The organism is Sphingorhabdus profundilacus, assembly GCF_009769755.1.
Lineage (GTDB): Bacteria > Pseudomonadota > Alphaproteobacteria > Sphingomonadales > Sphingomonadaceae > Sphingorhabdus_B > Sphingorhabdus_B profundilacus.
Genome location: NZ_SDWJ01000001.1, coordinates 1493569 through 1550573 on the forward strand (window position 1 = coordinate 1493569; position 57005 = coordinate 1550573).

At 55.7% G+C, this 57005-nt stretch carries 56 protein-coding genes and 2 tRNA genes (1 of these 58 running past the window's edge); 30 read left to right on the top strand and 28 right to left on the bottom strand.

The genetic code is table 11. The annotated features are described in order from the left end of the window. Window positions 1-20, bottom strand: the start of a protein-coding gene (locus EUU23_RS06955; RefSeq protein ID WP_160353312.1) for an SAM-dependent methyltransferase. Its footprint begins 1234 nt before the window's first position; 20 of the gene's 1254 nt are visible here — the first part of the coding sequence; its start codon is at window positions 18-20; its stop codon lies beyond the left edge, outside the window. 55 nt (window positions 21-75) lie between these two features. Further along, window positions 76-492: a large conductance mechanosensitive channel protein MscL gene (gene mscL, locus EUU23_RS06960; RefSeq protein WP_160353313.1), complete on the bottom strand. Its 417-nt coding sequence runs from the start codon at window positions 490-492 to the stop codon at window positions 76-78. Window positions 493-630: 138 nt separating this feature from the next. Here mscL and EUU23_RS06965 point away from each other — a divergent pair, with 138 nt between their 5' ends. From EUU23_RS06965 to EUU23_RS06980, 4 genes are read left to right on the top strand one after another with little or no spacing between them, the layout of a single operon-like run. Then, window positions 631-1239: a LemA family protein gene (locus EUU23_RS06965; RefSeq protein WP_160353314.1), complete on the top strand. Its 609-nt coding sequence runs from the start codon at window positions 631-633 to the stop codon at window positions 1237-1239. 23 nt (window positions 1240-1262) lie between these two features. After that, window positions 1263-2069 carry a TPM domain-containing protein gene (locus EUU23_RS06970; RefSeq protein WP_160353315.1) on the top strand — a complete coding sequence of 269 codons (807 nt, stop codon included), beginning with the start codon at window positions 1263-1265 and terminating at the stop codon, window positions 2067-2069. A 12-nt stretch (window positions 2070-2081) separates the two neighbouring features. After that, complete coding sequence (locus EUU23_RS06975; RefSeq protein WP_160353316.1) at window positions 2082-2771, top strand: TPM domain-containing protein; 690 nt, start codon at window positions 2082-2084, stop codon at window positions 2769-2771. Then, entirely contained in the window at window positions 2768-3286 is a 519-nt protein-coding gene (locus tag EUU23_RS06980) for an NUDIX hydrolase (RefSeq protein ID WP_160353317.1), read from the top strand. Before EUU23_RS06975 ends, EUU23_RS06980 begins: the two co-directional genes overlap by 4 nt. Window positions 3287-3834: 548 nt before the next feature. Here the strand turns inward: EUU23_RS06980 and EUU23_RS06985 are convergent. From EUU23_RS06985 to EUU23_RS07000, 4 genes are read right to left on the bottom strand one after another with little or no spacing between them, the layout of a single operon-like run. Beyond that, on the bottom strand, window positions 3835-4113 hold the full coding sequence (locus tag EUU23_RS06985; protein ID WP_158899727.1) for an NADH dehydrogenase ubiquinone Fe-S protein 4: 279 nt from the start codon (window positions 4111-4113) through the stop codon (window positions 3835-3837). A gap of 55 nt (window positions 4114-4168) precedes the next feature. Further along, window positions 4169-6622 (bottom strand): ATP-dependent helicase HrpB, encoded by a 2454-nt coding sequence (gene hrpB / locus EUU23_RS06990; RefSeq protein WP_160353318.1) that lies wholly within the window; start codon window positions 6620-6622, stop codon window positions 4169-4171. Then, window positions 6607-6795: a hypothetical protein gene (locus EUU23_RS06995; RefSeq protein ID WP_160353319.1), complete on the bottom strand. Its 189-nt coding sequence runs from the start codon at window positions 6793-6795 to the stop codon at window positions 6607-6609. Before EUU23_RS06995 ends, hrpB begins: the two co-directional genes overlap by 16 nt. 2 nt (window positions 6796-6797) lie before the next feature. After that, entirely contained in the window at window positions 6798-7811 is a 1014-nt protein-coding gene (locus EUU23_RS07000; RefSeq protein WP_160353320.1) for a polyprenyl synthetase family protein, read from the bottom strand. 95 nt (window positions 7812-7906) lie between these two features. Between EUU23_RS07000 and EUU23_RS07005 the strand changes: the two genes are divergently transcribed. Continuing rightward, window positions 7907-8194, top strand: a complete 288-nt coding sequence (locus EUU23_RS07005) for a chorismate mutase (RefSeq protein ID WP_158899735.1) — start codon at window positions 7907-7909, stop codon at window positions 8192-8194. Between the two features lie 288 nt (window positions 8195-8482). Here EUU23_RS07005 and EUU23_RS07010 read toward each other — a convergent pair whose 3' ends face one another. The 7 genes from EUU23_RS07010 to yajC form a co-directional block, all read right to left on the bottom strand. Further along, the gene (locus tag EUU23_RS07010) at window positions 8483-8800 is read right to left on the bottom strand and encodes a GIY-YIG nuclease family protein (protein WP_160353321.1); all 318 of its coding nucleotides are present in this window, start codon (window positions 8798-8800) and stop codon (window positions 8483-8485) included. Between the two features lie 652 nt (window positions 8801-9452). Next, the gene (locus EUU23_RS07015; protein ID WP_160353588.1) at window positions 9453-10763 is read right to left on the bottom strand and encodes a sensor histidine kinase; all 1311 of its coding nucleotides are present in this window, start codon (window positions 10761-10763) and stop codon (window positions 9453-9455) included. An 83-nt stretch (window positions 10764-10846) separates the two neighbouring features. Further along, window positions 10847-11512 carry a response regulator gene (locus EUU23_RS07020; RefSeq protein ID WP_160353322.1) on the bottom strand — a complete coding sequence of 222 codons (666 nt, stop codon included), beginning with the start codon at window positions 11510-11512 and terminating at the stop codon, window positions 10847-10849. A 77-nt stretch (window positions 11513-11589) separates the two neighbouring features. Continuing rightward, entirely contained in the window at window positions 11590-11886 is a 297-nt protein-coding gene (locus EUU23_RS07025) for a hypothetical protein (RefSeq protein WP_179956514.1), read from the bottom strand. 513 nt (window positions 11887-12399) lie between these two features. Next, entirely contained in the window at window positions 12400-13386 is a 987-nt protein-coding gene (secF, locus tag EUU23_RS07030; RefSeq protein WP_160353323.1) for a protein translocase subunit SecF, read from the bottom strand. Between the two features lie 10 nt (window positions 13387-13396). Continuing rightward, on the bottom strand, window positions 13397-14995 hold the full coding sequence (secD, locus tag EUU23_RS07035; protein WP_160353324.1) for a protein translocase subunit SecD: 1599 nt from the start codon (window positions 14993-14995) through the stop codon (window positions 13397-13399). Between the two features lie 70 nt (window positions 14996-15065). After that, window positions 15066-15392, bottom strand: coding sequence for a preprotein translocase subunit YajC (gene yajC / locus EUU23_RS07040; protein WP_160353325.1), 327 nt, complete (start codon window positions 15390-15392; stop codon window positions 15066-15068). A 181-nt stretch (window positions 15393-15573) separates the two neighbouring features. On the opposite strand from yajC, the gene EUU23_RS07045 reads away from it, so the two are divergent. The 6 genes from EUU23_RS07045 to EUU23_RS07070 all read left to right on the top strand — a co-directional run bounded on the left by EUU23_RS07045 (window position 15574) and on the right by EUU23_RS07070 (window position 18693). After that, window positions 15574-15650: transfer RNA gene (locus EUU23_RS07045), tRNA-Pro, on the top strand. 525 nt (window positions 15651-16175) lie between these two features. Next, a complete protein-coding gene (locus EUU23_RS07050; RefSeq protein WP_160353326.1) occupies window positions 16176-16703 on the top strand; it encodes a DUF2239 family protein in 528 nt (175 codons plus the stop codon). Next, complete coding sequence (locus EUU23_RS07055) at window positions 16694-17086, top strand: GFA family protein (protein WP_160353327.1); 393 nt, start codon at window positions 16694-16696, stop codon at window positions 17084-17086. Before EUU23_RS07050 ends, EUU23_RS07055 begins: the two co-directional genes overlap by 10 nt. A gap of 250 nt (window positions 17087-17336) precedes the next feature. Continuing rightward, window positions 17337-17885: a glycoside hydrolase family 108 protein gene (locus EUU23_RS07060; RefSeq protein ID WP_160353328.1), complete on the top strand. Its 549-nt coding sequence runs from the start codon at window positions 17337-17339 to the stop codon at window positions 17883-17885. Window positions 17886-17911: 26 nt separating this feature from the next. Continuing rightward, on the top strand, window positions 17912-18325 hold the full coding sequence (locus EUU23_RS07065) for a holin family protein (protein ID WP_160353329.1): 414 nt from the start codon (window positions 17912-17914) through the stop codon (window positions 18323-18325). A 71-nt stretch (window positions 18326-18396) separates the two neighbouring features. Next, on the top strand, window positions 18397-18693 hold the full coding sequence (locus tag EUU23_RS07070) for a lipoprotein (RefSeq protein WP_179956515.1): 297 nt from the start codon (window positions 18397-18399) through the stop codon (window positions 18691-18693). A 640-nt stretch (window positions 18694-19333) separates the two neighbouring features. On the opposite strand, the gene EUU23_RS07075 is transcribed toward EUU23_RS07070, so the two are convergent. After that, window positions 19334-20767, bottom strand: coding sequence for a DUF1501 domain-containing protein (locus EUU23_RS07075; protein WP_160353330.1), 1434 nt, complete (start codon window positions 20765-20767; stop codon window positions 19334-19336). 12 nt (window positions 20768-20779) lie between these two features. Then, window positions 20780-22615 (bottom strand): DUF1800 domain-containing protein, encoded by a 1836-nt coding sequence (locus EUU23_RS07080; protein WP_160353331.1) that lies wholly within the window; start codon window positions 22613-22615, stop codon window positions 20780-20782. Between the two features lie 608 nt (window positions 22616-23223). Here EUU23_RS07080 and EUU23_RS14135 point away from each other — a divergent pair. From EUU23_RS14135 to EUU23_RS07130, 10 genes are all read left to right on the top strand, one after another. Then, window positions 23224-23730, top strand: coding sequence for a lytic transglycosylase domain-containing protein (locus tag EUU23_RS14135; RefSeq protein ID WP_343032686.1), 507 nt, complete (start codon window positions 23224-23226; stop codon window positions 23728-23730). A 17-nt stretch (window positions 23731-23747) separates the two neighbouring features. Then, complete coding sequence (locus EUU23_RS07090; RefSeq protein ID WP_160353333.1) at window positions 23748-24068, top strand: TrbC/VirB2 family protein; 321 nt, start codon at window positions 23748-23750, stop codon at window positions 24066-24068. Window positions 24069-24071: 3 nt separating this feature from the next. Further along, window positions 24072-24356, top strand: coding sequence for a VirB3 family type IV secretion system protein (locus EUU23_RS07095; RefSeq protein ID WP_143774990.1), 285 nt, complete (start codon window positions 24072-24074; stop codon window positions 24354-24356). 3 nt (window positions 24357-24359) lie between these two features. Then, a complete protein-coding gene (locus EUU23_RS07100) occupies window positions 24360-26786 on the top strand; it encodes a VirB4 family type IV secretion/conjugal transfer ATPase (RefSeq protein WP_160353334.1) in 2427 nt (808 codons plus the stop codon). Continuing rightward, window positions 26753-28018, top strand: a complete 1266-nt coding sequence (locus EUU23_RS07105) for a type IV secretion system protein (RefSeq protein WP_160353335.1) — start codon at window positions 26753-26755, stop codon at window positions 28016-28018. The genes EUU23_RS07100 and EUU23_RS07105 overlap by 34 nt, the downstream gene beginning before the upstream one ends. Next, on the top strand, window positions 28015-28827 hold the full coding sequence (locus EUU23_RS07110) for a TrbG/VirB9 family P-type conjugative transfer protein (protein WP_160353336.1): 813 nt from the start codon (window positions 28015-28017) through the stop codon (window positions 28825-28827). Before EUU23_RS07105 ends, EUU23_RS07110 begins: the two co-directional genes overlap by 4 nt. Continuing rightward, a complete protein-coding gene (gene virB10 / locus EUU23_RS07115) occupies window positions 28824-29936 on the top strand; it encodes a type IV secretion system protein VirB10 (protein WP_160353337.1) in 1113 nt (370 codons plus the stop codon). Before EUU23_RS07110 ends, virB10 begins: the two co-directional genes overlap by 4 nt. Continuing rightward, complete coding sequence (virB11, locus tag EUU23_RS07120) at window positions 29933-30925, top strand: P-type DNA transfer ATPase VirB11 (RefSeq protein ID WP_160353338.1); 993 nt, start codon at window positions 29933-29935, stop codon at window positions 30923-30925. The genes virB10 and virB11 overlap by 4 nt, the downstream gene beginning before the upstream one ends. 291 nt (window positions 30926-31216) lie before the next feature. Beyond that, complete coding sequence (locus EUU23_RS07125) at window positions 31217-32767, top strand: tryptophan halogenase family protein (RefSeq protein ID WP_160353339.1); 1551 nt, start codon at window positions 31217-31219, stop codon at window positions 32765-32767. Then, window positions 32764-33507 (top strand): SapC family protein, encoded by a 744-nt coding sequence (locus tag EUU23_RS07130; protein WP_281346872.1) that lies wholly within the window; start codon window positions 32764-32766, stop codon window positions 33505-33507. Before EUU23_RS07125 ends, EUU23_RS07130 begins: the two co-directional genes overlap by 4 nt. A 10-nt stretch (window positions 33508-33517) precedes the next feature. Here EUU23_RS07130 and EUU23_RS07135 read toward each other — a convergent pair whose 3' ends face one another. The 3 genes from EUU23_RS07135 to EUU23_RS07145 form a co-directional block, all read right to left on the bottom strand. Further along, complete coding sequence (locus EUU23_RS07135; protein WP_160353341.1) at window positions 33518-34858, bottom strand: alpha/beta hydrolase family protein; 1341 nt, start codon at window positions 34856-34858, stop codon at window positions 33518-33520. A gap of 91 nt (window positions 34859-34949) precedes the next feature. After that, window positions 34950-37721 carry a TonB-dependent receptor gene (locus tag EUU23_RS07140; RefSeq protein ID WP_160353342.1) on the bottom strand — a complete coding sequence of 924 codons (2772 nt, stop codon included), beginning with the start codon at window positions 37719-37721 and terminating at the stop codon, window positions 34950-34952. A 193-nt stretch (window positions 37722-37914) separates the two neighbouring features. Further along, entirely contained in the window at window positions 37915-38691 is a 777-nt protein-coding gene (locus tag EUU23_RS07145; RefSeq protein ID WP_160353343.1) for a DeoR family transcriptional regulator, read from the bottom strand. Between the two features lie 329 nt (window positions 38692-39020). On the opposite strand from EUU23_RS07145, the gene EUU23_RS07150 reads away from it, so the two are divergent. The 6 genes from EUU23_RS07150 (at window position 39021) to EUU23_RS07175 (ending at window position 46967) form a co-directional block, all read left to right on the top strand. After that, window positions 39021-40493 (top strand): sodium:solute symporter family transporter, encoded by a 1473-nt coding sequence (locus EUU23_RS07150; protein ID WP_246156160.1) that lies wholly within the window; start codon window positions 39021-39023, stop codon window positions 40491-40493. 367 nt (window positions 40494-40860) lie between these two features. Further along, window positions 40861-41502: a hypothetical protein gene (locus EUU23_RS14030; protein ID WP_218939514.1), complete on the top strand. Its 642-nt coding sequence runs from the start codon at window positions 40861-40863 to the stop codon at window positions 41500-41502. Between the two features lie 126 nt (window positions 41503-41628). Then, complete coding sequence (locus tag EUU23_RS07160; protein ID WP_160353346.1) at window positions 41629-42282, top strand: hypothetical protein; 654 nt, start codon at window positions 41629-41631, stop codon at window positions 42280-42282. A 221-nt stretch (window positions 42283-42503) separates the two neighbouring features. Beyond that, entirely contained in the window at window positions 42504-43136 is a 633-nt protein-coding gene (locus tag EUU23_RS07165) for a fimbria/pilus periplasmic chaperone (RefSeq protein ID WP_246156161.1), read from the top strand. A gap of 70 nt (window positions 43137-43206) precedes the next feature. After that, complete coding sequence (locus tag EUU23_RS07170) at window positions 43207-46008, top strand: fimbria/pilus outer membrane usher protein (RefSeq protein ID WP_160353348.1); 2802 nt, start codon at window positions 43207-43209, stop codon at window positions 46006-46008. 17 nt (window positions 46009-46025) lie between these two features. Then, window positions 46026-46967, top strand: a complete 942-nt coding sequence (locus EUU23_RS07175) for a hypothetical protein (RefSeq protein ID WP_160353349.1) — start codon at window positions 46026-46028, stop codon at window positions 46965-46967. Between the two features lie 22 nt (window positions 46968-46989). Here EUU23_RS07175 and EUU23_RS07180 read toward each other — a convergent pair whose 3' ends face one another. The 5 genes from EUU23_RS07180 to EUU23_RS07200 all read right to left on the bottom strand — a co-directional run bounded on the left by EUU23_RS07180 (window position 46990) and on the right by EUU23_RS07200 (window position 49366). After that, window positions 46990-47418 (bottom strand): hypothetical protein, encoded by a 429-nt coding sequence (locus tag EUU23_RS07180; RefSeq protein ID WP_218939515.1) that lies wholly within the window; start codon window positions 47416-47418, stop codon window positions 46990-46992. 273 nt (window positions 47419-47691) lie between these two features. Then, a tRNA-Arg gene (locus EUU23_RS07185) sits at window positions 47692-47768 on the bottom strand. Between the two features lie 35 nt (window positions 47769-47803). Next, a complete protein-coding gene (locus EUU23_RS07190; protein ID WP_160353351.1) occupies window positions 47804-48298 on the bottom strand; it encodes a DUF1178 family protein in 495 nt (164 codons plus the stop codon). After that, on the bottom strand, window positions 48298-48567 hold the full coding sequence (gene grxC, locus EUU23_RS07195) for a glutaredoxin 3 (protein ID WP_160353352.1): 270 nt from the start codon (window positions 48565-48567) through the stop codon (window positions 48298-48300). Before grxC ends, EUU23_RS07190 begins: the two co-directional genes overlap by 1 nt. A gap of 31 nt (window positions 48568-48598) precedes the next feature. After that, on the bottom strand, window positions 48599-49366 hold the full coding sequence (locus tag EUU23_RS07200) for a ComF family protein (protein ID WP_218939516.1): 768 nt from the start codon (window positions 49364-49366) through the stop codon (window positions 48599-48601). A 42-nt stretch (window positions 49367-49408) separates the two neighbouring features. On the opposite strand from EUU23_RS07200, the gene EUU23_RS07205 reads away from it, so the two are divergent. Continuing rightward, on the top strand, window positions 49409-50266 hold the full coding sequence (locus tag EUU23_RS07205) for a methyltransferase domain-containing protein (RefSeq protein WP_160353353.1): 858 nt from the start codon (window positions 49409-49411) through the stop codon (window positions 50264-50266). Between the two features lie 48 nt (window positions 50267-50314). Here the strand turns inward: EUU23_RS07205 and EUU23_RS07210 are convergent, their stop codons facing one another. Then, the gene (locus tag EUU23_RS07210; RefSeq protein ID WP_281346873.1) at window positions 50315-50707 is read right to left on the bottom strand and encodes a (deoxy)nucleoside triphosphate pyrophosphohydrolase; all 393 of its coding nucleotides are present in this window, start codon (window positions 50705-50707) and stop codon (window positions 50315-50317) included. Window positions 50708-50809: 102 nt separating this feature from the next. Between EUU23_RS07210 and EUU23_RS07215 the strand changes: the two genes are divergently transcribed. Both EUU23_RS07215 and EUU23_RS07220 read left to right on the top strand, forming a co-directional pair. Further along, a complete protein-coding gene (locus EUU23_RS07215) occupies window positions 50810-50983 on the top strand; it encodes a Flp family type IVb pilin (protein WP_160353591.1) in 174 nt (57 codons plus the stop codon). 112 nt (window positions 50984-51095) lie between these two features. After that, window positions 51096-51254, top strand: coding sequence for a Flp family type IVb pilin (locus tag EUU23_RS07220; RefSeq protein WP_160353355.1), 159 nt, complete (start codon window positions 51096-51098; stop codon window positions 51252-51254). Between the two features lie 344 nt (window positions 51255-51598). On the opposite strand, the gene EUU23_RS07225 is transcribed toward EUU23_RS07220, so the two are convergent. From EUU23_RS07225 to EUU23_RS07240, 4 genes are all read right to left on the bottom strand, one after another. Then, a complete protein-coding gene (locus tag EUU23_RS07225) occupies window positions 51599-53095 on the bottom strand; it encodes a M48 family metalloprotease (RefSeq protein WP_218939517.1) in 1497 nt (498 codons plus the stop codon). A 98-nt stretch (window positions 53096-53193) separates the two neighbouring features. Continuing rightward, entirely contained in the window at window positions 53194-54138 is a 945-nt protein-coding gene (locus EUU23_RS07230) for an acetyl-CoA carboxylase carboxyltransferase subunit alpha (RefSeq protein WP_160353356.1), read from the bottom strand. Further along, the gene (locus EUU23_RS07235) at window positions 54135-55061 is read right to left on the bottom strand and encodes a tyrosine recombinase (RefSeq protein WP_160353357.1); all 927 of its coding nucleotides are present in this window, start codon (window positions 55059-55061) and stop codon (window positions 54135-54137) included. The genes EUU23_RS07230 and EUU23_RS07235 overlap by 4 nt, the downstream gene beginning before the upstream one ends. Before the next feature lie 11 nt (window positions 55062-55072). Further along, window positions 55073-56869, bottom strand: coding sequence for a hypothetical protein (locus EUU23_RS07240; RefSeq protein ID WP_160353358.1), 1797 nt, complete (start codon window positions 56867-56869; stop codon window positions 55073-55075). Between the last annotated feature and the right edge of the window lie 136 nt (window positions 56870-57005).

Genomic DNA, 57005 nt, shown 5'->3' on the forward strand with positions numbered 1-57005 from the left:
TTTGCATCGGGGGCATTCATGCCCGCGCCTATGCTACAGCACAGACGGCATTGCAATTACTCCGCACCAGTGCGCCTATTTCTTACGCAGTTCGTCCCGGATTTCGGTCAGCAAATCGACATCGGTCGGACCCGTCGCCGCAGGAGGAGGCGGAAGCACCTTGTTCGCCTGACGGATGATCATGAAGATGACAAATGCCAGAATGACGAAATTGATCAGCGCGGTGATGAAACTGCCATAGGCGAACACATTCGCACCGGCGGCCTTTGCCGCGACCAGCGACATACCGCCGGTCACCTTGTCCGCCCCGCCCAGCACGATATATTTGCTGCTGAAATCCACCCCGCCACCTGTTGCCAGTGAGATCAGCGGCATAATCAGATCGTCCGTCATCGACGTCACGATTTTCCCGAAGGCCGCGCCGATAATCACACCCACAGCCAGATCCAGGACATTCCCGCGCGCAATAAAAGCCTTGAATTCACCGAGCATATAAACTCTCCCATTTTAAAAAACCCTGCGTAGAAATGTCATAATTCACAAAGAAACGATAGCGGTCATTGCGTAAAATCTTCACGCGCCTTATATGACTAATACACAGGGTAGTTGCCCCTTAGAGGAGTTCTATTGATGCGTACCAATTATGCGAAATTTCTTTTGGTTCCGGTTGCTGCGGCGTCGCTCGCCGGATGCGGTATCAACAGTGTTCCCACCGCAGAAGAAGGGGCGAAGGCCAAATGGGCCGATGTGCAGGCCGCGTTTCAGGAACGCGCCAATTTGATTCCCAACCTTGCCAATGTGGTTAAGGGGGCCGCCGCGCAGGAAAACAAGACGCTGACCGAAGTGATCGAAGCGCGCGCGAAAGCGACCGCACCGAACATTCAGGTCAAAGACAGCGATCTGAGCGATCCGGCCAAAATGGCCGCCTTCCAGTCCGCGCAAAACCAATTGTCGGGCAGCCTCGCGCGCCTATTGGTGTCGGTCGAACAATATCCCGAACTGAAAAGCCAGGAAGGCTATCTGAAGTTGCAGGACCAGTTGGAAGGTCAGGAAAATCGGGTGCGTATTACCTTGCGCGATTATAATGAAGCCGTGCGGGTTTATAATACCACAATCCGGACCTTCCCGGACATCATCGGTGCCAAGATCATCCACGGCGCAAAGCCGATGATCCCCTATCAGGCCACCACCCCGGGCGCAGAATCCGCGCCCAAGCTTGATATGGCGCCCACCGGCTAATCCTTCTCGCTAAGGAAATAAAAATGAAAAAGGCCATCGGCCTTCTCGTCGCGGCGCTACTGGTCCTCACCGGCCAGTCAGCGCTCGCGCAGACATTTCCCAAATTGTCCGGTCGTGTGGTGGACGAGGCCAATCTGCTCGATCCCGCGCAAGAGGCCGCGCTTACCGCCAAGCTGGAAGGTCTGGAAACCCGCACCAACCGGCAACTCGTGGTCGCGACATTGAACAGCCTCGAAGGCTATGAGATATCCGACTATGGCTATCGCCTCGGACGGCATTGGGCCATCGGACAGGATGGCAAGGGCGAAAGCGAAAAGGACAATGGCGCGATCCTGATCGTCGCGCCCAATGAGCGCAAGATGCGGATCGAGGTCGGCTACGGCCTCGAACCCATATTGACCGACGGCCTGTCCTCATCCATCATCCGCAACGACATCACCCCCCGTTTCAAGGATCGCGATTTCCCCGGCGGCATCAATGCCGGTGTCGACCGCATTGTCACCCAATTGGAACTGCCTGCGGACGAAGCCGCGAAAGTGGCCGCACAAGCGCAGAAGAACCAGAAGGATGACGAAGGCTTCCCCTTGGGCGCCCTTATCTTCCTTCTCTTCATCTTCTTCTTCGTCCTGCTTCCCATCATGCAGAGCATGAAGGGCGGCGGGCGCAGGCACCGGCGCGGCGGCGTTGGTCCCGTCATCATCTGGGGTGGCGGCGACTGGGGCGGCGGTGGCGGCGGCTCCTCCTGGGGCGGTGGCGGAGGCGGCGGCTTTGGCGGTTTCTCGGGTGGCGGCGGCGGCTTCGGCGGCGGCGGCGCATCGGGCGGCTGGTAAGGAACGGACGATATGGCCTTACATAAAATAAACCGGATGACGCAAGCTGACCATGTGCGCGTGACCGAAGCGGTTGCCGCCGCGGAACAGCATACCAGCGGCGAAATCGTCACGATCGTGACCGACCTGTCGGATCATTATGAAGATATCGGCCTGTTCTGGGCCAGCGTTGCCGCCTTTCTGGCATTCGCGGCCTATGGCCTGTTCCCCGATTTCTATCTGGGCCTTGTCGACAGCGTCACCGGTGGCTGGGCGCATGATTACAGCGCAGGCGAAATCATGGCGATGATTTTTGTCGCCATGGTCCTCAAATGGGTGGGCACATGGTTGATCCTGAAATGGCTGCCGCTGCGCCTCGCCCTCACGCCCAAGGCCATCAAAATGGCCCGGGTCCGTGCCCGCGCAATCAGCCTGTTCAAGGTCGGCACCGAGGCCAAGACCGTGGGCCGCACCGGCGTGCTGCTCTATCTGTCGATGAAGGAACATCGCGCAGAAATCGTGGCGGATGAAGAAATTGCCAAGCTGGTCACGCCCGAAATCTGGGGCGATGCGATGGTTGCGCTGATCGAACGGGTCAAGGCCGGACAGCCGGGTGAAGGCATGGCCGAAGCCGTGCGGCAAATGGGCATTGTTCTTGCCGAACATTTCCCGAAAGGCCATGAAAATCCCAACGAGTTACCCGACAGATTGATTGAACTATGACGACCGATGCCTACCCTGAAGAAATCATGTGGCAGGGGCGTTTCATCACCGCCAAAAAAACAGGCAAATGGGAATATGTCTCCCGCGCACGCGGGATAAAGGCCGCCGTCATATTGGCGGTGGAGGATGACCATGTCCTCCTCGTCGAACAATATCGCGTGCCTTTGGGCGCATCCTGCATCGAACTGCCCGCAGGGCTGATCGGCGATCACGACGCCGGTGAAGACGCCCTCACCTCCGCCGCGCGCGAGCTGGAGGAAGAAACCGGCTATCGTGCCGGCAAGCTGGATATCGTCGGCGAATTCTTCTCCTCCCCCGGCATGGTCAGCGAAAGCTTCACCCTCGTCCGCGCCACGGGCCTGACCAAGGTCGGTGATGGCGGCGGGGTCGACGGCGAAAACATCATCGTCCACCGCGTTGCGCTTGGCCAGCTTCCGGCCTTTGTCGCGGACAAGCGGGCCGAAGGCTGTGTGGTGGATGTGAAGTTGCTGATGTTGCCGGGGATGGTTTTTTAGGTAGGGGACTTGGGCCTTTAGGTTGCGCCTCGTTTTTTTCGCTAAAAGGAAGAAGGCAAAAAGGAAGAAGGCGTTGCTCCTTTCCTTCGCCGCTTTTGGGGAGAGGACCGGTAGTTTTGGCCTTCAAACTTTTAGAGGGATAGCCTCGAAGGTCACGTTCTACGGGGACTGTCCCTTCAGGGACTGTCCCCAACCCACCAGCGTAACACACCCGTCACCCTCAACTTGGTTCAGGGTCCATCGTGCAACGGCACCCTTAGCGTGAAACATAACGCAACGGTGCGTCCCAGTTTGGCTTGCCACACACGGCACAGTAATGGACTGACAAATGGACCCTGAAACGCAGTCACCGAAGGTGAAACGAGTTCAGGGTGACGAGGGGGTACGGGTCAAACCGCTTACTCCCCTCCCGCTTGCGGGAGGGGGAATCTCAGGCAAAGGCGCAGAGGTCCAAAGGCAGCACAACGTCTTCTTCCTTTTTCCCTTATTCCTTCTAGCAAATTCCACCCTCCAAAGTCCAAAAGGCCGGAGGAGGACACCCACCTACCCTAACGGAAATTATCCGCGTAAGCCTGAATCTTCAGCGTCTTGGGCGGGGTTGGGATGAAGGTGGCGTGAATGCCCTTTTTCGCGGCATAGGCTTGCGCTGCGGCGAGGGTCGGGAACTTCAGTTGCACCTGCACCTGCGTGTCGCCCGATCCGGCCCAGCCCATCAGCGGGTCGGCCTTGCGTGGTTCCGACGGCGTGAATTCCAGAATCCAGAGGTCCGTATGGGCTTTTCCAGACTGCATGGCGTTTTTGGGACGCTGATAGATACGTGCGGACATCGGAACTTCCTGACTATGGGATTGCTGCCGCCTTGCGCCAAATAGGGCGGATTCGTCAAGCGCTGCGTGCTTGGGCCTTTTTGGTTTTCAGGCTGGCCACGCTTTCCCAAGGGGCGTCGGGCCAATTATGTTTGGGATAGCGTCCCCGCATTTCCTTGGCGACATCGCGCCAACTGCCGCGCCAGAATTCGGGCAGGTTACAGGTGGTCTGGATCGGGCGACCGGCGGGCGAGGTCAGGCTGAGCACCAGCGGCAGGCGTTCGATGCCGATGCACGGATGCGCGTCGAGCCCGAACAGCGCCTGCACCCGCAGTTCGACGGTGGGTCCTGCCTCTGCAGCATAGTCGACCGGATGGGTGGTGCCGGCGGGGCTAGTGAAATGGGCGGGGGCGAGGCGTTCGACCTGTTGCTTGCTGTCCCAGCCGAGCAGGGTGTCGAGGGCATCGGACAGCGCCTGTTTCGAAATATCCCGCAACCGCGCCGCGCCGTTCAGGCAAGGGGGCAGCCACTGGTCGAGCGTGTCCAGCAAGCTTGTGTCGGACAGTTCGTCATGTCCGGCAAAGGCGGCGCGTTGGCGCAGGGCGATGGCGGCATCGGACCAAGGCAGCGCCGCAATGCCGCATTGGCGCCCCGCCGACAACAGTGCCCCGGCCAGCACAGCCTCGCCCGCCTTGGCGACCGTTGCCTCGCGCAGCACAATCGCGCCGAGCCTTTGCCGTTGGCGGATTTCGACACGGTCGTTGGCCGCGTCGTAGCGGGTTTCGGTCTTTGTCTCCAAACGGTCGGCAAACAGGTCCAGCACCTCGGCCTCGGTCAGGGCGGCGGCGGACAATATGCGCGCGCCGGACGCCGCGCCCTGCAGGTCGGCGACGGCGAGCCATTCGGCCTGTGCCAGCGGCGAAAGCGGGTCAAGGCGCAGGCCACGGCCCAATGCGCTGATCCAGTTCTCGCCCTTGGCATCGCGGCGTTTGGCGATGCGTTCGGGATAGGCCAGCGCGACCAGCGCGCCGGTTGAAAGCGGGGCTTGGGTGCCGCCTTCGCCCGCCATCTTGCCGATCCGGCGGGCGAGCGCCTTGGCGGCGTCGGTGCGACCGCCCTTGTCGCGGCGAAATCGTTCGTGGCGGCTTTCGAGATCGTCGCCTTGCCCGCCAAGCCCGCGCTCCTGAAGCAGCAATGCCAGCTCTGCGGCGGTGTCCGCCTGCCCGTGCTGGGCGGCGCGCAGGACCATATGGGCCAGTTGCGACGGCAGCGGAAGGGTGGCGAGCTTACGGCCATGCGGCGTGATCGCTCCACCGTCGGTGAGCGCGTCGATGGCAAAAAGCGCCTTGCGCGCCTCGTTCAACGCGGCGGCGGGCGGCGCGTCGAGCCAGCGCAGGCGGGTGGGGTCACCCTCCCCCCATAAGGCGCAATCGAGCAGCAGGGGCGCGAGGTCGCTTTCCAATATTTCCGGCGGGTCAAAGGGCGGAAGGCCGCCATTGCCCGCCTCCTCCCAAAGGCGATAGGCGACCCCTGCCGCTTGCCGCGCCGCGCGGCCTGCGCGCTGGGTGGCGGCGGACAGGCTGGCGCGTTCAGTAACCAGCCGCGTGACCCCCGCCGCCCGGTCAAAGCGCGCGCGGCGGGCAAGGCCGCTGTCGACGACAATGCGGACGCCATCGATGGTGAGGCTGGTCTCTGCGATGTTGGTGGCAAGGATGATCTTGCGGCGGCCTTCCGGATCGGGCCGGACTGCCTGCCGCTGCGCCGCGGGGTCCACCTGCCCGTGCAATTTGTGGACGATGATGCTGTCCGGCAACCCGGCCAGCGCCTCGGCCGTGCGGTCGATCTCGCGCGTGCCGGGCAGGAATGCGAGCAGGTCGCCGCTTTCCTCACCCAGCGCCTGCCGGATGATGCGGGCGATGTCGGTCTCGACCGGCTGGCTCACCTGCCGCCCGACATAGCGCAGTTCCAGCGGCCAGCTTCGCCCCTCGCTCTCGATCACCGGCGCGCCGTCCATCAGCTGGGAGAAGCGCGCGCCGTCGAGCGTGGCGGACATCGCGACCAGCCGCAGGTCGGGCCGGAACGCCCCCTGCACCTCCAGCGCGAGCGCGAGGCCGAAATCGCTATCGATGCTGCGTTCGTGCACCTCGTCGAACAGCACGGCGGATATGCCCGAGAGTTCGGGGTCGGCGATGATGCGGTTGCGGAATATCCCCTCGGTCAGCACCAATATCCGGGTAGCGGCGGACTGCTTGCTGTCCATGCGCGTCGCATAGCCGACGAGGCCGCCCACCTGCTCCCCCATCAGCTCCGCAATCCGCTCTGCCGCCATACGGGCCGCCAGACGGCGCGGGGACAGGAGAAGGATTTTGCCGCTGCACCATGGCTGGTCCAGCAGGCGCGGCGCGACCATCGTGGTCTTGCCCGCACCCGGCGGGGCGATCAGAACGGCGTTCGCCTGTGCGGCCAGAGTGGCGAGCAAATCCGGCAGCACTGCGTCCACCGGCAATCCCGCATTCAAAGGTCTAGCCATTCCCTACCGCCCGGCCAGATCACGTCCTCAATCTTGTCCCCGGCATAGGTCAACGCCGACAGGACGAGTAGAATGAGAAGCATATCCAGCACAAGGACCGCGCCCATCACCACATAGGGGTGGAACGGCCCGATCGGGTCAAAGCCGTCCGACATGGGTTCGCGATCCGCCATGCTCAATAGGCGCGGGCGATGGCGAATTCGACCGCCTCGATCAACGCCGCCTTCGCCTCACCGCCCGGGAAATGGGCGATGGAATCGATGGCGCGCTGGCCATAATGGCGGGCGCGGTCGATAGTATCGTCAATCGCATCATGGGCGCGCAGCAACGTTGTGGCGTGGACCAGATCTTCGTCGGACACGCGGTTACCCAGCATCGCATCATGCCAGAATTTCTTCTCCTCCGCCGAGCCCCGGCTGTGCGCCAGGATGACCGGCAACGTCACCTTGCCGTCGCGGAAATCGTCGCCAATGTCCTTACCCATCGTCGCCCCGTCGGACACATAGTCGATGGCATCGTCGACCAGCTGGAACGCTATCCCAAGATTGCGGCCATAGGCATCGAGCGCCATTTCCTGCGCCTCCCCGCTTTCGGCCACGACCGCCGCAATCCGGCACGCTGCCGCGAACAGGGCGGCCGTTTTCGAACCGATGATGTCGAGATATTTCTCTTCGGTCGTCGTAATCTGCCGCTGCGCCGTCAACTGGTTGACTTCGCCTTCCGCAATCACCGCCGACGCATGCGACAGAATTTTCAGAACCTTGAGCGATCCGTCCTCGACCATCAGCTCAAAGGACCGGCTGAACAGGAAATCGCCGACCAGTACGGCGGCCGGATTGCCGAAAATCAGGTTCGCCGCCGTCTTGCCCCGGCGCATGTCGCTGCCATCAACGACATCGTCATGCAGCAGCGTCGCCGTATGGATAAACTCGACCGCCGCCGCCAGCTTATGGTGCCGTTCCCCCGGATAATCGAGCAAACGCGCACAGGCCAAGGTCAGCATCGGACGCATCCGCTTGCCACCGCCTGCGATCAAATGTCCGGCCAATTCGGGGATCAAGGGGATTTCCGACTGCATCCGGTCGAGGATGACCGCATTCACCTTGTTCATTTCAGGTGCGACGAGTTTCAGGATGGGATCCAGCGAAGGTGCGCGGTGTCCGCCGATTTGGTGAATGGTAGCTGTCATAACGCTTCCGCTCTGGCAAGCCGGAGGCGGCAAGGCAAGTGCAAATGGGGCTTTTCCTCTTGTCCTGATGCGGCAATCGCGGCAGATGGTGCCTTATGGACCACGAAGACACTTTGAGACGCTACCGCGACAGCATCGACAATATCGACGCCGCGCTGGTGTTCATGCTCGCCGAACGCTTCAAGATCACGCAGGCCGTCGGCGAATTCAAAGCCGTATCCGCCCTGCCGCCTGCCGATCCTGCCCGCGAAGAACGGCAAATCGAACGCCTGCGCCAATTGGCGCGCGATGCAAAGCTCGACCCCGATTTTACAGAGAAGTTTTTGCGCTTCATCATCGACGAAGTGATCCGCCACCACCAGCAAATCCGCGATGCGGGGTGATGGGCGGGGGGTTGCCCTTTAGTGGACATCGCCCTCATTAAACCACCCGTCACCCTGAACTTGTTTCAGGGTCCATCGTGCAGCGGAGACAAAAGCGCGAGATAAAGCGCAACCGTGCGGTATGGTTTGGCTGGTCACTTACCGGGCGGGAATGGGCTGACAGATGGACCCTGAAACAAGTTCAGGGTGACGATGTTTTTTATAAGTCCCCGTCGCCTTACTCTTTCCAACCAGTCACCCTGAACTTGTTTCACCTTTGGTGACTACGTTCCAGGGTCCATCGTGAGGTTAAATCTGCCCTAACGGAGGAAAACCCAGTCCGATCGCCAAATCAATCCAGTGCGGATTTTCGGCATTGATGAGATTGATCTTCCAATGCCGGTGCCAGTTTTTGAGCTGCTTCTCGCGCGCGATAGCCGCGTCCATCGTGCTGAATACTTCAAAATGAACCAGCCGATAGATGGCATATTTAGACGTGTGGCCCGGCGTCAGATGCTGACGATGTTGCGACAGGCGTTTCATCAGGTCTGAGGTTACACCGATATAGAGCGCGCCATAAAGTTTGTTTGCGAGGATGTAGACGCACGGTTGTTTTTCCGGTTTCATTTCATGAGTATAGCTGAAAGATAGACCCTGAAACAAGTTCAGGGTGACGAAGATTTTGGATACACCGATGTTATTCCCTCTTTCCTACCCGTCACCCTGAATTTATTTCAGGGTCCATCGTGCAGCAGCGACAAATGTGCGAGATAAAACGCAACCGTGCGTAACTGTTTTGCTTGTCACTTACCGGGTGGGAACGAGCTGAGAAATGGACCCTGAAACAAGTTCAAGGTGACGATGTTTTTTATAAGTCCCCGTCGCCTTACTCTTTCCAACCCGTCACCCTGAACTTGGTTCAGGGTCCATCGTGAAGCGGCGACTAATGTGCGAGATAAAGCGCAACCGTGCGGTATGGTTTGGCTGGTCATTTAACGGGTGGGAACGAGCCGAGAAATGGACCCTGAAACAAGTTCAAGGTGATGATGTTTTTTATAAGTCCCCGTCGCCTTACTCTCTCCTACCCGTCACCCTGAACTTGTTTCAGGGTCCATCGTGCAGCGGCGACTAATGCGTGAGATAAAACGCAACCGTGCGTAACTGTTTTGCTTGTCACTTACCGGGTGGGAACGAGCTGAGAAATGGAACTTGAACCAAGTTCAGGGTGACGGATTGATGTTCAAAATTGACCCGTGCTTATCTGGGACACACCGCAACCCTACCCCAACGCCTTGGGTAACCTCAGCCGCACGAGCAGGCCGCCCAGATCTTCGCTTTCTTCCAATTCAACCGCGCCGCCATAGATTTCGACGACATCGCGCACAATGGCGAGGCCGAGGCCGGTGCCGGGCTTGCCGGTGTCTAGCCGTGCGCCCCGGTCGAACAGGCGTTCGCGTTCGCCTTCGGGGATACCGCGGCCATCATCTTCCACCAAGAGCTCGACAAATTCGCCCGCATCCTCGACGGTCACGAACACGCTGCCGCCGCCATATTTGGCCGCATTCTCGATCAGGTTGCCGAGCATTTCGTCCAGATCCTGCCTTTCCACACGCGCCGCAAGGGTTTTGTCGCCCGCCATGTCGAGCCGAACATGGCCGTAGAGACGGCTGACGGCGCGTTCGACAGATTCAAGACTATCCCACACTTGGGCACGGCTATGGCTGTGCCCGCGCCGTCCGACGGCGCGGGCGCGGGCGAGATGGTGGTCTACCTGCCGCCGCATGGTCGTCGCTTCGCGGATAACCGTCTCGGCAAGGTCCGGTGCCTGTGCGGTTGCGCTGTTCATGATAACGGTCAGCGGGGTCTTCAGCGCATGGGCGAGATTGCCTGCATGCCGCCGCGATTCTTCAGCCTGCTTCTCATTATGATCCAATAACGCATTGAGTTCATTGACCATCGGCATCACCTCGTCGGGCAGGGCATCGGTCACGCGGCTTTCCCGGCCACTTCGCATCTGGGCAATTGCCTGCCGCACCGCGCGCAGTGGCCATAGCCCGTAAAATGTCTGCAACGCCGCCAATATGATCAGCCCCAGTGCCAGCAACAAAAAGCTGATCACCAGGACGGAACGCAATTCCTGAATCTGGCCATCCAGACTGTCGCGGCTCTGCGCCACCATGAACGTCCAGCTTATGTCCGAATCCGGCAGCTTGATATTGCGCTCAGCAATACGCAGCGGTTCATCCCGGAATTCATCGCTATCGCGGAAATGGACGGCCTGGTCATTATGGCCTGCCGGTGTTTTCAAGGCGCGGTCCCATAAGGATCGCGACGGGAATGGCATCGCGCCGGGTCCGGTAATTTGCCAGTAAAGTCCGCTATTGGGTTCCAGAAAACGCTGGTCGCCCAAGGGCCGGTTCATGCGGATTTCGCCATCAGGACCAATCTCGGCCGAGGCAATCATGGCCGTCAGAACATATTCGAGCTGATTGTCGAAATTCTGTTCAACCGAGCTGGTCAAAACCCGGTCAAGCGCTGCGCCGCCGCCAATCAGCAAGATCGTGATCCACGCCGCCGCCGTCAGGATCATGCGGCGGGTGAGCGAGCCCGTACTTTCAAACTGGCTCCGCCAAGACGGGGCGTTCACCGCCTTGTTTATGACGGCAGGCGGATTCAGCTGACCGGTTCCTCAAGGCTGTAGCCAAGGCCGCGGATGGTCGAAATGACATCCTGCCCTAGTTTCTTGCGGATACGGGTCACAAACACTTCGATGGTGTTGGAATCGCGGTCGAAGTCCTGATCGTAAATATGTTCGATCAACTCGGTGCGCGACACCACCTTGCCCTTATGGTGCATCAGATAGGATAGCAGTTTATATTCCTGCGCGGTCAGTTTGACCGGCTGGCCATCAAGGGTAACCCGGCCAGAGCGCGTGTCGAGACGCACATCCCCGACCGTCAATTCCGACGATGCATTGCCCGACGCACGGCGGATAAGCGCGCGCAGCCGTGCAATCAGTTCTTCGGTCTGGAAGGGTTTGGCCAGATAATCATCGGCGCCTGCATCCAGTCCGGCAACCTTGTCCGACCAGCTGTCGCGGGCGGTCAGCACGAGAACGGGGAATTTGCGTCCCTCCTTGCGCCAGCGGTCCAGTACGGTCAGGCCGTCAATTTCGGGAAGACCCAGATCGAGAATGACAGCGTCATAATTCTCGGTCGAGCCCATATAATGGCCGTCTTCGCCATCGACCGAAAGATCCACCGCATATCCCGCCCCCTCCAGCGTCGTTTTCAACTGCTGGCCTAATGTCGGTTCGTCTTCCACAATAAGGATACGCATGCTGTCCCCTTCAAATACCGTAAATTTAATGATGCTGAAAAAGGGCTAGCAGATTAGCCGCCGCACGCAAAATCCTATCAACGCTGGCGCAGGACGCCGCCTGTCTTGCCATCTACATCCACGAATATCACCCGGTCCTTGTTGATGAATTTCAGGCGATATACCTGCGCGGAAGGGTCATATTCCGGGCCAAGATACTGCATCCCCCGCATACGCGGAACAACATTGCCTTCAATTTCGCGCAAGGATTTAACCTTACCCTGCTGCATGTCTTCGCGCGCATCATCCTGCTCACCGCGTCGCGCATCAGCAGGCAATGATGCGGTAATCGCGGCCAGCATGGCCAAAGACAAAAATAGCGTTCGGTTCAACATGGCCCCCAATTATCATTGCGGCTTGAACACAATCTGAATGGTGCATCAACCTTTTGTTAGGGTTGATGCGATGCTCAACCGAGTCCGATGACGGCCAGTCTTCTCTTTTCCGCAACGTCAATCAAACCGCAACCAATCCCCCTCCCGCGTGTGGGAGGGGGGTGAGCGGGCCGAAACCCCCGTATCGTCACCCTGAATCCCCCACACCATCAACCTGAATCCCCCTCCCGTCACCCTGAACTTGTTTCAGGGTCCATCGCGCCGCACGCCCACAGCAAGAAAGCAAACCCAACCGCACGTCGCCGCTTGGCGTGCCACGACAAGGCAGAAACGGGCTGATAGATAGACCCTGGAACGCAGTCACCGGAGGTGAACCAAGTTCAGGGTGACGGTGTCCAAAAAGAATAGCTCCGCGCACTCCCCACAAACCAATCCCCCTCCCGCCTGCGGGAGGGGTTAGGGGAGGGGGCGGGCCGTAGGTCCGCCGTGCGACCTCGCCGACAACTTAAATCATCAAGGCTGCGCGCCGAAGCTTTCGCCCATGCGCTCCGCTTTGGGCATGGCACTTTCACTGGGTACGAAACTATGCGAGCCAACTTTCAGCCAGATCAATATCGGCGCGGCCTGATAGATCGACGAATAGGTACCAACGATAATCCCGAACGCCATCGCAAGGCTGAAGCCGAAGATGACATCAGGGCCGAAGAACACCAATACCAGCAGGGGCAGCGAAATCGACACGCTGGTCATCACGGTACGGGCCAAAGTTTCGTTCACCGACAGGTTGAGTAAACCGGCCATATCCATCTTGCGGAATTTCATGAGATTTTCGCGTATCCGGTCATAGACCACAACGGTATCGTTCAACGAATAGCCGATAATCGTCAGCAACGCCGCGATGATATTGAGGTCAAATTCCAACCCCAAAAGCGAGAATAGTCCAAAGGTGAGCGTGACGTCGTGCAAAAGCGACCAGATCGCCCCGACCCCGAACTGCCATTCGAACCGTATCCAGATGTAGAGCGATACACCGGCCATTGCGGCCAACAGCGCGAGCATCCCCTTGCTGAACAATTCTTCGGAAACTTTGCCCGACACTGAATCGACGCCATCAATCCGCACGCCGGGATAATCCGCCTTCAGCTTGTTGGTAATTTTTACCGCCATAACATTTGCAAGTTCAGGCTTTTTATCCGCGCCTTCGGGTAGCTTCATGCGAATGGAAACCTGGTTTTCCTTGCCAAAGCGCTGAATTGTCGGCTCGCCATAGCCGAGTGTCGCGACCTTGGTACGCAATTCTGTCACCGGTGCCGCAGCGTCCTGGGTAAATGTTGCGCGGATCATCTGGCCACCGATAAAATCGACACCGAAATTCAATCCCTTAGTGGCAACAAGGCCGATCGATGCGATCATCAGCAACAAGCTGATGCCAAAGGCGAAGGTCCGCCATTTCAGAAAATCGATATTGGTATCGTCCGGAACAAGTTTGAGCAGTTTCATGGCAAATTCCTCAGATAACCAATTCTTGCGGGCGGGTGCGCTTGACCCAACCGGCGACCCACATGCGGGTCAGCGTCACGGCGGTGAACACGGATGTCACGATACCGATCATCAACACCACAGCAAAGCCGCGGATCGGGCCGGAACCGAAGATGAAGAGCAATACCGCCGCGATGACGTTCGTGCTGTTCGCATCGAAAATCGCGCGGCTCGCTTCTTTATACCCGAATTCTATCGCCTGGACAACGCGGCGTCCGCGTTTCAATTCTTCCCGGATACGTTCGTTGATCAACACGTTCGCGTCGACCGCCGCACCGATCGTCAAAACGAAACCGGCAATACCGGGTAGCGTCAACGTCGTGTTCGCTAGCGCCATTATCCCTAAAATAAGGCCGATGTTGATGACGAGCGCCATATTGGCATACATGCCAAAGCGGCCATAGACGACGAACATCAGTACCAAAATCGCGGTGGTTCCGATGACCGCTGCCAATATACCGCGCCGGATTGAATCCGCACCAAGGTCCGGACCGACTGAGCGTTCTTCGACAATCTTCAAATCTACAGGCAGCGCACCGGAGCGCAGCGCAATGGACAGCGCGTTCGCGCTATCGACCGTAAAGCTGCCTGAAATTTGCGAGACACCGCCAAAAATAGGCTCCTTAATCTGCGGCGCGGAAATGACCTGCCCGTCAAGGATGATGGCGAATAACTTGCCTGTATTCTGCTGTGTCATCCGGGCAAATTTCTGCCCTCCTTCACCGTCAAACTGAATTGTGACGGCCGGTTCATTGGTCTGCTGGTCAAATGTCGGGTCGGCCTTGATCAGCTTGTCCCCCGAAATGCCGCCAAGACGTCGCACGGCAATATTTGGCAGTCCGGTCGGATTTTCAGGGTAAGGCAAAACCTGGCTGCCAACGCGCGCGATACCCTTCGCCGTTTGGTCCGGATCGGCTTGTTCATCCACCAGTTTGAATTCCAGCTTTGCCGTCTTGCCGATCAGTGCTTTCAATGCCTCAGGGTCATCCAGACCGGGCACCTGAACAACGATGCGATTATCGCCTTGCCGAATGATCGTCGGCTCCAGCGTGCCGAGCGCATTAATGCGGCGGTCAATCACGTCTTTTGCGGTATCCATGGCCTGATCCAGCGCCGTTTCATCACCTGACCCGGCCGGAGTTAAAACGATACGGTTGCCGTCATTGACGCCCAGATTCCAGTCAGTGCTGCCGGTCGTGTTGCTGATAATCGGCAGCAGCGCCTCGCGTGCGGCATCAATTTGCGAACTGTCAGTGACGGTAAAGCTCAACTGGCCATTGGCCCGTGACACGGCATCAATCCCGATCCGCGGATTAGCCCGGCGCATTGCGGTACGGACATTATCTTCCAGCGATTCCAGCCGCGTTTCCGCCAGTTGCGATGTGTCCGCCTCCAACAGGATATGGCTGCCACCGGCAAGATCGAGGCCCAGATTGATCGTTGGTGTCGGCAGATATTGCGCCACCTGGGCACGGATGGACATTGGCAAAAGACTGGGGATGGCCAGCAGCACGCCTGCAAGAACCAAAAGGCTCAACATCCACACACGCCAACGGGGAAAATCTAGCATAAATCTGTTCCGAACGGACTGGAAAAAAGGGAATTTGGGGTCACCCGCCGGGGCGTTCAACCCCGTTCATTCAGTCATTGGCCGCTTTGGTGCCGCGCGACTGGACATTGGCCAAGGTCGATTTCAACGCCTTCACCCGCACATTCGGGGCGATTTCAACCTCTACATGGTCGTCGGCAACCTTGATGACTTTGCCCATCAAGCCGCCGCCTGTGACCACTTCGTCATTCTTCTGGACCGCATTGATCTTGGCCTCATGCTCCTTCGCGCGCTTTTGCTGCGGACGGATGAGGAAGAAATAGAAGACTACGAAAATCAGCAGCAGCGGTATAATCTGCACAAAAAAAGCAGAACCACCAGCAGCCGGTGCAGCGGCCAAAAAGAGAAGCAAATCCATCGAAAATCCTTGCGACAATAATTTTAAGGCACCGTCATTTGATCGGTGCGGTGAAACGATCGGGCGCGATTATCACCTGCACCCGTAGGACGCAACGTCAAAGCACCGAAACCGCCTTGCTTTTGCCAAAGCACCACCATATAGGCGCGCTTCCACTGCCCGCAGCGCGGACATTGGCGGTCGGGACGTAGCGCAGCCTGGTAGCGCATCACACTGGGGGTGTGGGGGTCGCAGGTTCGAATCCTGTCGTCCCGACCAATTTTACCAACTCTGCAACGGCCGCTGATTTGCCGCAGTTGGCGCTATTGAAGCGATGCGAAAAAGTCGTATTGGTATGGCGTACGTTTTTGCAGCATCATCCCACAGATTTCGGTACGGCGCGAAAACGAGCTTTACGCTACAAAAAATACGCAAACACGCGCTGAAAATATATTTTTTGTTGCTTTACGTCAAAGTGACACGGCTTGGGATTTACACGGTATCTCGGCGGTTCAAAGAGCAGGTTTCGCCGTGGCAGGTTCGCTATCGGACGCCGTCAAATCTATTCCCACGTTGCAAGCGGCAATGGAGTTGCGCTTGTCCGCTTTTGGCAGGTTGCTGCATGTAGACGGACTTTTCGGACACCATAGCTTTGCGGTCATTCAACTAAGGGCCGTTCATTCCTGAAACCTACCATTCCAAATGCGAAGCACGAAGAGGTCGTGACCGATATTTTATCCGGGTGTTATTGACAATGATTTAATCCGGGTATAATTTAGGGACTTCAATATTAGGAGCAACAGCGTGGCATCCAGTTATACGGCTTTTCTCGAAGGAAGGCAGATTGCGGCAGGGGCGCGGGACGACGTAGCCCGAAGCATCAAAAAGCAGCTATTTGAGCAAGATGGCTCTGTACTCGTGTTCGAGGATGGATCGGGCCGGATCACCGATCTAGATTACCGGGACGCCGCGCCCCGCGGTGCAGGCCGACCGAAGCTTGGCGTGCAAGCGCGCGAAATAACGCTTCTTCCCCGGCATTGGGAGTGGCTGTCCGAACAGCCCGGCGGTGCCTCTGCTGCCTTGAGGCGGTTGATTGATGAGGCACGCCGTAAAGGTCGGACCGAGCGCGAGTGCCGGGATGCTGTTTACCGCTTCATGCAAGCCGCATGTGGCGACATGCCGGGTTATGAAGAGGCGCTTCGTTCGCTTTACTCTAAGCGTCATGAGGAATTTATTGCGACTGTGGGCCAATGGCCAGACGACATCAGGCGTTACATTTCCAAACTTCTTACCTCCGCTGAGGATACAAAGAGTGCGACAACATGCGAGTAGCTACCTGCCGCTGCGAAAGCCTGAAAGCCGAATGTACTGGGGAGCCAATACTCATTTCGGTCTGCCATTGTCTCGAATGTAAGCGCCGGACGGGAAGTGCATTTTCAGTGCAGGCGCGGTTCTTGGCAGAAAATGTCAACGTCATAGGCACGTTTCATACATTCGCACGTACAGCCGACAGTGAACGCAGTCTAACATATCGATTCTGCCCGAGCTGCGGATCAACGGTCGCTTACCAGATCGACATATTGCCAGATTTCGTGGCTATCCCACTAGGCGCTTTCGGAGATACCGAGCTCCCGGCCCCGGCTTACTCGAGTTACGAACGTCGGAAGCGCCCTTGGGTTAACATCGAAGGCACTGGAGTGAAACATCACGACTAAGCTGACACGTGTTCATTTCCAACGTTTTCAAGCGAGTGCGGAACTCCAGCGACATTGCTAACCGCGAGCGGTAGCAGTCACCGATTTTTTCTAGAACACGGACGGTCAACTCGCCACACCATTCCAGACTTAAGTCCGCAGACCAAGCAGCCTAATTCCTCCTCGTTGCTTCGATCAGGTTCCGTACAAAGGGCCCCTTTCCTACAAATAACCATATCGGTTATATCGATTCGCGAAAGTGAGGATTGATATGGCACCTTCTGATATTGACCAACTGATCGACGACCTTATCGCACGCGAGGGGGGTTTTGTGGATCATCCGGCGGATCGCGGGGGCGCGACGCGGTGGGGGGTTACGGAGGCGGTGGCGCGTGCCCAGGGGTTTGCCGGGGACATGCGGTTTCTGCCGCGCAGCGATGCGGTGGCGATTTACCGGGATGTTTACTGGACCGTCCCAGCCCTCGACAAGGTCGCAAAACTGGCCCCCTACCTTGCCGCCGAGCTGTTTGACAGCGGCGTCAATATGGGCACCGCAACCGCTGCCGGATTTTTGCAGCGCGCGCTGAATGCGCTGAACCGCAATGGCCGGGACTATGCCGATATCCTTGTCGACCGGCAGATCGGCCCAGCGACATTGGCCGCACTCGCCGCCTTTTTACGCAAACGCGGGGCGGGCGGCGAGGGTGTTTTGCGTAAGGCCATCGAGGCATTGCAAGGCGCACATTATGTCCGCCTCGCCGAAACCCGCCCTTCGCAGGAGGCCTTTCTCTATGGCTGGCTTGCGAACCGTATTGGATAAATTTTGAACTTTTCAGGAGACAGACTATGCCCCTTATCGAAAGCATCATCGGCCCTGTGGCCAGCCTGATCGACAAGATCATCCCCGACCCCAAGGCGCGCGATGCGGCCAAGCTGGAACTCATCAAGCTGCAAGGCAGTCAGGAGATGGACACGCTCCGCACGCAATTGTCGGCGATTCTGGCCGAGGCGCAATCAGCCGATCCGTGGACCAGCCGCGCGCGGCCCAGCTTTCTCTATGTCATCTATGCCATGATCCTTTGGGCCATACCGATGAGGCTGATCGCCGCCGTCCGTCCGGAAGCGGCGGCGCACATTGCTGCGGGTATGAACGCTTATCTCAATGGCTTGCCAGAACCGCTCTATGCGCTTTTTGGGACGGGATATCTGGGATATACGGCGGCCCGCCAATGGGGAAAGGTAAAAGGCGTCGAAAAATAGTTGCCAATAACCGGTTTCATCCGTTACGCCGATGCTCCCTTTAGGGGTTAATGGGATTTAGGAGGAATGAAATGAAAAAATTTGTCGCAACCGCCGCCGCTTTGGCATTCACAATCTCGCTTGGTGCATGTGGCCAAAAAGGCGAAGAGGCAGCCGAGAAAACGTCGGAAGCCGTTGAAGCAACAGGCGATGCTGTTGAAGCTGGCGCTGAAAATGCCATGGACGCTGCTGAAGGCGCTGCGGATAAAACCGCTGAAGCCGCTGGCGACGCAGCCGGTGCAACCGCCGATGCCGCAAAAGACGCGACCGCCGCTGCTGGCACTGCGGTTGAAGAAGCCGGTAAGGATATGAAGGAAGCCGCGAAGTAATTTCGCTACCTTCACATAAGAGCCCGCCGTTGCCGTCAGCACCGGCGGGCTTTTTTATGCAGCTGGTCCAAGTTGGCTAGAGACGGATTGACCAATGTTGCCCATCACTCAACACTAACAACCTTCGTCACCTTGAACTAACAACCTTTGTCACCTTGAACTTGTTTCAGGGTCCATGTGTCAGCCCATTCCCGCCGTGCCGTGACAAGCCGAACAGCAACGCACGGTTCGGTTTTCTTTCAAACCATAGAAGCCGCTGCACGATGGACCCTGAAACAAGTTCAGGGTGACGGGTTTGGAGAGTTCAGGGTGGCGGGATCGGAGAGTATAGGGTGGCGGGGTTGGAGAGGACAGGGTGGCGCTGCGGACGACGACGTTACCCTGAACTAACAACCTGCGTCACCCTGAACTTGTTTCAGGGTCCATGTGTCAGCCCATTCCCGCCGTGCCGTGACAAGCCAAACAGCAACGCACGGTTCGGTTTTCTTTCAAACCATGGAAGCCGCTGCACGATGGACCCTGAAACAAGTTCAGGGTGACGGGTTTGGAGAGTTCAGGGTGACGAGATCGGAGAGGACAGGGTGGCGGGGTTGGAGAGGACAGGGTGGCGCTGCGGACGACGACGCTACCCTGATCTCGGTTACAGCATGAAGCCAAGATCGCTGCTGGCAAAGCGGCCGATATTGGGGGACACGCTGGCCAGTTCATTGGGTGAAACCCCGAACCATGTCGCCAGCGTAGAGGCATATTGGTCGACCGCCACCGTTGGCAGCAAGCGGCCCTGCCCGACCTGATCGGGACTGTTCACCGAAATCTGCGGGGCAACGCCATAGAAGCGGCCGCCATTGACTGCGCCGCCCATGATGAAGTGATGCGACCCCCATCCATGGTCGGAACCATCACCATTGGATTGCAAAGTCCGGCCAAAATCGGATGCGGTGAAGGTCGTGACCTTGTCCGCAACGCCCAATTCCACCGTGGCTTTGTAAAAGGCATCCATTGCGAAATCGAGGCTACCCATCAGATTATTCTGGTTGTTAATCAGATTATCATGCAGGTCGAACCCGCCCATGCTGACCATGAACACCTGACGCCGCGCCCCCAGCGGCTGACGCGCCGCGATCAGGCGGGCGACGACCTGCAACTGTTCGGCCAAGCTGTTGCGGCCGGTTGCCGGACGGAAAGACGTGGTCAACGCAACCGGCTGCAACGCTGCGGTCAATACGCCTTCGGAATCGATCGAGCGTTTGGCGACGCGGTTATATTCGGCCTCGAACACATTGTTGCTGGTTTGGGTCATCAATGTCCGCAATGCGGTGCTGCCCGCGCTTGACCCAAAGAGCGAGTTTTTGATGCCATTGACGGCAAGCGCCCCGCCAGAGGACACCTGATAGGTCAGTGCCTGCTGGCCGGACAGGAACACCGCGTTGCCCGTGGCCGATATGCAAGTGAACAATGAATTGGCATTGCTCGACATCGCAAGGTCACCCATGCGTCCGCCCCAGCCATCGGTCGCACCTTCGGGCTTGGACGATTGCCATGTTGATTGCTGGTCATTATGCGAAAACAGCTTGGGCGGACGCGGGTTCGCCGTCAGGTTCGAACTGTTATACTGGGCCAGGGTCAACGGCGCGACGAGCGGCCCAACATTCAGCAACGGTGCCATTTTACCCTGATCGAACAAGGCCTTTAACCGCGTCATGGTCGGCGCGAGTGCATATTGCAGATTGTTGGTCAGAACCTGCCCGCCGCTTGGGGTCAACGCGGTTGCGGCAAGGCTGGATCGCGCCAGCGTGATGCCGCCCGCCGTCTGCCCTGCGCCGCCACCGCGGATCGCGCTGTACAGGTCGTAATTGGTCGAATCGAACGGGATCAGCGTGCTGTTATGGTCGTTACCGCCATACAAGAAGATGCAGACCAGCGCCTTGTAATCATTGCCCGCGCTGAACGCCGCAGCCTCGCCAATTCCGGCAAGCCCCAAGGCGAACGACGAAGCTGATCCTGCGATCGCCACTTGTTTCGAACGGCGAAGAAAGGCGCGCCGCGACAGTTCATTTGATTGACTGATATGCATGAGGTGGTGCCTTTACTTCTGAACGAGATAATCGGGTGAGGCCATGACGAGCAGTACCGCCATGAAGACCCGCCGCTGTTTGTCGGTTGTCGAGCTGGTCTGCGTCACCGCGGTTGCATCCAGCGCGGTTTTGATCGTCGCTTTGGTGCTGTCCGATATCTGGTTGGCGGCCAGCAGCAGGCACAGCCGGTCGAGCAACGCCGTGGAATCATGGGCGATGGCAAGTTCGCTGGTATAGGCCGCTTTTACATCATTACCGCCAATGCCGTTTGACGTCCCGATGGCAGTGGTCATGAAGTTGACATAACCCGGCGTGCTGGTTTCGTTGATGATCTGGAATTCCGGGGCCACCAGCGAGTTGGTCGCAATCGCGGTATTGGCAGGGACATAGCCGGGACGGAAGAAATTGAACACCGAAGGCGAGCGCAGCGGGCTTTGCCCCAGACCGCTGGCCAGATCGGAATAATTGCCCAGCCGCCAGTTTCCACTGGTCGAGACGGCACCAAAAGTGCGTCCCCATTGGACAAAGCGTAACATCGGTTCGCGCACTTTCCCGAAAGTCGGGGCTGTCAAACCGGCGGCATTGCGTGCCTCGTCATCCAGGAAAATCGCCTTGAATACTGCCCGCAAATCGCCCCTTGTTCCCGTTCCATTATTGTTGAAAACCTTGGCAACACGGTCAACATAGGCCGGACTCGGGTTGCTGGTCACAAGGCGCTGAATCATTTGTTTCGAGAAAAACGGACCCACATTCGCGTGGTTGAACAGCGCGTCCAATGCCGTCTTTAATGCGACCGTGCCGTCGGTATTGGCCGGGATCGTGGTTCCCAGAAATGTTGCTTCCAACGTCGAATGCTGGCTGGTCGTCGACGGATATTCCCACTTGGTGGGGTCAAGGGTCATTGGTTTCAGCACATAGCCTGTGCTGTTGATCTGCCGGTTGGGATCGCTGACCGTGGCGATTTTTACATTGCCGGTGAAATCCCAATTATATCCTGTGAAAACCCGCGCAAGGTTCGATACATCGCTATTTGTATAGGTTTCAATCGGCTGATTATTGGTGTCAAGCTTGCGGGTACCGTCATTGTTCAGTTGATACAGGCCAATGGTGAAAAGCTGCATCACTTCGCGGGCGTAGTTTTCGTCCGGCACCCGTCCTGAACGTGTGTCTTCCTTGCGATTGCCGCGCGTGCTTAGATAGTAACCCATTGCGGGGTTCAACGTGACATCTTCGAGCATCTTGCGGAAACTGCCAAAGGCATTGCTGTTCAACTGGTCCCAGTGAAAGGCGATTGCTTGCGAACGCCAGTCGAAATCCAAACCCTGGATCGATACGACAAAAAACTCGGACAACGCCAAAGCAACGCGTTTGCGAACCGCGTTGGCTTCGATCATGAGCTGGCTCCAGATCATGTAGTCGGCGGGATATTCATTATCGAAGAAATTGTCGGCCGTGTTCTGATCATAGCCCCGCGCCGCCAGCCATGCGACCCCGGTCTGGCTGATCGGCGCGTCCATCTGGGCGGTCAGCCAAGGTTCAAAGCCGATAGAGCGGATGTTGGAGATTTCGGCCTCGGTAACCGACAGGCTGGATTTCAAGATGAAGCGCGCAGCTTCGGCATCAGTCGCAGGCTTGGCCACTTGCGCCGTGGGTGGTGCAGATCCACCCGAACTTCCGCCGCCACCGCCGCCACCGCCGCACGCCGCCACCAATAATGAGGCAGCAGGAATTGTATAAACAAGGGGGGCTTTTCCAGATTCCGGTGCATTCAAGGCGGGAGAGACATCGTCAGGAACATCGATCTCAGTGGCCCCATCCAGACATATTCCGTGCAAAGCTTCCTTCATAAACCGCCCTCGCTTTTTCATGAAAGCGGCCGCGAATTATGTCGGAGCCGGTTTCATAATTAACAGGTAGCTAGTCGGGATTGCTCAAGAGAATGTTTCGGGAGGTGGTAAATTTGTTTTAATGTTTAGGGCCGGAACCGTTCCCCCCGCCCTCACGCCCACGTCACCCTGAACCCCAAACCTTCTTCTCCCCTCCCGCGTGCGGGAGGGGCCGGGGGAGGGTGTCGGAAACGTCGTAAGGCGCGCCTCTGGCACGCCCCCTCCCCTAACCCCTCCCGCAGGCGGGAGGGGAATCTCTACTGCGCCTCGTGAATATCCGTCACCCTGAACGTGTTTCACCTTCGGTGACTGCGTTCCGGGGTGACGGGGTTTAGGGGGCGACAGGAGATAAGGTGCAAGTGCATCAAGCTTTGGTTTTCATCCTCTAAATGCGCCGACCACGCGACGGACGGATAGGATTTATAAACCATTTATCAACCAGTCCCATCTAGGGTTTGGTCATGGTTATTAGTCGCATCTTTCCAATGCTTTTCGTAGTTTGCGGAACGTTCATCTTTTCCTCTGACGCCCGCGCCGAAGTCTTCGAGCTGGCGGGCAACGGAAATTTCGTGCAAATTTCACAGCCGGCCTGGCAACCGGAGCCTGTTGCTGCCCCTGAAAATTATGCCCCTGTTGTCATCCAGACTTCGCCAATTGCGACACCGGGAACGGGCACAGGTACCGTGCGCCAGCATATTCAGATGGCGGCGCAGCAATATGGGATCAGCAGCGACCTCGTCGATGCGGTGGCATGGCAGGAATCACGCTATAACCCGCGTGCCAGATCGACCGCAGGTGCGATAGGCGTCATGCAATTGATGCCCGGCACTGCGCGCAATCTGGGCGTGACCAATCCGCATGATGTGCGGCAAAATGTCGCAGGCGGGGCGGCCTATCTGCGTGAACAGCTCGACCGGTTCGGCAATAATGTGCCGCTCGCTCTCGCGGCTTATAATGCAGGTCCGGGCGCGGTCCGCAAATATGGCGGCATCCCGCCCTATCGCGAAACCCAGAATTATGTACGCAAGATCATGCAGAGGCTGTCCGAAGTCTCCATCCAACGTGTCGATTATTAAGCGAGGTTGCCAAGATAATGAAATTCACAGCAAAGACAAAGTTACTCACGGCAATTACGCTGCTTACGGCCATTCCGCAGCGCGCTTTGGCACAAGTTGCAGTGTCCGACCCGCAAGGGTCAGGCCCCATCGTCAATGCGCTGGGTTGGCTGCAAGGGACGTTGCTGGGTAATGTCGCCACGACCGCCGCTGTCATTGCCGTTGCCGTTGTCGGCATGATGATGCTGACCGGCCGGATGAACTGGCGCTTTGGCGCGACAGTCATTGTTGGCTGTTTCGTCCTGTTCGGGGCGACCGCAATCGTGTCAGGAATTCGTGTCGCCGCAGCAGGGGGCTGATTGATGACGCCGCTTAACCGCACGCCTGTTTTTCGCGCTCTGACCCAGCCGCAGATGTTTGCGGGCGTGACCTATAGCTATTTCATCATCAACCTGATCGTGACGACGGAAATCTTCCTCATCAGTGGATCATTCTGGGCGATACCCGCCGCTGTCCTGATCCACGCCATCGGCTACATGGCCTGCTTGCGCGAACCCCGCATCTTTGACCTCTGGATTACCAAGGTCAGCCGTTGCGGCCGGACGCGCACGCACGATCTGTGGCGCTGCAACAGCTATCGGCCCTGACCTATGAAGCTTTCTTCGCAAAAATTGGCCAAGTTGGACCCGCGCGCTGGGGACCGTTTGCCCTACGCCGGCCATCTCAATGACCATACATTGGCCACCCGCAATGGTGAGCTGATACAGATGATCCAGATCGACGGTATCGCGTTCGAAACCGCCGATAGCGAGACGCTGAACCACATGGCTGCCGTGCGCGATGTCGTGATGCGCGGCATCGCGAATTCCAATTTGATGCTCTATTGCCATGTCATCCGGCGCCGTGTGGCCGCCGAATTGACGACGCCCCAGCCCGAGGGCTTCGCCCGCGACCTCGACGCCGCATGGCAGGAACGGTTGCGCGGCAAACAGCTTTACATCAACGACATCATTCTGATGCTGGTCCGCCGACCCGCCCGTGGCAAGGTCGGCTTTGTCGAACGGCTGACCAAATGGGGCAGCGGCAAGCGCTCGCCGGAAGAGAAGCTTGCCGAACAGGCCCGCGAACTGCGCGAACTGGACAGCGCACGCACCAATCTTCTGTCCGCACTCAGCCGCTATGGCCCGCGCGTTCTGGAACGCTATCAGGGTGCGAGCGGCATCTGTTCCGAACCGCTCGAAATTTTATCGGCGCTTTACAATGGCGAAATGCAGCCATTGCTCGAACCCACGGGCGATGCCGGACACTATCTTCCCTACAAACGCATCAGCTTTGGCCTCGATGCGCTGCATCTGAAGGGATCGAGTGCGGAGACCTCGCGTTTTGGCGCGATCGTTTCGATCAAGGATTATCCCGCAACAACCAGCCCAGGCATGCTCGACAATGTGCTGCGCTTGCCGCACGAACTGACGCTGACCGAAAGCTTTGCCTTTGTGGATCGGCAGATAGCTGACGAGCGGATTGGATTGGCCTTGCGCCGTTTGCGCGCGGCGTCCGATGAAACCACCACTTTGCGGCAAGGTCTGTTGGGCGCAAAAGATGAGCTGACCGGTGGCGCTGCCGCCTATGGCGAGCATCATCTAGGCGTCCATGTCCGCGCCGGCAGCCTCCCCGCGCTCGACGCCGCGGTCGCAGATGTGCAGGCATCACTCGCCGACATTGGCGCAGTGTCGGTGCGCGAAGATCTCAATCTGGAAAGCGCATTCTGGGGCCAGTTTCCGGGCAATGCAGAATTCATCGCCCGCAAGGCGCTGGTTTCGACCGCCAATCTGTCGGGGCTCATCTCCTTGCATGGATTTCCCATCGGCGCGCCTGCAGGTGGGCCATGGGGGGAGCCGATTACCGTGCTCGAAACCACATCGAGCACGCCCTATTTCTTTAACTTGCACAGCGGCGATCTGGGCAACTTCACGCTGATCGGTCCATCGGGATCAGGTAAGACGGTGGTGCTGAACTTCCTGATTGCCCAGTCGCAAAAGTTCAATCCGCGCACTTTCTTCTTCGATAAAGACCGGGGTGCGGAAATCTTTATTCGCGCCATTGGCGGCCATTATGATGTGCTGCGTCCGGGCAATCCGACGGGTTTCAATCCGCTGCAATTGCCGAGCAACGCCGCCAACCAGGCGTTTTTGAGGCAATGGTTGTCGCAGATGCTGACGCCGATGGGCGGTCAGCTGACCGCCGATGAGAATGCGATCATCGCCAGCGCGGTCGAGGCCAATTTCGACCAGCCGATGGAGCACCGCCAACTGCGCTATCTCGTCGAGCTTCTCGCCGGTGGCGCGCGCCCTGTGCGTGGTGACCTCGCGTCGCGGCTTGCGCCCTGGTATGGCGCAGGCGAGCATGCATGGTTGTTCGACAATGTGCGGGACGAGTTGAACCTTGACACCCGCACCGCCGGTTTCGACATGACATCGCTGCTCGACAATCCCGTGCTGCGGACACCGGCGATGATGTATCTGTTCCACCGCGTGGACGAACGTCTGGACGGCACACCGTCGATGATCGTTATCGACGAAGGATGGAAGGCGCTGGACGATGAAATCTTTGTGCACCGCCTGAAAGACTGGATGAAGACAATCCGGAAACGCAACGGCGTGGTCGGATTTGCAACGCAGAGCGCGAGCGACGCCATCGAAAGCAAGATCGCCGCAACCATCATCGAACAGTCGGCCACGCAATTGTTCATGAGCAATCCCAAGGCGCAGGCGTCGGATTATTGCGACGGTTTCGGATTGACCGAGCATGAGCTTGATCTCGTCCGCTCGCTGCCCGAACATTTGCGCTGCGTTTTGGTCAAACAGAGCGGCAACAGCGTTGTCGCCCGCCTCGACATGGGCGACATGCCCGATGCGATGACTGTCCTGTCCGGCCGCGAAAGCAGCGTCCGCAAACTGGACGAGCTGCGCGATGCCCATGGCGATGCGCCATCCGACTGGATGCCGCAATTGCTGCAGGCCGCCGAAGAGGGCCCGTCGGCCCTGTGGCAAAACACCAGGACAGGAACGCGCGGCTGATGGCGAAATGCGCCGCCATAAACGCCACAGCAGGTTCGGCCGAAACCATGGTCAACACCGTGGATTGCTATATGCAGTCGACGGTGCAGGCCGGTTACGCCAATTTGCTCGGCCCCGGCAGCGTATTCGGCTATGCGCTGACAATCGCGCTCACCATTTACGTCGCGATCGTCGGTTACCGCCTGATCTTCGGCCGCTCCTCGCTCAGCATGGGCGAAATGGCGCCGCGGATGCTACTGATTGGCGCGGTGCTTGCGCTGACCAGCAATTGGGCGACCTACCAGATACTTGTCTACGACGTACTCACCGACGGCCCGCAGGAAATTGTCAACGCCGTCAATCCGTCCGCCGGTCAAAGCAGCAGCGTCAACCAGCGCGTGGATATGCTGTCCGGCCGAATGGTCGATCTGGCCGATGCCTGGACAGAATTTGACGCGCGCCCCGAAAATATCGCACCAGATGAAGCCAAGGACGCCGCTGCGCTTCCGCCGACGACCGCGGCTGGCATCACGGCCATCATCGCGCCCAAGGATTCGCTGGGCCCCAATATGCTGATGCTCAGCGCGCTATTATTGGTGTTGGCATCGGCAGGTGTGCTGGTTGTTGCCAAGATCATATTGGGACTTCTGCTTTTGCTGGGGCCGATATTTGCGGTGCTCGGTCTGTTTTCGGTCACACGCGGGCTGACCCTTGGCTGGGCGCGGGCAGCGGTGTTAATGGCGGTGATACCCGTCATGGCGATCATGACCGCAGCGGGCGCAACGGCGCTAATCGAGCCGGTTCTGACCGAAATGTATGTGTCGGCCAATCAGGGGATTTTCTCCCTGCGGGCCGCGCTGACTATATTGGTCATCGTGCTGATTACGGTCGCGGTATCCGTCCAGCTATTCCGCATCGGACGGACCATCGTTGGCGGATGGACGCTGTCATTCGGTTCGCAATCTTTGCCCGATAATCTGCACAGCCCTGTTCCGACAATGGCCGTCGAGGCGCAAGGTTCGCAAATGGTCTATAATGAGCGTATGCAAAATATGGTGAGCGCCATCGAACGCACGGCGCTGGCTTCGTCATCAGCCGGAACCTCAAACCAGCGCGCAATAATGTTGCCGCGTCGCTTTGAATCCGAAACTATATCCAACCGCAAAGACGATATGAAAACCGATCGTCGCATTTCCCGGGGTCGCGTGACTGCTGTTCGTGCCCCGATAAAATCCATCAGGAACGCCGCATGACTGGAAGAATTCTCATAATGCTGCTAGCCAGCATGATATTGCAGACCCCGGCACTTGCCCAGTCTGCCAAGCCCGGCGCGGTTGCCCCCAATATCCGATACGTCAATTATGACCCCAATGGTGTTATCCGCTTGATTGGCCACACCGGGTACCAGATGTCGCTGGAATTCGATGTCGGCGAACGGATCGAAACCGTCGGAATTGGCGATTCATCGGGATGGCAGGTCACGCCCAACGGCTCGGGCACCGTCATGTTTCTAAAGCCCGTCGGCATTCCGCACACCACGAACATGTCGATCATCACCAATATGCGCCGCTATAATCTTGAACTGGTGGCAAAGTCTGGGCTGCGTGTTCCGCCCAGTCAGGTCGTCTATGCCGTCCGCTTTACCTACCCGGTCAAGGCGGTAGATGCGGCAGCAAATGTCGCCGCACCGCCCATCATCGCAACCCCTCCGGAATTGTGGAACCGCGCCTATAGCTATGATGGGGCAAAGGCAAATGTACCCGATCAGGTATTCGATGACGGCAAGGCAACTTATTTCCGGTTCGCAACCGGCGCAGCAACCCCTGCGATTTTCAGCATCACGCCCGATGCCGGTGAAAGCATCGTCAATTTCGCGATCCGCGGTCCTTATGTCGTGGTCGAACAAATCGCCCCGCAATTTGTGCTGCGTCAGGGCAAGGAAGTGACATTCATTTTCAATGACACTTATGCGGCCCCGACACCGGGTGTCGACGCACCCAAGGCGCGTGCCAAAAAGAAATGCGGATTATTTGGCTGCAAATCGCGGGAGGCAAAGCCATGAACCATTTGAAACCAGAGGGTGCCGATCCGCGCAGCGAAATGCAGGCAGAAGCGCTGGAAAGCGCAAATGCGCCCGTGCTTTCACCCGTCGCAATGCCTGCCGGGCTGTCGCCGGGCCTAAAACTGGGCTTTGTCGGCATTGGCCTGCTCGGCATCCTGACATTTACCACCTTGGCCACCAGCCGGGGCGACGCCAGCCAGACAGCAGCCAAGCAAACCGGATCAACCGTTGCGAATATCGTGCCCCAGGGCGGATTGGTACCAAAGGCCGTGTTGTTACCCGGCCCGCCCGAACTGCCGCCCCCTACCCTGGTGCCACCCCCGGTTGACGCCGCAGGTGCGCCTATAATGGGCGTAATCGGGCCGCAAGCCCCAGTACCCAGCCGCCTGCTGGCACCGGGTGTCGTCGTCGATCTGACCAAAGGCGGCCCTGCCATATTGCCGCCTACACCTGGGCTGGCCGGGGTCAAGGCCGATGACCTCAGCGCCGATGACAGGTTCGCTGACCGCGTGGCAGCCGCCGAAAACGCCCCTGCCCGTGCGGTACGTATCGCCAATAGCAGCTATACCGTCCCGCAAGGCGCGATCATTGCCGGGGTCCTTGAAACCGCGATCAATTCCGACCTTCCCGGCTATGTGCGTGCCGTTGTTAGCCGCGACGTGATGGGCTTTGACGGACGCCGCGTGCTGATACCCAGCGGCAGCCGCCTGATCGGGCAATATAAGTCCGGCCTTACCGCCGGCCAATCACGCGCCTTCATTGTCTGGACCCGGCTGACCCGTCCCGATGGTGTTACCATATCTTTGGGTTCACCTGTCACCGATCCCTTGGGCCGTGCAGGTTTGGGCGGCAAAGTGGATAGCCATTTCCTGAAACGCTTCGGTTCTGCCATTTTGCTTTCGGTGGTGCAATCAGGGCTTGGGCTTTTGCAACGCGGCAACAATGATGTCGTCGTTCGGACCGCGGATGATGCAAAAAGCGTTGCCGGTATCGCACTGCAGCGCGACATCAGCATTCCGCCCACGGTCAAGGTCGCGCAAGGAACAGCGATCCGCATTTTCATTGCCCGCGACCTTGATTTCTCCGGCACGGACGGCGGCGTCCAATGAACATGATGACCCCGGTTTCCGGGGAAGGCGGCAATGTCTATCTCAACAGCTATCTCGCGCCTTTCGAAGCGTGGCTGTCGGCGGACGATGTCACCGAAATATTGGTCAACCAACCGCAAGAGGTCTGGGTTGAACGCATGGGCGCAGACGAGATGGAGCGCCACGATGCGCCCGCCATCGATGCACAATTGCTGGAACGTCTGGCGCAACAGGTGGCACGGATCAGCCATCAGGGCATCAACCGTGAAAGCCCCTTGCTGGCGGCCATCCTGCCGGGCGGCGCGCGTATCCAGATTGTCCTGCCACCCGCCACGCGCGGCTCTGTCGCCATAGCGATCCGCAAACATGTGCTGCACGATATGACCGTGGATGGATATCTGGCGCAGTGCCACACCGGTTCGTTGAACCAAGCTAAATCCGGGCTTTCCTTATCGGCACTGCTGGATAAAGGCGACGTGTCGACCTTCCTGAAAAAGGCAGTTACCGCCCGCAAGACCATATTGCTTTCGGGCGGAACATCTTCAGGGAAAACCACCCTCCTCAACGCGCTGCTGAAGGAAATTCCGTCGAACGAGCGGGTCATCGCCATCGAAGACACGCCCGAGATCAAACTTGGCCGCAACAATGCCATCGGCCTTGTTGCCGTATCGGGCGATCAGGGTGAGGCACGGGTGACCATCGAGGAACTGATGCGCGCATCGCTGCGTATGCGTCCGGACCGGCTGATCGTCGGTGAATTAAGGGGCGCGGAAACGGTCACATTTCTGCGCGCCATCAATACCGGCCACCCCGGTTCGATCAGCACGATCCACGCCAGCTCGACAGAAGGCGCGTTTGAACAACTGGCGCTGATGTGTATGCAGGCCGATCTGGGCCTGGGCCGCAACGACACCATAGATTATGCGCGGTCCATGATCGACATCATCGTGCAACTTGACCGCAAGAACGGCCGGCGATCCATCGCCGATATCCAGTTCAAGGGCGACTGAAGAGGCGTGCGGATCAATTTGGTGCACCCAACTGGATCCGAACCAGTGGCCGCCAGATTGGGAAGCTGCTGATTAGTTAGGGAAACGCAATCTTCGCGAGCCCCGTGCTCCATCGATACTACACCGGCTTAATCAGCTCGGCATGAGACGCCTTGATGAGCTTTGCATCGCATGAAATAGGGCGGTCGATGGCGATATTCTACACGCATGATACACACCCAATGTCGCGTTAAAAATGATGGCAAACTGCCAAATTTGTCTCTATCGTTAGGAGGATATTTAGGGGATCAGATGACCAATCGAATAAAGCATATCGTGATCGTTGGTGGTGGCAGCGCCGGATGGATTGCGGCTGCGCGTATTGCTGCGAAAAACTGCACAGACGATCCTGATGGTGTGCACGTAACCTTGGTCGAATCCGCGGCAATTGGCACGATTGGTGTCGGTGAAGGCACTTGGCCAACGATGCGTAACACGCTCAAAAAAATCGGCATCTCCGAAACCGAATTCATCCGTCAATGCGATGGTGCGTTCAAGCAGGGCGCGAAATTTGTCGGCTGGACCGATGGCACACCGCAAGATGGCTATTATCACCCGCTTAACCCGCCGCATGCTGCAACACAAATAGACCTTTCCAGTCATTGGATCCGAACCAGGATCAAGGAAGGTTTGGATTTTGCCGATGCCGTCGATTTCCAGGCTGCTTTATGCGAAGCAGGGCGCGCTCCAAAATCAATTACTACCCCTGAATATGGCGGGTTGGCTAATTATGCCTATCATCTCGATGCGGTTAAATTCGCCAAGCTATTGAGCGAATTCAGTGTGCAAAAGCTGGGCGTGCGGCACGTTGTTGATGATGTCACGTCGATCAATCAATCTGAGGATGGCTATATATCAAGCATCGAAACAAAGTTGCATGGCACTATCGCTGGTGACTTGTTTCTGGACTGCTCGGGCTTTGCGGCGCTGATGATCGAGGGCGTTTATGGCGTTCCGTTTGTGCCCTGCAATGACATTTTGTTCGCCGACCATGCGTTGGCGTTGCAAGTACCTTATGAGCGGGATGACGCACCTGTCGCAACGCATACAATATCGACGGCCCAGGATGCAGGCTGGATATGGGATATCGGTCTGCCGACCCGCCGTGGAACAGGCTATGTCTATTCGAGCAATCACACCAGCCACGACGAAGCTGAGGCAACGCTGAGACGCTATGTCGGTGTGATAGGCGCCGAGGGATCAACACGTCGGATCAAAATCCGCGCAGGTCACCGCGAAACTTTCTGGGTGAAAAATTGTGTGGCCGTCGGACTGTCAAATGGCTTTCTGGAACCACTCGAAGCGTCTGCGCTGATGCTTATTGAAACGGCGGTTGATTTCGTTGCCGATCGCTTGCCTGAAAATCGCGACTCAATGACGGTCCTGTCAAAGCAGTTTAATGCCGCTTTTACGCATCATTGGGAGCGTATTATCGAGTTTCTGAAACTGCATTATGTTCTCACAAAGCGGGATGATACTGCGTTCTGGCGTGACAATCGCAACCCCGGATCGATCCCAGAAGGATTGAAGGAGCGCCTTGAACTATGGCGATATCACCCGCCAAGTGTGCAGGATTTCCCGTATCACAAAGAGATATTCTCTTGGCCGAGCTATCAATATGTCATGCACGGGATGGGTTTCGAAGCAGATTATGCGGCACTGCCGAGCTCTGGACCTGACGAACAACTGGCGAAGCATTGCTTCGCAACTGTCGCGCAGTCACGGCAGAAGTCGGTTGCCGAAATGCCGATGCACCGTGAACTCCTGAACAAAATCAATCAATATGGATTGCAACCGGTTTGAAAAATCCCACATCGCTTGGCCTGTTAAACCCTGATCGTCACCGGGATGTCCGCATAATGCCCGGACCTGACATGGCATGGGGGCAAGGACTTGACCACGTTCGAATCGGGTTGAGTGAAGCAGGTATCGCGGCATCCGATTATCCGTTGCTGTTCATGAAGGATGCCGAAAGCGGCCAATTCCGGCTGGTCGCGTTGTTCGGTTTACGACCAAGGGTCAATTTTTTCCTCATCAATGGACAGTGGCAAGCCACCTATTTACCGATCGCGGTTTTAGGATCCCCATTCCACTTGGGTGGCTCGGATCAGTCTTTATGTATCGATGAAGGTAGCGATCTTGTCACCACGGATACCGGTACGGCACTCTATTCAGACGACTGTTCCGAAACTTCAGAGCTGCTTCGCATCCATTCTATGTTTGATTATTTGCGATGCGACCTTGATACCGCCAATGAATTTACGGCAACACTTGTCGCCCTAAATTTGCTTCGGCCTATTGAAGTGACGCTGGAATTTAGCGAAGGGAAAAATGAGATGATCGAAGGACTTTACTCCATCAGTCCGCCCCGATTGTCCACTCTTGAAGATACCGCCATACTTGATCTGCATCATCGGAATTTTTTGGACAAGATCTACATCATCATGAATTCATTGGGTCAGATGAACCGGATTCAGCAGCTATCCCATATCCACTATGATCAGGACATTATAGGGTTACGAACACAGATGACTTCCGGATAAAGACGGAGATTTATTGGGCGCCATCAGCGCTGCTGTAGCGCATTTCCAATCCAAGTGCCCAGCGCCGCTGAAATCCGGGCCAATACCCGCTCTCCTTTGCGCTAGCCTTTTTACCACCCACATTTTCCATCGGTGAAAGTGGCCAGACGCCGTCGCCACTCTGTCGTGTCGGTACATTAAGAAATACCGCTTTCTCCGCGTCTCCCTTCAGGTGAAGATCAAGAAAGGCGGTGATGAAGTGCTGATTGATAGCGTTGATACGCTCGGCACGCCACACCGGTTCGGCAAAATATTCGCGCGTGGAAAAATCATCATTTGCCTCGGGTGGTGGCGGATTGCCGCCGACATTGTGTCGGGCGTTGAGAAACAACAGCAAGTGTCTGGGTTTAACCACCATCTGTTCGAATATCCAGGACACACCCTGCCTGGTGTCCACAATATCATCCTCGCTGCCGCCGATGACCAATATCGGCTTTGTTGACTTCGCGAGGGACGCGGACGTCCACGCACGGCTTTCGGGGCGACCGCCAAAGGGCGCGAGCGCAACAACCGCTTTGATTTTCGCAGCAACAGGCGCGCCTTTCGCCTGACTGTCAAAAATGGCTGCTCGTGCTTCAACCGGTAATTGTGCGAAAACGCTGCTTGCCGGATCGTAGTCCATTCCTGCGGTGGCCAAAGCACCGAACCCGCCCATTGAATAGCCAATGATACCGATTTTATTGACATCGATAACCCGACCCAAATGGTCCCTGTCGTCCGCCGCGCGCGAGGCAAAATACTCAATTACCGCGCGCTGATCCGCTGCGCGATTTATCAAGACGTTACCAAAGGAAACGGCCAGCTCCGCTCCGCCGGTTGCACGCCTGTCCATATGGTCGATGGCGACGACGACATAACCTTTGGTGGCCAGATTTTCGGTCAGCCATGTCATGAAGCTGTCCCAGCCATTATAGCCATGTGACACAATGACCAGCGGGTGGCGCTGGTTTCCGGCAATGTCGGCATTTTCAACAGCGAGACTGGGGATAGCAAACTGGAGCCCACTGCCGTCAGGCTTTGGCAAAGCATGTTTGAAACTTGTCCGGATAGATCCCGGAGCATGTTTTGATGGATACCAGACACGATATTTTATTGTTCGCGGCGCATGGGTAATGCCTGACGTCGTCAAAGTCACCACATTGGGCAAAACAATCTCACCCGTTTGCATGCCAATTTCGTCCGGGCCAATTGCTGCAAGCTGCGGCGCGTCCATCGGTGGTACCGCATAGGGCTGCCGTTCGGCGGGCTGTGACAAAGCCGCGCTGGAAATCAAAGCGAGCAGAACTCCGACGGCACGTTTCATTTTTGTCATTGGCTTATCAACCCCGTCGTCCGTGTCGTCAGAAAAAAGCCCTTCTTTGGAGTTTATCCAAAGAAGGGCTGAAACATTCATCCTGTGCTATTTAGAAGGAAACGCGCACACCAGCTGCATAACGTGCCCCTGTATCGACATAATCAAGAACCTGATTATCAAACCGTCCTGTTGTTATGTTTCTAGCATTGAACACGTTGGTGCCTTCGACAAAAATTTGAGCATATTCAAAAATGTCATAGCTTGCGCGCATATCAACTTGCTCAAATGCCCTGCGGAAGACCGGGTCGCCGCCCTGCCCTGGAGTCACAAGAGCCTCGAGGAAACGGCCACGGCGATTCCAGGCAACCCGCGCTGCAAATCCATCTTTTTCATAGAAGGCTGTAGCATTGTAACTATTGCCAAGTCCTTCAACCGCGAAGGAAGTGACCGTGGTCCCCTGATCGAAGCTGGCGTTGCTTTTGACAAAGGTCGCATTCAACGCAACACCGAAACCATCCAACGGGGATGGCAAATAGGTGAAGCTGTGAACCGCGTTGAGTTCGAGACCACGAACAGTTGCAGTCTCGGAATTGCGCGGACGGCGGACGCTGAAAGTTGCCTGATTGGGACCGGTTATTCCGTTGCCAAGCGGCAAGTTCCCTGCGTTTGCGATAGTGAAAACCTCATTGGAACGGGTCTGGACAATGAAATCCTTGATATTCTTGTAGTACACCGCCGCCGACAACGTTGTCGTCGTCGAAGGATACCATTCAAATGACAGGTCAAAATTGGTCGACGTATAAGGTTTGAGATTGGGGTTACCGCCGCTCGCATCGAGGCTTGCCGGACGCAGCACATCGAAATTGGTCCGAGGAGCAAGATCCCTTACCTGCGGTCGGGTCACTGTCCGCGATCCAGATAGCCTCGCGACGATATCATCGGTCAGATTGATCTTGATGTTCATGCTAGGCAGGAAGTAATCATAGCTCGATTTCTGGGTAGTAGCCTGAGGAACTCCGCCATTGGCAAATACGCCTTGATAGATGGTAGGATCGCCGAGCACAGGCAGCAGGTCGAGTAATTGTTGCTGCTGGCCATTTGCGGTTAGTTCAGTGTGCATGTACCGCGCGCCGATATTTACAACCCACGGCATCGAACCCAAAGTTCCCTTGAAATCCGTATCTAGATAACCGGCATAAACCTTTTCATTGATCGAAAATGAATTGGGTTGAACCGCCGCATCGAAACCATTGGTTGCCGCCAACAGGGCAGCCGTTGTTCCAGGCGCTAAACCGCGCGCTGCGTCACGGGCAGCAGCTTGCGCCGGGCTCTCCAGAAATGCAAAATAGGCATTGGCATCATAAGTCTGGAAAACCGTGGGGACCGAACCCTTGTTACCAAGAAAACTACCGAGGTTCAGCGGGCTAAGCAATGATGGCTGCGACAACTCATTATATCCGCAATACAGACATAATGTATTACTGTTCGTTGCGATTGTCTGACTGCTCTTTTTGCGGTTGGTGTTGACCAACCCGAAGCGCACGGCGTCCAAAACGCCACCGTCGGATTTCCATTCGGTATCCAGCTTATACTCAAAAACCCGTTCGGCCTCGTCATTACCCGTTCGCAAGGCAATATGCGTCCGACCAAGTGCTGGATTTGTAAGATCGCCAGAGTAATTTACTGTTGATGGAAAGCCACTGCCCACTGCTTCCTGGAATGTGTATTGGCTAGGAATGCCGATGACGGTGAAGTAATTTTTGCCGCCGGCATCGTCATTGGCCTTCGACCAGGATGCGTCCAGCTTTACAGTCAAATTGCTATTGACGTCCCATGACAGATTTCCACCTAGGGCACGGGTTTTAACAAAACGATTGTTCGACGTTTGAATAAGGTCGCCGACGCCATTGGTCGTCAAAGATGTAACCGTCCGATTACTATCAATCGTCGCAGCCGTGTAGCTGGATGGTTCGAACCAGCTTCCCAGCGATTCAACCCGCGAATTCACATCGAATTTGTTATAAAGTCCGTCGACCGTCAGCGTAAGCTGCTCGACGGGCTTGAACTGCCCGGTCACGTTGATCCCAAGCCGTTCGCGTGATTGCGTGTCCCGACCGGCATCCTGGTTACGCGGCGCAAATACATTTGTAAAAAGCGGCGTCGCGGTTGGCCCTACAGAAGAGCCGGGCAGATATCCCCGGTTTTGAGTGAAGCGAACTTCTGAGTCGCGCTTTTGGTAAGAAACAGCCGCCAAAATGCCAATCGTGTCGTCTGCAAAGGTGGTGCTCACCAATCCGAAGAGTTGCGGCGTAACGTTCTTGCTATTGCGTTCGTATAACCCCTTACCAGAGAAGACCGCCTTAAACCCGCCCAGCTCAAGTGGCCGGGGCGTCTTCACATTGAGCGTCGCCCCAATCCCGCCATCCTGCAATTGTGCCTGCGCGCTTTTATAGACCTCAGCACCACTGATCAGTTCAGCAGCTAAAAGATCGAAGCTAAATTCGCGTCCCTGATTGTCACTGGCGAATGTACGGCCATTTACAAGTACGGTATTAAATGCCGGACCAAAACCACGGACCGTAACGAAACGACCTTCTCCGCTGCTGCGGTCAATTGCTACACCTGGAATGCGCTGCAAGGATTCAGCAACGTTTGAGTCAGGAAACTTGCCGAGGTCTTCGGTGCTGATGGCGTCCACAATCGCGTTTGAATCGCGCTTGATGGCAGCCGAATTGCTCAAGCTACCGCGGATGCCGGTTACAATGATTTCGTCGCTTTCCGCACCTGCCGTTCCGGTATCCGGGGCGTCTTGGGCGTAGGCTACCGTTGATACAGACAGTCCGAATGCTATGCCCAATAATAATTGCGCCTTGATCCTCATAATACCCTCCTAGAGATTTTTTATTTTCGTATGAACGGACGACAAGTAACAAAGCGCCATGCGGAAGAGGGAGATAGGCTCCAATTCTCCTTCGCAAGGTCGTTCGTAAATACCAACTCGCTCGAACTTTGAAATTCTAAAACGAATGCAACATGTTCGCAATCGAAATATTCAAACCATTGCTTATTGCATGCTATTCTTCGCTACGGCAGATTTTCACACCAACCCCGGCATCTGAGGTAAGGCTCTGAAATTTATCGGGCAGTTCTTCGTCTGTGAAGAGCCAGTCAATCTGGGAAAGGTGTCCAAAACGTGACATTGCCCGGCGGCCGAACTTGCTGTGATCTGCAACCAATATCGTTTCAAGGGAGTTTGTAATGATCGCTTCGGCGTTTCGGGTCTCTTGATAGTCAAAATCCAGCAAGGCCCCGTCGGTGTCAATTCCGCTTACGCCGATGATACCGAAATCTAACCGAAATTTCTCGATAAACTCAGTGGTAGCCGGGCCGATTATCCCGCCATCTCGTTTCCGCAACTGACCGCCTGCGATCATGACTTCAAAATCGTCATTGCCTGATAATATTGTGGCGACATGCAGATTGTTGGTGACGACTTTAAGGTTTCTATGATTAATCAGAGCCTTGGCAACCATCTCCGTTGTAGTGCCGATGTTTAGAAACAAGGAACTGCCATTCGGGATATGCTTCGCGACTTGAGCGGCGATATGCCTTTTTGCGTCGACAAACGTCTGGAGACGGTGATGATACGCTTCATTTTCGACGCTGGTTGCTTGTCCTGCGCCACCATGAAATCGCTGCATCAGGCCATGTTTGCATAATATGTTGATATCGCGCCTGATGGTTTGCGGGGTTACATTAAACTGGTCGACCAGTTGCTCCGTAGCCGCAAATCCCTGGCTTTTGACGAGCGCCAAAATCGCACTCTGACGCTTGCTGATCTCATCACCCATATTTCGCCCCTTTCCCCAGCCCGTGGTTCAGCCGTTACATATTTCCAGTGCAAGGCCAACAAACAGCACATCCAAGTCCACCACATGCACTTCGCGATTGCGAGAGAAAACGAACCTTCTAAAGATTAAGATGCAATATAAGCCGAATTCGATGTTCGTATTCGAAGCTTGTTATTTGCGAAAAGGGAAGTAGCATTCCATTAACAAGCCTCGGTACGAAACGTCAGTCTCGCAAATCGTGGATAATGCAGGGGGACGGGATGTTTCAAGAAGGTGCTTCGGCAATACAAATTGCGATTTTTTTCGCGTTGACCGGTCTGATCGCCGTCATGACGTACTTGAAAGTGCATGGCAAAGGCGCTGGGCGCGAAAGCAGTTCTAAAGAGGTTTTCCTTGCAGGAGGCGGGTTGAGCTGGCTGTTTGTGGCGGGCTCGATAACATTGACCAATTTGTCCACCGAGCAACTCGTCGGCATGAATGGTAACCAGATGTTGCTGTTGGCGTGGTGGGAACTATCGGGCTTTGTCGGGTTGATGATATTGGCATTCGTTTTTGTACCGATTTATTACCGCAACAAATGCACGACCGTCACCGAGTTGCTGGAGCGCCGCTACAAGGGGGGCAGCATACGCACCGTAATTTCAGCAATGTTTCTTGTCGGCAACATTCTGATTTATCTGCCAGCCGCCTTGTACAGCGGCAGCCTTTTTTTGCAGTCGCTGTTTGGAACGGAATTTTCGCTTTTGGTATATGCAGCCCCGATGGCAATCATAGCCGCCGCATATACGATTACGGGCGGACTTCGTGCCGTCGCTGTGATGGACACTTATTCCGGAATTGGCCTGCTTGCCATAGCTTTACTGGTTGTGTTCCTCGCTTTGGCAGCGGTGAATTTCGACATATTTACCGGTGTTCCTGAATTCAGGACAACCATGGTAGGCGCGATTGACTCGCCCATACCGTTTCACACATTGTTCACCGGCATGATTTTCATCCAGATCTTCTATTGGTCGACCAACCAGAATATCACGCAAAAAGCGATGGCCGCGCCTAATGTAAAGGAAGCGCAAAAGGGTGTGTTTGCCGCAGCAGCGATACGAGTTCTCGTTATCCCGGCGATAGTTGTTATACCAGGCGTGGTCGCGTTCAAATTGTTCGGCGACGTCAACGACGCAGCTTATGGCAAGCTTGTCGCCCAGGTTTTACCGGGTTGGATGTCCGGCGCATTTGCTGCCATGATGGCCGCGGCCGTGATTGCCCATACGAGCGCGATTTTGAACAGTTCGGTCGCACTATATTCGATGGATTTCCATGAGAAATTCATCGCCCCGATTGCGAAGCCCTGGAAAGTTGCGGCAATTGCCTCTGTTGTTCTGACCATCACTTCGATCTTGATGGTTCCGATTTTCCAGAATGCCGAAAGCATTATCAACTTGTTGCAGCAATTGAACGGTTTGTTCTCGATGCCGATCCTGTCCGCCTTCATCGCCGGATTGCTTTTCCGCAATGTGGACGCGCGCGCGGCAATTGGTGGACTGGTTTGGGGACTGGGCAGCTACGCGGTGCACAATTTCATACTTTATGTACCCAATGCAGATTTCAACGGCCAAACTTACTATCAGCATTGGGGATTGCCGTGGCTGCATTATATTGACGTGATGGTTATTGTGCTGGTGACATCTGTCATTGTGTCGCTGATCGTCAACAGGTTTGCTTTTGGCAACCGTGCTACATTTATCTTCAGCGCGGCTGGACGCGACATGCGCCGTGCCGAAAACGCTGCAATCGAGGCGGCAGGGTAACAAGCGCATTAAACTGAGATGTCGAGCGCCCACGGATGGGTTTCGCCTGGCCTTGTGTTCGGACCTGTAGCGATTACCGCTTGCTCAAAATTGCAAATTGCCAAATTTGTTTGCAAAACATGCTTATCATTCTCGATATCATGGCTGATCAAAAAGTTCACGAGAAAGGTTAATTTCCGGAATTCAAAAGACAGATTTATATCTATATATTTCAATTTGATGAAAGACTTTACATGTCTTAACCATCTATTCTTTCGACAGTATTTTCAATCAAGTTTACAAAAAATTAATCAGTCGATTCGGGGCTTTAAAAAATCCTGCGTCACCGAGGGTCGCAAATATATGGAACCATAGACCCGATTTTCGGGTGCATGATGGTTGTGTCTTTAAGGGCGGTGTATTTGTGCGACTATCTGGGGCTAAATTTCTCGCGTTAAGTGCGATATTCGTCGCCTCATTCGCCTTCTTTCCGGCGGCAACGATTGCTAAGGCGCCGTCTGGAAGCTCGCTGCAAATCGAAATAGAAGCATCAATCGGTCGGCGTTGCGGCATCGCTCCGCTCGGCGCTAATTCGAACGATAGCGGCCGCATTGACGAACCAACAAGGATCGCCTTTCGCTTTGGTCTGGACTGCAACACCCCATTCAAGATTGGCGTCGCGGCAAAAAATGGCGCGCTTCAATTGGTGGACACGGCTTCTCAAATTCAGAATGTCGGTGCGTTTGCCTATCGCAAAAACTATGTTGCCGGGCTTCAGTTTAATACGGATCAAACAGGACTTGTCACTGCGGGAGAATGCGCTTCAACTTCGTTGACATCCGCAAACTCGGCTTGTCGTTTCTACGGTTCCAAGCCAGGGTCCGGTCTTTATTCCGGCCGCGATACTTCTGCTATTGGAAAGGAAGGCGAATTGACCGTCACTTGGCAGGGCGACGAAGCGGACACTGTGCGACTTGCGGCAGGCGCTTATCAAGAGATTTTAACGATTATTGTGGCTCCAAGCACATGATATCAAAACATAAATTCAGTTAAATGAATCCGATCCGCGCTTCACTGGAGAGAAACGCGGTGGGCGAAGAGAGCGTCTGATCTCTCTTAAAATCAGACCGGAGTTTAAGTGAAAAGGAACAAGCTGATGAAAAAATGTTTAATTGCGGTCGCGACCTTCGCTGCACTGACGTCCGCCCCGGCCTTTGCCGACGGCAATAATCGCAGTACCGATACCGAAATCTTCACGATAAACGCGACAAACCCAGCAAAGTGTAATCTTGAAGCGACAACCTACACGCTTAACTTAGATACCAACGCTCTTTCCAACGACGAAGGCTTCGCTCTTGCAACGGTATCGAGCTCGGTCGCGAACAAGATGAATCAGGCAAATGTTACCGCCTGGTGCACCGGCGCAAAGAACACTCTGCAGATGTATCGCACTGCGTTCGTAACCGATAGCGGTATAAAGGGCACAGACGGGTTCAACCGCGCCGTCGTATATGATGTGAATATGAACATTGCCGGTGCCGTCCGTTCAGATGGCTTCACACCGACCGAAGGAACATCCGATGGTCAAGGCAATGGTCCCGGTGTTGGTTCGGGTGCAGGAATTACAGTTGGCCGCTTCGGTGCAACCGGTTCTGGCGCGCAGGTGGTATTTTCTTCTGAACTCAATTCCGAAGCCGTTACCAATGGCAACAGCACTGCCGCCCGTGGCAACTTTACGGCTGACGCAAACCGGTTAATCGCTGGCCAATATATCAGCACGTTAACCATAGAGTTGACACCCGGCGTATAAAAAATGGATAGAGGATCCCGGGGGCAGAATATTTTGTTCCCGGGATTATTTTTGTCCGACCCGAAGGGCAAAAAAATGGGGACTTATCTATAATGCCGTTTCGGCCCAAAGCAGCTATTTATGCTGCATTTTCCGTTGCTGTCAGCGCTGGACTGGCAACCGCGTTATACGCAATGACCGTGTCCCCTGTCGTAATCGATTTGCAGACATCGGGCCAACGCATGTCGCAAGTTGTCACCATTGAGAATAAATATGCAAAACCTGTTATTCTCGAAGTCCTGACACAGGAGGCTGAATATACCGATGATGGTGTTCGCGGCACGGGAAAAGCAACGGATGATTTGTTGGTCTTTCCACCACAGGCGCAAATCGCACCCGGAGGCACACAGGCCGTCCGGATACAATATGTCGGCGATCCCGACCTTGTAAAAAGCCGCCACTATTTTGTTACGGTAGCACAATTGCCGGTCAAGATTCCCGAGGGGGAATCGGCGCTGCAGCTGCTTTACAACTTTCAAATTGTTACGGGTGTCAGCATGGCCGGCAAACGTTCAAAATTGAGTATTTCTAAAGCGGAAACCTATGTCGGTGGCGACGGAAAACCAAGAGTATTGCTGATTTTGAACAACGAATCAGATACTTATGGGTATCTGTCAAATGGCTCCTTACGCATCGTCCAGAAAGATGACACCGGAAAGGAGGTCTTTAAAAAAACCATGACCGGTGACCAGATTTCTCAGGAAATTGGATTTGGCCTGGTTGGCGCGGGTCAGATACGGAAAATGCAAACCGGAATTATTTTGCCGACTTCGGGGGGTAGCGTTGAGGCGTATTTCACACCATCAACGCGCTAATTCCGGGCAGTTTCGAACTTCGTCCGTTATAGTCCTTGGAATGGGGGGACTATCCTTTGCGTCCCCGGCGATGGCATCTTCGGGGGCAAGTGCCGCCGCGCTTGCAATGTCCAATCCAGCGCTAGTTCAAGCCTTGTCGACCGATTTCGACTATGACTTTTTTGCAGCGTTCCCGCAAGATGAAGCGCTCCAACCAATTGTCTCATCATCCGGGCACTTGTTTGTACCTATACCAAAGCCGCCTCAATATAGTTTTTTCGATCTACCGGAACATCATACCCTTTCTAGCGCGCAGACTTTTGGTTCGGTTGCGGTCAGCAACTTGTTCGACGTGGCAGAAAAAGACCCTAAAAAAATTGATGCCGAAACGCCTGCACCCTTTCTATCCATTTCGCCTGATTATCTGTTCTTTGGCGATACACCCCAATCGTCAAATTCGCCCGCAACTGTTCCTTACAACTTTACGGCAACACAGTCGGTTGATCTCGACGCAGCACCTGCGGTTCGGCTGAACCCGACGGGCCGAGATATAAATCTGTCCGCTCCGATGCGAGACGGCACATTTGTGCTAAATGAGGTTTCTTTCATTCTGACCGCCGATGACCAGGTCAAGGTCGAAACCAAATCATTTGTGGAGGCGATGCGCCATATTCTCTCTTCGGAGAATTTGCGCGTCCTTGAAACCAGTTTGGCAGGTCTGGACTATGCGCTCATCCCTCAAATTTCGCGTTTGGGCTATGTCATCAGCTATGAGCCTGCCAGCATCAGTCTCAATATAAAGATACCTGCCGACGCACGCGAAGCGCAGGACATCTCATTACGCCGGTTTGACGATGGGGTGACCGGACAATATTCCGAGCCAGCAACTTTCAGCGGCTATGTTAACTTCCGAAGTTTTGGGGATTATATCTGGAATGGCGTGGATTCCGGTTTTCAAACGCCAACCAGTTTGATCGACAGCGCAATCCGGTATCGCGGTTTCGTGCTCGAAAATGAAGCAACAGTTCGGCTGAACTCAGATTCGCAGAATTTCTTTACCCGTGAAGGTACCCGGCTGGTCTATGATGACCGTCGGCGTCTGGTTCGCTTCTCTGCAGGTGACCTGATCACAAGCGGCCGCGGTTTTGCTGGAAGCCCGCAGATAGCTGGCCTGTCTGCAACGCGCGTCTATTCTATCGTTGACCCCTTGCGTAATGTGCAACCCCGTGGTGATCGATCTTTCACGCTAACGCGACCTTCAACCGTCGAAGCGACAATTAACGGGCAGGTTATCCGGAGGGTGCGCTTACAGCCCGGTGTTTATAACATTCGCGACTTCCCCTTCGTGCAGGGAACGAACAACGTCGAATTCAATATCCAAGATGACGCGGGCGGAACGCAGCGCATCACCTTTTCTCAGTTTTTTGACCGTACATTGCTGGCAGAAGGCCTTACTGAATTTTCGGTACAGGCCGGCATTTTGGCGCCGTTTCGTCGGTCTTCCCGGGATTACCAAACCAGCGAACCTGCCGTGTCAGGCTGGTTCCGCCGCGGTATGAGCGAAACTGTTACCTTGGGTGGCAATTTCAACTTCAATAAATCGGGTGCAACAGCAGGAGCCGAAGCAGTCGTCGCCAGCCCTGTCGGCATCTTGGGCTTTGATGCCGCGGTCAGTGATGTGGATGGAATCGGAACAGGTTTTGCAGCCAATGTCGGCCTTCAAAAAAGCTTCGGAGGTTATGACGTTACCCCACGATCAGTTGCGGCTAGCGTTGAATACCGAAGCGCAAACTTTGCAAATCCAGGATTTTTCGGGGTTGATAACCGGATCAAGTGGAACTTGTCGGCATCCTATGCCCAGCCCATTGGACAATCGCAATTTGTTTCCATTAGTGGCGACTATGGTGTTGCCCGTGGCGCATTGCGCGATGAAGTCAGCGCGCGCCTGACCTACGGCTATAACATCAATCCCCGACTTAACCTGACTGTCGACGGCACTTACGAACGTCGCGCTATTTTTGGCAGTGAATATGGTGTGAGGGCAACATTAGCTGTAAAGCTGGGCCCCCGTTCTAACGCTGTTGCGGAAATCGATACCCGGACAGAACGAGCCCGGATCGGATATCAGACCGCATCAGGCGACGGCGTTGGCAGTTGGACGGCATCGGGCGATCTGGACATTAGTGAACAGGATGCGGGTTTCAACGGTGGCTTCAACTATAATGCCAACCGTGCGGAAATTGGTTTGACGCACACGACCGTTTACGAACTATCGGGTCGCCGGACGGATTCACAAAGGACGTCGTTGCGCCTTGGGACAGCGATCGCATTTGCCGACGGAAAATTTGCGCTTTCCCGTCCCATTTATGATTCGTTCGCCATGGTTTCCGCGCATAAATCGCTCGGCAAGGCGCAGGTTATTCTGGACCCGCGCGAAGAGCATTTTACTGCTAAATCGGGTATTTTCGGACCCGCGGTTGATCCTAACCTTGGCGCATATATTCGACGTACCATAACCTATGATGTGCCAAATGCTCCAATAGGTTATGACTTGGGTTCAGCTAGCGCCAAAATCCTTCCGCCCTATCGGGGGGGATATCTGGTAACGGCGGGTTCCGATTATTCCGTAACTGCGCTTGGAACATTGATCGGTCCAAACGGATCGCCAGTAAGTCTGCTATCCGGCAAGGCGACCGAGCTAGGTGTTAGCAATCCTCGCACTTTGACTATCTTCACAAACCGCACCGGTCGTTTTGGAATTTCAGGTATGCGGCCAGGTCGCTGGCGTATAGAAATGCCGACCGAACCGCCCACCGTTGTTGAAATTGTGGTTCCGGAAAAAAGTCTCGGCGTTGTTCGTCTGGGCGAAGTAAAATTGGGAGATGTGCAGTGAAACCGGTCATTATTACTATGGCAATTGCCGCCGCCTTTCTGACAAATGCGCCTGCACTCGCCCAAACGCAGTGCGCCCAGTTCGAACTGATAGGAAATGGCGGACGGGTTGCTTATCAGCCATTTGACTCCAGTCCTACTGTCGAAACGTTCGATGTACGCATTCGCCGCTTGGCCGATGGGATTAGCGGGGTTCGGTTCTTACTGGTCGACACCACGCCACAGACGACCGGACCGAAAATTGGTCTTGCAGGACCATCTCAGTATGAAATCGATTGGCTGGAAGACAATACACGCCGAATATTGGTGGTCGGAAATGAACAGCCGCAGCCGACTACGGGCGCTCAAGTCCAATTTGCTGAACGTTCAGGAACGCAGCTCACCCGTTTTCGGTTTTCGATACCAGCCGGCCAACAGGCGCCGGCTCGAGTGCATCGCGAAAATCTGACGGTAAGGTATCAGTGTTTGGATGCTCAGGGTCGGCAGATCGGCGCAACTCAGGAACAGCCAGCTTCTGTCGAGCTTTCTCTTACCGTTCCCCGTTATGTCGCCGCTTATATCGGAAGCGCTGGACAAACCCGTGGAACAATTGACTTTGGTGATGTCGGATCTGTTTCGGCTACATTGAACCGGGCGATAAACATCACGGCATTAAGCACGCTACCATTTGCGATAAAATTCGATAGCGAAAATGGCGGACTTTTGAAGAAACGCGCCGGTGACGCGCAAGGTATAATCTACGCTATGCGCTATGCCGGTATCGTCGTCAGCACCGGAGATACTGTTGTATGTCCTATGACCCCTGCCCCAATGGGCACCGGAGAGCAGCTTGAGGTTGGCCTCGACCGCGCATCGATCGTCACCCTGCCTGCCGGTAGCTACCGGGATACGGTGACAATGACTTTCACACCCCGCGATTCTGCTTCAACGGCCAATTGCTTGGTCAACACGCGGAACTAGCGGTTTTCCTACTATTCTGGGATCAGTAAATCGAACCTTTGGGATCGATCCGAAAAGACAGGCTATGTAGCGGAACAGCAACATCCCTCACGTCGAGCCGTACTTCGCTAAATTTTGTAGCAGCGTGACTTTCATCGGCAATAACAGTTTCATTGCCGGGCGACAGGGGAACAGCGCGGCCGTCCCAGAACAGGGTAGCACCCGTCATATTGGCAGGATGGCGCATCGTTACGCGATAGCCATTACGAGCGTTGCACAGTTGGTAGAAGGAACCAAAATCGATAATTTGACCGCTCGAGCCAGTTTTTAGCTCGGGCAATTCAAGCCGGCATACTGTTTTTACAACAGCCGTCATTCGAAATCCCGCCCGTTCGCTGGCTGCCGAAAGACCTGATCCAAACGCCATGGCCGCCCCGCAAAATGCGCTGAGCATCAATAATGATTTTCGCAAGGGAAGCCCTCCTTCTGGTGTCATGATCGATAGCGGGCATGGCTAAAAATTGCGTTAATTTGACAGTGTCAAAATTTTGGCACCTGAGCGCCTGGAAAGAAATTTGATCGAGACGACAGGGGACCGTGTCCAAAACATTACGCTATCGAACGACCGATAAACCCTGCGGAATCGACGGAAACCACCCATATGCTGCGGAAATGACTTGGACCAGGAATAGTCGAAATGCTTCCATGATCGCGCGCATAAGAATATGTAATATAACAATAATTATGGTGCACCCAACTGGATTCGAACCAGTGGCCCCCAGATTAGGAATCTGATGCTCTATCCTGCTGAGCTATGGGTGCGCCGGGGCTTTCCATAGCTGCGCGATTTTATCGGGTCAATTTTTTGCCGACGGAGGAATGACCGGAAAGGGCAGCGGGGCTATTGCAATGCCTTCTTCGGCGAGTGACGCGGCTTCGTCCATACTGGTTTCACCATGGATCAGGCGATCGGATTCTTCGCCATAATGGATCGCCCGTGCCGTTTGGGCAAATGCGCCGCCCACCCATTGCGACTCTTTCAACATCTCGCTTTGCGCCGTGGCCAGTCTGTGCATCATTTCGACCATTGCGGGCGGTAAAGTTGGTGCGTTCATAACTTCACCGATAGAAACCTCTACCGGCGCAGGCGCGGGCGCGGGCTTCACAGTGGTTAGAATCTGGTTCGTCTTGCGCCCGACATTGGGAATGGACAGTGCCTTGTGTACAACCGCGTCGTCACACACCGGACAAGCGATCAAGCCGCCTGTCTGCTGAACGTCAAAATCTGATGAAGATGCAAACCAGCCTTCAAAATTGTGACCACCACTGCAACGCAGGTCAAAGGCGATCATCAGTCGTCGGTTCCGGCCAACATGCCATCAAGCCTGCCTGCGGATTCCAGCGCACGCAGGTCATCGCTGCCACCAATCGCAGCACCATTTATGAAAATCTGCGGTACAGTGCGCGCACCGGGGGCACGGACCACCATTTCGTCCCGCTTTGTGCCGCCCATCGTCACATCATATTCCTGATAGGCCACGCCCTTGGTATCGAGCAAATGTTTGGCCCGCACACAATAGGGGCATCCGAACTTCGTGTAGATTTCAACTGTCGCTGTCATGAATATGAAATGGTGTGCCGCAAGACCTGAGTCAAGTGCGGACAGAACCAAAGCTGTTTTCCGGTAACGCTTCCCCACGCAAAGCACGCGCCCAGCAGAATATCTGCACCCAGGACGCCCCTGATTTCTTCAAAGCCTTGACGCAGCCATTGCTGGTGGCCCCTGTCGTAAAAACATCGTCGACCAGCAAGAGGCGGGCACCTGCAATCATTTTCTGCCGCGCCGGATTTGCGACAAAGGCGGTGCCCACGGCCGTGCGGCGCTCCTTTAAAGACAATCCGCGCAGACTGGGTGTCCTTTTGGTACGGATCAACAGATCGGCACAATAAGCGGTCCCGCCCAATCTGGCCAATTCCCGCCCGATTAATGCCGACTGGTTGAAACTGCGCGACCACAGCCGCGTCCAGTGCAACGGCACTGGTGCTATGATAATATCGCTGCGGTCTTCGGGCAAATGGCGCACCAAATGACGGGCAATCATTTTCGCCAATCCGATTTTCCCACCATATTTGAGGCGCAGTGCAATCTGGCGCGATGTGGAATCATAGGCCACTGCCGCCCTGATGCCGTCATGCATGGGCGGGTTTGACAGACAATCAGCGCACAATGCGCCATCTGCCTGCTGGAAAGGGAACGGCAAAGCGCAGCTTTCGCACCACGGCCGGTTCATAAACCGGATTTTCTCCCAGCAAATAGGGCAAAAGCTGAACCCATCAGGGGTAATTTCACCACAGGCGGGGCAGCGTTGGGGCAATGCGAAATCGAGCACCGGCTTGGCTATTTTCAACAACAACGTCATCGCCCCCTTGTCGGATAACTCCGAAATCTCCACAAGATACAAATGCAGGCATCGGACCAACCTCCGGAAATTTTTGACCGACGTCGTCGTCAGGCTTTGCGTGCGCGCGCTACCCAAAGGACGGGCGACGCCTTTTTGTGGACCTATATCGCGCGGGAAATTGAAGAGCGGCTCGCTCTTGTCTCGCGGCAATTTTTCGACGCATTGTTCATCGGCCCGATGGCATATCATGCCACGAAGATTCTGGGTGGGCGCGATTGCGCCGTCACTCTTTCATCGCCCGAAACGGCAGCAGACACGCTGATCGTCGTCGCGCAGGAAGACAGGCTGCCCTTTGCCCCGCACAGCTTTGATCTGGTTATCGCCGCGGGAACGCTGGACAGTGTCAACGATTTGCCCGGCGCGTTGGTCCAGATACGTCATATATTGAAACCGGACGGATTATTTTTGGGACACATGTTCGGGGCGGGATCCTTGGCGAGCCTTAAAAAACTGATGCTGGCCGCCGAAGGGTCCGTGAACGCACCGCATATCCACCCCCAAATCGATTTACGCAGCGCAGCAGACCTGATGGCGAGGGCAAGATTCGCCTTGCCCGTTGCAGACCTGGATATCATGCCGATTAGCTATGGCCGCTGGAAAACCATCATCGACGATGTGCGCGATGCTGGAATTGGCAACGCCTTATGCGGACCCCGGCATTATCTAGGGCGCGACTTTCCGGCAAAGCTGGATCGCGAATGGACATATTTGGCCGACAAGGCAGGGCGCGTCGAAGAGCAATTTGTGCATCTTTTTTTGAGTGGATGGTCGCCATCGGAAAATCAACCCAAACCCGCACAGCGTGGAAGCGCCGATGTATCATTGGCATCAGTATTGCGGCCAAAGGCAAATATATAGACCATAACGGCGCCCGTTTGATCAGCTGCCGCCCCGGTTTCAGTCGAATTAGGAAAATTTCTTTAAGAAGTTGACGAGCGGAACGTCCGCGGGCGGCATGGGCAAGGCGTCCATGTCGCAAGGATGCAGCCATTTCAGTTCAGGGCTGTCCAATGCAGCAGGCTGACCAATCCATTGGGTGCAGCGATACAGGAGCAGGATCATCCCGCGATCTCCATTTTGGGCGCTGGCGAAGGTCAGTGGAATCAAATCCGAAGCGGCAACATCGATGCCCAATTCCTCTTTCAGTTCCCGCGCCAATGCCGATTCGGGTGATTCGCCCTGTTCAACCTTGCCACCCGGGAACTCCCATAACCCCGCCATTTGACGCCCCTCGGGACGCATTTGCAGCAATATTTCACCCACTTCGTTGGTTAATGCGGCGGCAACCACGAATAGCATTGTCGGATTTTTTTCCATCTTCTCATCACTTTGCAAGTTTTTGTTAACGCTTGTGTGGGAAATCAATGGGGCTCGCAACCAGGGAAAGAAGTGGGGCCAAATATGTTGGATCTAATTCGTCGTATCACGCGATGCGAACAGGGGGCGACGGCTGTGGAGTATGGTTTGATTGTTTCACTGATTGTTATCGCAATCGTGGCATCACTTGGACAATTCGGTGACAGTTCGCAAGGTATGTGGAACCGGGTATCGAATAAAATAATCAATGCAAGATAAGTGACGTTAACGATTTGGTATAGATTTCGGAATAATCAGTCCAAAGTCGGATATTTTTATAAGTACAAAGATATCCGCTCGGGTGAATTGAACAAGCAACAGGAGACCTAAAATGAAAGTTATCAAGAAACTCTTCAAGAATGAAGACGGCGCGACTGCAATTGAATACGGCCTGATCGCCGCTCTGATCGCAGTAGCTGCAATCACTGCCATGGGCAGCCTCGGCAACAACCTGTCGAACACCTTTACCAAGGTCAGCAACAGCCTCTAATAGAAGCTTAGCTGATCGGGCATCCAATGCCTGACAGAATTAAAGGGCGGTAACTTCGGTTGCCGCCCTTTTTATTTTGCATCTAATGGATGTTGGGGGCAGTCCCTTTAGGAACCGTTCCCCTTGCCCACCTTAAAAAACCTCCGCACAAAACAATCCCCGATTCCCACACCGTCCCGCTGAACCCCCAACTACCGTCACCCTGAAACAAGTTCAGGGTGACCGATTTTTGAGATTCGACGGGGAATGGGGTTCAACGGGAAGGGAACCAGGGTTCAGGATGAAGTCTACCTTCTCCGCGAACTCTGCGTGAACCAAAAACGCGGTGTTGATGGGTTCACGGCCTAGTAGGTCACAATTTTGACTTTTTGGCCCTGGGTCACATTTTGACTGGAGCTAAAGCCATTGAGCGCGCGGAACCGTTCGGTTTGCAGGGACGTATAGGCCATACGCGACGCGAGCGACGCGACGCTATCTCCTTTTGCAACAGTTACCACACGCAATTTCCGTGGCTTGATGGCAGCAACCTGACTGTCATTTAACCGGGCCATGCTGTTGAACATAGCGTTGAACGGGCTGTTGTTGGCTGCGGTGATGGTGATGAAATGATAGGCAATACCGCCGCCCCATTCATAAGCAAAAACCGTAACCTCGCGCGGACCTTGTTGCGTGTTCACGACAGTCGATGAATAAAAGGCCGGAATAGCGTTGACCGTCGTCTGACGCACATCGCCTACCGGGATGGCCATATTCTGGCCAGAGACCGATTTGAACGCAACGGCGACATAGGCTGATCGATCACCATTGAAAGCGCCCTGGCTAAAAATCGCCTTTCCACCATTTCCGTTTATGGAAACAGCATCGGTGCCGTTCTGGATTCCAAAACCGGTGGGGGCGCTGAATTTCATTTTGATGTCGGGGTGCAGAAAATCCTGTCCTTCGACCACACCCTGTGCCGGGTCGTCACCATAAAGCATGCCGTTAATGGCCGCGAGATGGGTATCGGCTTTGCGGTTGGTACTTGCCGGAAAAGCCTTTGCCCCCGCAGCGGCGCGAACTACGCGCTTCGCAGGATCCGGATGCGTGCTCGCCCATTCAGGAATGCTGCCTTCGCCCAAACCCGACGCTCTGGCATCCACTGCCGTTTGCATTGCGAGCGAATTCAGCATCGACGAAAGCGCCGTCGGATCATATCCCGCCTTGCTCAAATACCGAATGCCCAGATCATCGGCCTCCTCTTCCTGACGGCGCGAATATCGCAAGCTGATAAACTGCGCCGCAGCGCCTGAATATTGTTTCAGACCGCCGCCGATGGCACCTAACAAGCCGCCATTGTCGCCCAGCATCGCGCCTAATATCGATCCGCCTACGCCAAAAATATTGGCGATTGTCGTGCTTTTCTGACGCTTTTGGCTGTGTCGTGCGGCGGTATGCCCGACTTCATGGCCCAACACACCCGCCATTTCCGCTTCACTATTGCACAGCGCCACAAGTTGCCGGGTGATGTAAACATAACCGCCCGGTATTGCGAAGGCGTTGTTCACCGGTGAATTGAGCAACGTTACGGTAAAATCACTCTCAGCATTTCCCAATCCGGATTGGACGGCGATCCCCTTTCCGACGCGCACGACATAGGCGGTCTGCGGACTTTGCATCGCTCCGCCAAATTCCTTCATGATTTCAGGGTGATATTTGGCTCCTTGGGATTTTTCCTGCGCGCTGAAAGGTTTTGGCACCGACGCTGTCTGTTTCTTTTGCGCGGCCACCGGCGCGGCCATAGTGAAGACCGCAATCGATAATGACGCCCCACCCAATATCAGTATTTTTTTGCTGATGTGCATTTACGCTCTCCTCGGATCACCAAAAACAGCATAGCATATCAATTGTTCTGCACGCGTAAAATCTGGAATCGAGGTCCTTAGGACCTAGGGTCAGGTCCTTAAGCCCCCATGGCGAGGAATTTGTTTCGCCGATGCTGGGTCAATTCTTTCCGGCTGAACCTGCCCAACGCATCGATTTCTTCGCCAATGGCCAGGCCAAGCGACGCCGCCGCCATGGCATGGTCACGATGCGCGCCGCCCATCGGCTCTTTCACAATCCGGTCAATCACACCCAGCGATTTCAAATCCTCAGCTGTAATCTTCATGGCCTGTGCCGCATCAGCTGCCTTGTCGCCGGTCCGCCACAAAATCGAAGCGCAGCCCTCGGGTGAGATGACAGAATAGACGGCATGTTCGAACATCAAAATCCGGTCCGCCGCGGCCAATGCGACCGCGCCGCCAGACCCACCCTCGCCCACGATACACGCAATCATGGGAACGCCCAGTTGCAGGCATTTTTCGGTCGAGCGGGCGATCGCCTCTGCCTGACCACGTTCTTCGGCCTGAATGCCGGGAAAGGCGCCCGATGTGTCAACCAGGCTGACGACCGGCAAACCGAACCGGTCGGCCAGTTCCATCAAACGGATCGCCTTTCGATATCCTTCAGGTTTCCCCATGCCGAAATTATGGTGCAGTCGGCTTTGTGTATCATCGCCTTTTTCATGGCCGATCACCATGATTTTCCGGTCGTTCAGCCGCGCCAAGCCGCCTAATATGGCCTGATCATCGGCGAAGGCACGATCACCTGCCAAGGGCACAAAATCTTCGAACATGGACGCAATGAAATGCTTGAAATGCGGCCGTTCAGGATGCCTGGCAACTTGCGCCTTTTGCCAGGCGGTCAATTTTGCATAAGTGTCTTTCAACTGCTTGTCGGCCTTGTCGCGCAGTTTCGCGATTTCGGCATCCACATCCACTTCGCTTTCATCCGCAGCTTCCTGCAATTCGATGATGCGCGCTTCCAACGCCGCGATGGGCTTTTCAAAATCCAGATAGACGGTCATTGCAGCGGGTTAGAACCTGAAGCCGTGCGGGTCAACGTGCGGTTTGCCAAAGGATGCCGCTTGTTCACAAGTTCGACAAGTCGGCTGGCGTCGACATGGGTGTATATCTGCGTGGTTGCGATGTCGGCATGGCCCAGCATCGCCTGCAAAGCGCGCAGATTGGCACCGCCAGCCAATAGATGCGTCGCAAAGGCATGACGCAAGACATGGGGACTTAGTTTTTCGGGGTCTAGCCCTGCCTTTGCGGCCAGTGACTTGATGATCTGGTATAAGCGGATACGGCTGATATGGCCGCCACGTGACGGGAACAGATACCGCTGTTCTCTGGGAACAAACTCCACCCATTTGCCCACCGAGAGACGCGCCCTGTCGGAAATGGGGACCAGCCGTTCCTTGTCCCCTTTTCCGGTCAATATGATGAAAGGGCGGTCGCCAACACAGGCGGTCCTTGGCAACGACACCAGTTCAGTCGCGCGCAAGCCCGATCCATAGAGCAGCTCCACCAGCGCCGAAAGCCGGAATGCCGCAGCCGATGGCCGCTCAACCGTCAGTTCCGCCTCAATCGCCTGAAACAGCAGGTCGACTTGGTCCATATCCAGAATTTTGGGCAAGCCCTGTGCCCGTCCCGGCTTGGGCAGGCTCGACGACGGATTGTCACCGCGCAATCCTTCTTCATGCAGGAACGCGAAGAACCGGCGCAACGCCGAAACCTTGCGCGCGACCGAACTGCTTGCAAGGTCGCGCCATTTTTCCGCCAAATAGGCAAGCATGTGCGGTTCGGCTTCTGCAAGTTTTCCGCCGCTCAATTGCGATGCAGCTATAAGGTCGCTTTTATAAGCCAGAATCGTATTGCGCGCCGCACCCCGTTCCGCCGCCATCATTTCAAGGAAACGATCGATCAGATTCAGGTCGGTGGTGGACATGCCCGCTTGTTTTAGCTGAAGGTAACGGCTTCGGCCGCAATCATCCGCGCTTCGGCGTTCAAGCCGACCTGTCGAAGCGAACGCACGATGTAATATAAGTGGTTTGCGGGCACCACCGACCAGTTGGGCGCTTGCAGACCGGCCATCGCCATCAAGGCAACGGTACCCTGCTCCCCCCGTTGCGCCGCCGCCGAAATGGCGCGGGTCCATTGTGTTTCGCGGGTAATGTTGACGTTCAGTTCGCCGCCAAAATCGGACCGGGCATCCGGGTCAATCCGCTCAAGCCCCGCCAACCCTGCCAACAACAAGGCAGATCTTTGCCCCTTTTCGCTTTGGTCATTGCCATAAAAGTCGTCCAACGGGCCAAATTCCACCGGTTGGATGCTTTCTGGCGACGCCAATGCAATCAACGCCCATCCAAGTGAACCGCTGTCGACAATATTGGCCCAAGCTGCTGCATTGCGATCAAGACCGGCGGTCAACATGGATGCAATCAATCCATCTGCTGATGCCGAATGCGCGGAATTTGGCGCGATAAGTGCGGCGGCGCGCGCTGTCATAATCAGCTTGCCATGATAGTCGGCACCTTTTGTGGCCCCGCTCCAAATGGTCGACATTGCGGTGACACGCGCGCCGTCTCCTGCCGCAATATAGGCTTGTTGAAGCGCCTCGGCATTGTTTCGCAAATTGTCCGGCGCTTCTTCATCGTCCAGCACCTGCCCGAACAGGTCAACAATATCCCGATTGGAATATACGCCCAACGCCGCCGCTTGTGCGGCATATTTGGCCCGGATCGCAGCGGGATACATGGGAAGCTGGACTTGCCATCCCGCCAATTGACGGCCACTTTTTGCCAATAACTCCTCAGGTGGCTCCAACCCTGTCGCCGCCGACAGGCCAAAGCGCCATGGGTTCATGCCTTCGACATTGTCCCATTCAATCTTCACGGACCGGCGGCCATTCATGCCTGCGCCAACTGCCTTTTCCGAAAGCCGGTAATCCACACCGCGGACCCAGCCTTGATAGCGCCCCTGATTGATAAAGGCAGTCGCGCTTCCCTGTTCGCCGGAAAGCGACGCACAAATGGCCCGCGCCATTTTCCAACGTCCGTCATTCACCAAGCGAACGCCGCTTTCGACAATCGGGCACATGCCCGACAAGTCGCCATTGGCCAGTAAAACCTGCAAAGCCACTTCGTGCATTCTTTTGGTGTAATTTCCAGCATCCACTTGCTGGATAAGCTGCCGCGCAACTACAGAATCGCCCATACGCAGCAAAAGCCACGCCCGTTCCGCTGTCCAGTCCGCACCATTGACGCCAATGGGCGTAGTGGTGCGGCTCGCCAATAGCCGCCGCCCCAAAATCGTTCCCCAACGCGACGCAAGTGGTCCCGTCGTGCGATTGACGACCTGCTTTAGAAAATTACCGTCCGTTGTGCCAAAAGCTTCGGCAGGAAACCCGCCAGACGCGGCAGATATAATCCCGATGGCGGAAAGCGAGCGCCTTGCGGCAGGCGGGACATCATAACGAATGGCCAGTTCTTCTTCGCTCTCTTCTTCGCCTTCTGCATCCTCTTCCGTGCTTTCGTCACCATCATCTGCGGTAGGGGCGGCGGTGGACAATTGGTCACCCGCTGACGATGGTCGCGCCGGGGCGGCCGATACTGATTGTGCGGGGCTTGCAGAATTTGGCTTGCTGCTTGTAGGTGGGGGTGGCGGGGCGCCGAAACCTTCGGGTAGCAGGGATTCAGGCCCCTGCTGCCCCAAGGCAGGCAGTGCAAAGACGAGCGCCAATACGCTTGCTGACAATAAAATGCTTAGGGATGTCGTTTTGGTCAAAGGGCAGGTCCGCTTTTTTTCCGGCAAATGCGCCGACTTCTGTATAATTTGCTACCACCGAAGATGCTACGGCAAATCGCTTTCCGGTTTAGCCTAGCCGATATAT

Coding starts and splice junctions, on each gene's coding strand:
- EUU23_RS07150 (WP_246156160.1), top strand. CDS start 39,021: ATGACGTACTTGAAAGTGCATGGCAAAGGCGCTGGGCGCGAAAGCAGT.
- EUU23_RS07095 (WP_143774990.1), top strand. CDS start 24,072: ATGACGCCGCTTAACCGCACGCCTGTTTTTCGCGCTCTGACCCAGCCG.
- EUU23_RS07110 (WP_160353336.1), top strand. CDS start 28,015: ATGACTGGAAGAATTCTCATAATGCTGCTAGCCAGCATGATATTGCAG.
- EUU23_RS07160 (WP_160353346.1), top strand. CDS start 41,629: ATGAAAAAATGTTTAATTGCGGTCGCGACCTTCGCTGCACTGACGTCC.
- EUU23_RS07165 (WP_246156161.1), top strand. CDS start 42,504: ATGTCGCAAGTTGTCACCATTGAGAATAAATATGCAAAACCTGTTATT.
- EUU23_RS07225 (WP_218939517.1), bottom strand. CDS start 53,095: ATGCACATCAGCAAAAAAATACTGATATTGGGTGGGGCGTCATTATCG.
- EUU23_RS07215 (WP_160353591.1), top strand. CDS start 50,810: ATGTTGGATCTAATTCGTCGTATCACGCGATGCGAACAGGGGGCGACG.
- EUU23_RS06975 (WP_160353316.1), top strand. CDS start 2,082: ATGGCCTTACATAAAATAAACCGGATGACGCAAGCTGACCATGTGCGC.
- EUU23_RS07005 (WP_158899735.1), top strand. CDS start 7,907: ATGGACCACGAAGACACTTTGAGACGCTACCGCGACAGCATCGACAAT.
- hrpB (WP_160353318.1), bottom strand. CDS start 6,622: ATGGCTAGACCTTTGAATGCGGGATTGCCGGTGGACGCAGTGCTGCCG.
- EUU23_RS07055 (WP_160353327.1), top strand. CDS start 16,694: ATGCGAGTAGCTACCTGCCGCTGCGAAAGCCTGAAAGCCGAATGTACT.
- EUU23_RS07015 (WP_160353588.1), bottom strand. CDS start 10,763: ATGATCCTGACGGCGGCGGCGTGGATCACGATCTTGCTGATTGGCGGC.
- EUU23_RS07020 (WP_160353322.1), bottom strand. CDS start 11,512: ATGCGTATCCTTATTGTGGAAGACGAACCGACATTAGGCCAGCAGTTG.
- EUU23_RS07190 (WP_160353351.1), bottom strand. CDS start 48,298: ATGATCGCCTTTGACCTGCGTTGCAGTGGTGGTCACAATTTTGAAGGC.
- EUU23_RS07170 (WP_160353348.1), top strand. CDS start 43,207: ATGGCATCTTCGGGGGCAAGTGCCGCCGCGCTTGCAATGTCCAATCCA.
- EUU23_RS06970 (WP_160353315.1), top strand. CDS start 1,263: ATGAAAAAGGCCATCGGCCTTCTCGTCGCGGCGCTACTGGTCCTCACC.
- EUU23_RS07200 (WP_218939516.1), bottom strand. CDS start 49,366: ATGACGTTGTTGTTGAAAATAGCCAAGCCGGTGCTCGATTTCGCATTG.
- EUU23_RS07090 (WP_160353333.1), top strand. CDS start 23,748: ATGAAATTCACAGCAAAGACAAAGTTACTCACGGCAATTACGCTGCTT.
- EUU23_RS07220 (WP_160353355.1), top strand. CDS start 51,096: ATGAAAGTTATCAAGAAACTCTTCAAGAATGAAGACGGCGCGACTGCA.
- grxC (WP_160353352.1), bottom strand. CDS start 48,567: ATGACAGCGACAGTTGAAATCTACACGAAGTTCGGATGCCCCTATTGT.
- EUU23_RS07230 (WP_160353356.1), bottom strand. CDS start 54,138: ATGACCGTCTATCTGGATTTTGAAAAGCCCATCGCGGCGTTGGAAGCG.
- secD (WP_160353324.1), bottom strand. CDS start 14,995: ATGCTAGATTTTCCCCGTTGGCGTGTGTGGATGTTGAGCCTTTTGGTT.
- EUU23_RS06980 (WP_160353317.1), top strand. CDS start 2,768: ATGACGACCGATGCCTACCCTGAAGAAATCATGTGGCAGGGGCGTTTC.
- EUU23_RS07060 (WP_160353328.1), top strand. CDS start 17,337: ATGGCACCTTCTGATATTGACCAACTGATCGACGACCTTATCGCACGC.
- EUU23_RS07075 (WP_160353330.1), bottom strand. CDS start 20,767: ATGCATATCAGTCAATCAAATGAACTGTCGCGGCGCGCCTTTCTTCGC.
- EUU23_RS07100 (WP_160353334.1), top strand. CDS start 24,360: ATGAAGCTTTCTTCGCAAAAATTGGCCAAGTTGGACCCGCGCGCTGGG.
- EUU23_RS07010 (WP_160353321.1), bottom strand. CDS start 8,800: ATGAAACCGGAAAAACAACCGTGCGTCTACATCCTCGCAAACAAACTT.
- EUU23_RS07175 (WP_160353349.1), top strand. CDS start 46,026: ATGGCAATTGCCGCCGCCTTTCTGACAAATGCGCCTGCACTCGCCCAA.
- virB11 (WP_160353338.1), top strand. CDS start 29,933: ATGAACATGATGACCCCGGTTTCCGGGGAAGGCGGCAATGTCTATCTC.
- EUU23_RS07025 (WP_179956514.1), bottom strand. CDS start 11,886: ATGTTGAACCGAACGCTATTTTTGTCTTTGGCCATGCTGGCCGCGATT.
- mscL (WP_160353313.1), bottom strand. CDS start 492: ATGCTCGGTGAATTCAAGGCTTTTATTGCGCGCGGGAATGTCCTGGAT.
- EUU23_RS07210 (WP_281346873.1), bottom strand. CDS start 50,707: ATGCTATTCGTGGTTGCCGCCGCATTAACCAACGAAGTGGGTGAAATA.
- EUU23_RS07000 (WP_160353320.1), bottom strand. CDS start 7,811: ATGACAGCTACCATTCACCAAATCGGCGGACACCGCGCACCTTCGCTG.
- EUU23_RS07135 (WP_160353341.1), bottom strand. CDS start 34,858: ATGACAAAAATGAAACGTGCCGTCGGAGTTCTGCTCGCTTTGATTTCC.
- EUU23_RS07125 (WP_160353339.1), top strand. CDS start 31,217: ATGACCAATCGAATAAAGCATATCGTGATCGTTGGTGGTGGCAGCGCC.
- EUU23_RS07065 (WP_160353329.1), top strand. CDS start 17,912: ATGCCCCTTATCGAAAGCATCATCGGCCCTGTGGCCAGCCTGATCGAC.
- EUU23_RS06985 (WP_158899727.1), bottom strand. CDS start 4,113: ATGTCCGCACGTATCTATCAGCGTCCCAAAAACGCCATGCAGTCTGGA.
- EUU23_RS07080 (WP_160353331.1), bottom strand. CDS start 22,615: ATGAAGGAAGCTTTGCACGGAATATGTCTGGATGGGGCCACTGAGATC.
- EUU23_RS06995 (WP_160353319.1), bottom strand. CDS start 6,795: ATGGCGGATCGCGAACCCATGTCGGACGGCTTTGACCCGATCGGGCCG.
- EUU23_RS07070 (WP_179956515.1), top strand. CDS start 18,397: ATGAAAAAATTTGTCGCAACCGCCGCCGCTTTGGCATTCACAATCTCG.
- EUU23_RS07145 (WP_160353343.1), bottom strand. CDS start 38,691: ATGGGTGATGAGATCAGCAAGCGTCAGAGTGCGATTTTGGCGCTCGTC.
- secF (WP_160353323.1), bottom strand. CDS start 13,386: ATGAAACTGCTCAAACTTGTTCCGGACGATACCAATATCGATTTTCTG.
- virB10 (WP_160353337.1), top strand. CDS start 28,824: ATGAACCATTTGAAACCAGAGGGTGCCGATCCGCGCAGCGAAATGCAG.
- EUU23_RS07235 (WP_160353357.1), bottom strand. CDS start 55,061: ATGTCCACCACCGACCTGAATCTGATCGATCGTTTCCTTGAAATGATG.
- yajC (WP_160353325.1), bottom strand. CDS start 15,392: ATGGATTTGCTTCTCTTTTTGGCCGCTGCACCGGCTGCTGGTGGTTCT.
- EUU23_RS07140 (WP_160353342.1), bottom strand. CDS start 37,721: ATGAGGATCAAGGCGCAATTATTATTGGGCATAGCATTCGGACTGTCT.
- EUU23_RS06965 (WP_160353314.1), top strand. CDS start 631: ATGCGTACCAATTATGCGAAATTTCTTTTGGTTCCGGTTGCTGCGGCG.
- EUU23_RS07205 (WP_160353353.1), top strand. CDS start 49,409: ATGCAGGCATCGGACCAACCTCCGGAAATTTTTGACCGACGTCGTCGT.